The following is a 40,549-nucleotide window of genomic DNA, read 5'->3' as shown; positions in this document are numbered from 1 at the left end:
TGTCTTCCTAAGACCGCTTGGCCTCCGACTTGTATAAGGCCCCACCTTCGACACCACCCGCATCACCAAAGTCTCATCATCCACCCAAACCGCCCGAATCTTCCCCTCCCCCAAAACCTCCACAGCCTCCGGCCCCCGCGCCGTCAACTGCACCCGCGCCGCCAACTTCTCCTGCCCCAAAGCCCCCGGCTCCACATCCACACAAATGTGGTACGTCCGCTCCTCCTCCCCCCAAGCCCCCGTCGGATACCCCACAGTCCGCACCGCATCCCCGGCCAACCGCGCATCCGTCAGATCCCGCAGCACCGGATCCACCTGCTTCACATACCGAATCACCGCCCCCGCCGGCGTCCACAAACTCAGCTCGACATCCGCAACCCGCTTCGACGCCGCATCCGCCGTGGCATCCCGCACCGCGTCCGGCAACGCCTCCGGCTCCGCGACCAATGCCACAGCCCCCGACAACTGCTCCGACACCAACCGCATCTCGTGGACGTCCCAGTCGTCCCCCAACCCCAGACAGTCCGCCGTGAACAACCCCGCACACGCCCGCGCCGTCATCGCCAACCGCGACGGATGCAGCCCCTCATCCCGCCCGTTGACCACCAGAATCGCATGCCTGACCGGCCCCGCACCCAGCGCGAACATCCGCGCCGCCCGGCTGAGCCACAACCCGATCTCCCGGCCGCCATACGCGGTCAGCCGATTCACAGCAGCCTTCGCAGCCGCCCGCGAAGCCTTCGTCGCCGGCTGCGGCGGACCGTCCTCCGGATAAACAGCCTGACTGTCAGCCCGCCCCGCGATGACCGCGAACCGCGCACCGTCCGGCAGCTCGTCGATACCCGCCCGCAAAGCGGCCTTCACACCCTCCAACCGCCCGGGCTCCGCCAACGACCGCGAACAGTCCGCGATGAACACCACAGTCGGCGGCCCATCCGCCGTAGCCGCCAACGGCTGCTGCTTCACCCTTCCCGACGCACCGCCGGCCACTCCCGCGCCCACTCCCGAGCCCACCCCCGCGCGCACACCAGCCCCCGCCGCCGCAGCTCCACCCCCATAACTCCGATCCGCCCTCCGCGCAGCCGCCACAGCCGCAGCCGCCGCGGCCTCCGCAGACCCCGGCGCCACCGTGGTGGCCACCGAGACCACCGCGTGAACCTCCCGCGCCCCCGCAGCCAAATACTCGTTCTGCGACACCTCGAACCCCGCCCGCACCGCCTTCACAGCCTCAGCCGCGTTAGCCGTCCGCGCACCCCGCACCACCGCGATGTCCCCGTTGATGTCCCCGTTCCGCAACCGCTCGTTGACGAACGCGAAGTGCTCCACCCACTCGACCCCGAGCTGCACATCCTGCGCCGGAGGCCGCGCCCTCCCCGGCGCCTCCACCGTCGGCGGCGGCGTCCAGTCACCGACCAGAGCGAACGCGGCGGCCACATCGGGCCGCGTCGCGGGATCCTTGTCCAGCAACCGCGTGATCAGCGCGGTCAACCGCCCTCCACGCCGCAACGGATCCGGCTGCCCGGCCACCACCGAACCGATGATGTCGGCCCGGAACGCCGGAACCCCCTCCACCGCCTCATACAGCGTGGCGCCCAGCGAGAACATGTCCCCGACCGCGCCCGCGTCCTGCGAGATCACCCGCTCCGGCGCGACATAGCCCGGCGAACCGATGAAAGTCCCGGTCCGGGTCACCCGCTGATCATCGAAACGCACCGCGATGCCGAAGTCTGCGAGCAGAGCGCTCCCATCGGCCGCCAACAGCACATTTCCAGGCTTCACATCACGGTGCACGATCCCCGCCGCATGCGCCGCCGCGAGCGCCCGCAGCAGATCCCGGGCCAGCGCCACCGCGTCGTTCTCGGCCAGCGGTCCGCCGCGCGACAACCGGTCGGCGAGGCTCTCGCCCTTGACCAGCTGCATGACGATCCACGGCGCGCCGGTCTCGATGTGCACGTCGTGCACGGTGACGATGTTCGGGCAGTCCCGCAGCCGCGCCGTGTTACGCGCCTCGCGCGCCGCCCGGGCCACGCGCTCAGCGGCCTGCGGGCCCTTGCCGTCCAACGGCAACAGCACTTGCTTCACCGCGACGTCGACGCCGAGGTGCTGGTCGTAGGCGCGCCACACCTGTCCGAAGGCACCGGAACCGAGCCGGTCCACCAGCCGGTAGCGTCCGCCGATCACCCGCCCTGGCTCGGTCACGCCGAAAAGCCTACGGGGATCCGCGCCCCGGCGCGACGATGATCGGACAGTTCCGGGAAAACCGCCATCAGGCCTTTGTCGGCGTCTCCGTGGCTTCGACCGTCTTGAGGGCCGCCGCAAGCCGGGCCTTGGCCTCCGCGGCCACCGGTCCGAGCTCGGGATTACCGGTGAAACGCACCATGACGTCCGGGTCGAGGGCCTCGACAACCGTCCGTTCGCCATCGGCGCGCACCACCACATTGCACGGCAACAACAAACCGATCGACGGCTCGGCGCTCAGCGCGCGATGGGCCAACGGCGGGTTGCAGGCGCCGAGGATCAGGTAGGGGCCGGTCTCCTCGCCGAGCTTCTCGCGCATCGTCGCCTGGACATCGATCTCGGTGAGGACGCCGAAGCCTTGTTCGCGGAGCGCTTCGCGGACCTGCTCGACCACTTCCGGATGGGGGCGGTCGACGATCACGGCGGTGCCGTAGGAGGCCATGGTTCTGCCTTTCTCGGTGCTCAACTCTCAGTGCTCAACTCTTGCTACTCACCGCTCAGCGCTCAGCGCTCACGCCAGCGAGAGGAACAACTTCTCCATCTGCGCGACACTGGCCGCGCGCTCCTCGGCGTCATCGGAGTCCAGGCACTGCTGAAGCCCACCGGCGATCACCTTGAACCCGGCCCGATCCAGCGCCCGCGACACCGCGGCCAGCTGGGTCACGATCTCGGAGCAGTCACGCCCGGACTCCAGCATCGCGATCACCCCGCGGATCTGACCCTCGGCACGGCGCAGCCGCTTGGTGACGTCGTTGACGGTCTCGGCTTCGACCTGCACGGCTTCGCCTCTCACTCGCTTGGCACGGGACGACGCCAGTATACCCCATGGGGTATTTGCGGATACCCCCCGAGGTATGCATATGATCGCTCCGAAATATACCCCTGGGGGTATTTGACCTCGGAGGAGAAGCTGTGGACCCCTCGAACCCAACCCAGTCGGCTCGCTCGACCAGCCCAAGCAACTCAGCCAGCTCGACCGGCTCAACTGGCTCGACCGGCTCAGCCAGCTCCGACTCGACCCGCCTGACCAACTCGACCAGCCTGCGCGACTCGGCCGCCTCGACCAACTCGCCTGGCTCGACCAACTCGACCGACTCCGACTCAACCCGCCTGACCAACTCGACCAGCCCGCGCGACTCGGCCGCCTCGACCGACTCAGCCAATTCGACTGGCTCAGGCGACTCGACCAACTCGCCTGGCTCGCCTGGCTCGCCTGGCTCGCCTGGCTCGCCTGGCTCGACCGAATCGACCGAATCGACCGACTCGACCCGCTTGACCAACTCGCTCGGCTCGTCTGGCTCGATCTACCCGGCCAATACGGCCCGCTCGACCCGCTCGACCTACTCAGCCGCAGCCGCAGCCGCCCCACCCTCCAGCGCTCCTAGCGCTCTCAGCTCCCCCAAATCCCCCAACTCCCCCACCCACCCCGGCCTCCTCGCCCGCCTGGGCCAAGCCGCCGCCACCCACCTCCGCCTGACCCTGATCCTCTGGGCAACCACCGTCATCGCCCTAGGCGCCCTCGCCCCCCAAGCGCTCAAATCCCTCGCCGGTGCCGGCTGGCAGGCCAATGGCTCGGCCTCCGTCCAGGTCCGGGACCTGGTCGGCGACCACTTCGGCGGTGCTGGGTCGACTGCGCTCCAAGTGGTGGTGAAGGCCGACCGTCCTGTCTCCGACCCTGCGGTGCAGTCCGTCCTCGCCCGGGCCACCGCCCTGCTGCACGCCGACTCCCGCATTGGGCCGATCTTGGCGCCGCAGGCCAGCAGCACCATCAGTGCCGACGGCAAGGCCGCGATCGTGCTGGCCGGCGCCGCCACTGCGGACCCAAACGCCATGGTGCGTGCGGCCGACGATCTCAAGGGGCCGCTTGCCGGGCTGTCCACGTCCGACGTGCAAGTAGCCGCGACCGGGTCGTCGGTCTTGTGGAGTGACTTCAACGCCGCCAACCACGAGGCGATGATGCACTCGGAGTTGATGAGCTGGCCGGTGACGCTTGTCATCCTGGTCCTGGCCTTCGGTTCCCTGGTCGCCGCCGGGCTGCCGTTGCTGCTGACGGTCTCTGGGCTGGCCGCCTCCGCAGGTGCGCTGGTGTTACTCAATCACCTGACACCGGTGTCCATCTGGGCGATGAACTTCGCGATGATGTTCGCGCTCGCGCTCGGCATCGACTACGCGCTGTTCCTGGTGGTCCGCTTCCGCGCGGCGCTGGCCAAACACGGGAACTCGCTGCGCGCGGTCGGCGAGACCATGGACACCGCCGGTAAAGCCGTCGCTCTGTCCGGGGCGACCGTCCTGATCAGCCTGTCCGCGGTGATGCTGGTCCCGGTGCCGGCCTTCCGCTCCATGAGCGCCGGCATCATGCTCGCCGTCGCGTTCGTGCTCGCCGCGACGCTCACGCTGCTGCCCGCCGTGCTGGCGAAGCTCGGCACACGCGTCGACGCCGGACAACTGCCACGACCGCGGTTCCGCAGCGCTCGTACTCAGCGCGCCATTAGTCCAGCATCCACCAGCGCTCCGGCATTCATCAGCACTCCAGCGACCACCAACGGTCCAGCAACCACCAGCAATCCGGCGACCTCCGGCACTCCGGCCACCACCACCAGCAGCCCAGCAACCACCAGCACTTCGACACCCACCACCAGCCCCACCTTCACCGCCTGGGGCGAACGCCTCTGGCGCCACCCCCTCCGCCACGGCCTCCCCGCCCTAGCCCTCCTCCTCGCCCTCGCCGCCCCGCTCCTCGGCCTCCGCACCGCAATGCCCTCGATCACCGTCATCCCCGAGGACGCCTCAGCCCGCGTCGGCTACACCGCCGTGCAGCAATCCTTCGGCCCCGGCATGCCCGGCACGCTCCAGATCATCACCCCCACCGCGCAAGCCGAGGCCGTCCGCTCCACAACCGCCGCGACCCCCGGCATCGCAGCCGTCACCCCGCCCATCCCCGCGGCCGATCACTCCGGCCTCGCCCTCCTCCAAGCAGTCCCAACAGTCGATCCCTCGGATCCGGCTCTCGCCCACACCGTTGATCGGCTCCGCGCCACGCTGCCCGAGCACACCCTGGTCGGCGGCGCGGCAGTTGAAAACCTGGACCTCCAATCCGCGCTGGACGCCAAAACTCCCCTGGTCCTCGCCGTGGTGCTGACGCTCGGCTTCCTGCTGCTCCTCGCCGCCCTGCGCGCACCCCTGATCGCGCTGGTCGGCACCCTCACCGCGCTGCTGTCGACCGCCGCGGCCTTCGGTGTCAGCCGCCTGGTCTTCCAGGACGGCCACGGTTCCGGCCTGCTCGGCTTCACGCCGCAGGGTTTCCTCGATGGTTGGGCCCCGGTGTTCTTCTTCGCGATGGTCTTCGCGATCGCGATGGACTACACGGTTTTCCTACTGGCGGCCGCGAAGGAGCATTACGAGGTGACCGGTGATCCCCGGCGGGCCGTGACGGGGGCGCTCGGCGGTTCCGGGCGTGTGATTTTCGCCGCAGCGGCGGTGATGGTGGCGGTGTTCTTCACGTTCGCGCTCTCCGGACCGCTGCCGCCCAAGGAGATGGGTGTCGTGCTGGGAATCGCGGTCCTGCTGGACGCGGTGCTGGTCCGGCTGGTGCTGCTGCCGGTGTCGTTGCGGTTGCTGGGCCGTGCGGCGTGGGCCTGTCCGGTCTGGCTGGGCCGCCTGCTTCCGGAGGTGAGGTTCGCGCATTGACCCACCCCTTACCGGGGAACATATCCCCGGAATTTGCGTTACCCTCAAAACGGGACCGAGCCCCCGGATGATCCGCGGGATTCCCTCCGGAGACCGGCTCGCTCTCCCATGATCAGCCGCCGCGCGCGAGTACGTACCCCCTCCGCATCTCGCGCGCGGCGGCCTTCGCCGTTATCGTTGAAATCCCTGAAAAGGGGATAAACCGCCCATTTCTTGCGGCTAGGATGGTCCGATCCCGCCCCCGCCCCGACCGTCGCAGGAGGAACCGTGGACGTCGTGGCCGCCCCACGCCGCACGCCCCGCACAACCCGCGCGCCACGCGCACCCCGCGCCGACGCCGTCCGCAACCGGGAACGCATCGTGGCCGCCGCCCGCGACCTGTTCACCGAGGTCGGCTCGCAGGCGCCGATCGACGAGGTGGCCCGCCGGGCCGGCATCGGCAACGCCACCGTCTACCGGCACTTCCCGGACCGCGACGCGCTGGTCCTGGGCGTCATCCAGCACGTGCTGAAGCGCACCGGCGACCAGGCCGAGTCCGCCATCACCGAGGTCGACGACCCGTTCGAGGCGCTGAGCCGGTTCGTGCACGCCTGCGCCGAGGAGCGGATCGGCGCGGTGTGCGTGGTGCTCGACGGCGCCTACGACCCCGGCGAGCCGGAGGTCGCGACGCTGACCGGGCGGCTCAACGGCCTGGTGGAGGCGATGATGGCGCGGGCCCGGGGCGCCGGGACGCTGCGCGCCGACGTCGACCTCGGCGACATCGTCCTGGCCGTCAGCCAGCTCACCCGGCCGCTGCCGGACCTGGCCGGTTACCACCGGGGTCCGCATCGGTACCTTCAGCTGTTCCTGGACGGGCTGCGCGCGCCGGCGCACTCGTCGCTGCCCGCCGACGACACGTGGTGAGGCCGGGTCGGGTCCAGGCAGCCTAAACAGCGCACGAACGGTGCCGCGCGCCCAAAGCACGCGGCACCGTCACTCGAAGCTCAAGCATCAGGAGCAGCGTCAGGAGACAGACACCGACGTGTCGTCGATGACGAACGAGGTCTGGTACTCGTAGTCCTCGGCGCCGGTGAACTTCAGCGTCACGGCCTGACCGGCGTAGGCGGACAGGTCATAGGTGTGCTGGACGTAGCCCGAGGACGCGTTGACGTTGGAGAACGTGGCCAGGGTGCTCAGCACGGTGCCCGAGCTGTTGAGGACCTGGACCTTCAGCGTGTCGTAGGCCTTGGTGGTGCTGGTCTCGGCGGTGTCGGTGTGGAGCCAGAAACCGAAGCGGTAGCCGGCACAGCCGGTCGGCAGGGTCACGGCTTGGGACAGGGTGTCGGTGCGGGCGGCGCCGGTGCCGTCGAGCCAGGCGTCCCAGGAACCGGTGCGGGCGGGCTCGTCGGCGGCGTTGTTGACGACGCCGGAGGAGGCGGTCCAGGGGGCGGCGGCGCCGGTCTCGAAGCCCGGGTTGCCGAGCAGCTGGGCGGCGGTGCAGGAGCCCTGGGACGAGGAAGAAGTAGAGGGAGAAGTGGAGGGGGTCGTGGACGGCGTGCTCGACGGCCGCGTCGTCGGCGTGCTGCTCGAACTCGACGGCGGCGTGGTACCGCCACCGGCCAGCCACGCGGTGGCGTTCAGGGCCAGCTGGGAGTCAGTGCCCTTAGGGTCGTTCCAACCGTTGAAGAGGGACTTGCCGGACTCGCCGGTGCCGTCGTCGATGGTCGAGGAGTCGCCCCAGATCGCGACCCGGCCTGAGCCGAAGGTGCTGGTGGCGAAGAAGGCCCCGGTGGTGCCGCCGGCCGTGGAGCCGGTGGCATAGAGCAGGCCCTTGACGTTCGGGTTGTCCGCCGGGTGCAGCGTCTCGGTGGTGCCGTTGTAGATGACGCTGCCGGTGACGGCGCCGAACGCGCCGTTGAGCACCGGGTTCGACGCGTCGCTGATCGCCCGCGGGGTGTCGCTGACGATGTTCTTCAGGTCCACGCTGAACCCGAACGGGTCGGTGTTGTCCACGGTGTTGTTCGTCATCAGGTCATTGATGATCTTCGGCGAGTCCCAGCCGTCGTTGTTCCGGTCGCTCCCGGTGTGGTCCGAGATCAGGAACAGGCCGCCGCCGTTCTGCACGAACTTCATCAGCGCGGTCTTCTCGGCGGAGCTCAGCACGATGTTCGGCTCGGGCAGCACGAACTCGTCGAAGTTCGCCAGGTCCGTCGCCGCCGACGTGCCATAGGTGATCGTCGATCCGGACGGCAGCGTGTCCAACTGATAATTGCCGGTCTTCTGCAACGCCACACCCCACGACGAGATCGCCCCGGTCCAGTCGGTCTCCGCCGACGGCGACGCGTTCTGCTTGGTGGGATCCGGCATCGAGGTGCTGATGATCCAGTCGGCGTTGCCGGCTGTCTCGGCCTTGGAATCGTCGAACAACACCCGGTGCTTGGCGGTGGCGGCCTGCGCGGGCCCGCCGCCGGCGACGACCAGCGCCCCGGCACCCGCCAGCGCGGCACTCGCGGCGACCGCCACAAAGGCGGCGCCGAATCTGGATCTGAGCAGGACAGAGTCAGTCATGGCTTTGATCTTTCCTTGATGACAGAGGGGACCGTCATCGAGTCTGCGATCAGAACCCTGACCTGTTAAGAGGCACTCGGATGATGATTCGGTAAACTCTGCCGCCCCACGAACCGAAGGCTCCGGCGTCCAGGTGAGCAGCCTTCCAGGATCGGGTCACGGGGGTCCGCCGGTCAAGAGGCTTCTACCCTCGATCACGCAGAGTGAATCAACCCTTTACTCGTTGACCCCGCCCGAGGGCCCTCTATACCTTTGCGCCTGGCGTGACCGGCACGGGGCCGCTCACCTCGAACGGGGGGTTCGTGACGCCGATGGGCGATCTCCAACTGGACCTGGACGGCATCGACACCTTCGCGGTCGCGATGGACACCGTCACCGGCCAACTCGACGGCAGCAACCCCCGCCTCGGCGACGACCACTGGCTGGCCGGCGACAAGGACCTCACCGCCGCCCTCGACGCCTTCACAGCCCGCTGGCGCCAAGCCGCGCCCCTGCTCGACTCCTACGCGAAGCACCTGTCGTCGATGGCCCACGACTGCGTCGCCCGCTTCCGCCAGACGGACCACGGACTGTCGAGCAACGCGCCGCAGGAGCTGCACGCGCACGGCGGCGGGCGGATGTTGCTGGATTGAGGGCATATCCCCAAGTAGTCAATTCGGTTGACCACTTTGGGCAACCCGCCTACCGTCGGCAGTAGTCAATCAGGTTGACCACTCCGAAGGAGCATCATGTCCCGATCTTCGCTTTCCACCCTTGCCGGGGCCCAGGTCTTCGATCTCGAAGGCTTCACGTTCCGGCCGCTCGCCGTGCCGTCGCGGGGCAGTGCCGAGCTGGCGATCTGGGCGCTCGACCTGGCGCCCGGGGCGCAGAGTCAGGTGCACAGCATGGACCGTGAGGAGGTCTTCGTCGTCGTCAGCGGGCGGATAGCCGCGACGGTTGACGGCGAGGAAGTGCTCGCGGGACCCGGCGACGCCATCGTCGTCCCCGCGCATGCCGAGCTGCGGCTGGGCAATGCCAGTGCCGAGGAGGCGGCGCGGGCCACGGCTGCGACCTCGGTCGGCATGCTGGCCACGGTCGGCGAGGCCACGTTCCCGCCCCCGTGGGCGCAGTAGGGCCGAACAGGAGGCCCCGAATACCAGTTCACAGGTTCGTGGGAAACAGCCGGATGCGCGGCACCACGAACTCGACCACGGACCCGACCGACAGCTCCGGTCCGCCACCGACCACGCTCGCGCCGGCCGATCCGCCGACGACCAACTCACCGTCGACGAACTCGACGAGAATCACTCCGCTCCCGACCCGCAACACCACGACCGGGTCACCGATCTCCTCCACGGTGCCCGCCACCCGTACCCGCGTGCCGTCCCCCATCACCTCCAACACGCCCGCGACGACGTCACCGCGCACAGACCACTCCGTCACGTCGTCCGGCACGTCGACCTCGACGTCGACCACATCGCCCACCGAGGGCGGCCTCCCCTCCCAGTAGCCGACCGCGGTGCCGGCGTCGCAGCGGAACTCCACCGCTCCGCCGACGTCGGCCACCCGCGCTATCTCCACCCGCATGGCGTCGCCGCCTCCCTCACCTGTCCGGTCCCACGTTCTGGCACAGCGCCCAGACGGCGAACATCCCGATCCCGATCAGGGCGATCGACCACACCGGATGGAACGGCAGCGACAGGAAGTTCGCGATCACCGAGAAGGATGCCAGCACGATGCCGATCATCCGCGCCAGTGCCGAGCCGGTGAACACCAGGAAGCCCGAGATCAGCACCAGGACGCCCACGACCAGGTGGATCCAGCCCCAGGAACTCTGGCTCCAGCGGAACGAGTAGTCCGCCACCGGGCCGTAGACCTCGTCCCCGTCGATCGCCGAGATCCCTTGCAGCACCGCCAGGATCCCCAGCACGATCATCAGGATCCCGGCCATCAGCGTGCCGATCCGCGCCGCCGTGTCGCCCCGATCGCCCCGATCGTCCGCACTCCGCATGTCCGCCATCGCCCTGCCCCTCTCAGCCAGCCAGGTCGGCGATCGTCGACATTCGCAGCTAATCAGGACGAACAGGTCATCGCATCCGGGGCGCCGCCGAAAGAAGTCCGCCGGCAGTGGCGGCAGCCCGCACCAGCGGCGTGACACAGGTCACGTTCGCACCGCGTCACAGGATCGGCCCGGGCGGCATCTCATGGTCGTTCATGGCCGTTCATGGACGGCCGTGCACGGCCGTCGGCCGTAATCACCACACGATCAGGGATTCGCCATGCGTGCTGCGCTTGAGACTCTTAGGAACGACTTCCAAGGCGACATCATCGAGCCGGAGACCGACGGCTACGAAGCCGCCGCCACCACCGTCCTGGCCACCGGCAGTCCGGCCGTCATCCTGCGGCCCGCCGGGACCGCCGACGTCCAGGCCGCCGTCCGCTTCGCCGCCGCTGCCCGCTCCGCCGCCACCACCGACACCGACACCGCCGCCACCACCGACGCCATCCCCACCCAACTCCCCCTGGCCGTCCGCGGCGGCGGCCACAGCTTCCCCGGCTTCGGCACCAACGACGGCGGCATCGTCATCGACCTCCGCGGGATCGCCGGGATCGAGGTCCTCGACCCCGACCGCGGCCTGGTCCGGATCGGCGGCGGCGCCACCTGGGGCGCGGTCGCGGACGCGCTGGCCCCGCACAAGCTGGCCATTTCCTCCGGCGACACCAAGGGCGTCGGCGTCGGCGGGCTGACGCTCAGCGGCGGGATCGGCTGGAAGGCCCGCAAGTACGGCCTGGCCCTGGACGCGCTGGTCGCCGCCGAGGTGGTCACCGCCGACGGCGAGCTGGTCCGGGCCGACGAGGAGGAGAACGCCGAGCTGTTCTGGGCCCTGCGGGGCGGCGGCGGCAACCTCGGCATCGTGACCGCCTTCGAGTTCCTCGCGCACCGCACCACCGACGTCTTCCACGGCCGGATCGCCTTCCCGGCGGCCGAGGCCGGGGCGGTGCTGCAGGGCTGGGCCGAGTACCTGCGGACCGCGTCGGAGGACCTCACCTCGGTCGTGGCCTTCGCGAACCCCTTCGCCGGCGGCCCCAACGCCCCGGTCGAGGTGTATGCCGTGGTCGACACCGACGACCAGGAGCACGCCGACGAGGTGCTGGCCCCGATCCGGCGGCTGGGCAGCGTGATCGCCGACGAGGTGGCGCTCAAGCCGTACAGGGACGTCCTGGTCGACGGCCTGGTGCCGCCGCCGGGCATCCGGCTGCTGTCCCGCACCGCGTACGTCGAGCGGGAGTCGGTGCCGGAGGTGCTGAAGACCCTCGCCCAGATCGGCGCCGCCGAGGGATCGCCAGTGATCGCCGTGCGCAGCGTCGGCGCCGCGGTGTCGCGGGTGGCCGACGACGCCACCGCCTACGCGCACCGGAGCGCGGAGCTGCTGGTCATCACGACCTCCGCCGGACCGGCGCCGGTCCTGGAGGCCACGGCCCCGCTGCGGGAGGCGATGTGGGCGCGCCTGACACCGCACACCGTCGGTGCCTATGCGAACTTCCAGAGCGGGGTGGCAGAATCCGACGTCTCAGCGGTGTACCCGGAAAAGACGTACGAGCGCGTCGCGGCGGTGAAGCGTGAGTACGACCCCGAGAACCTGTTCCGGGGAAACCACAACGTGAAGCCGTTGTAGGGGCTCGAACACCCGCCAGTCGGACCGCCGTACCCCGCACTGCCCGGGGCACCGCCGCCCCGGGCAGTGCAGTAGACGCCGAGAATGTCGGCGAGTCATATGACGGAAGCCCTGCACCGTCGCCCCCTCTTAGCGTGAATATCGCGCCGAGCCCTCGGCGTTTGTGAGGAGGTCACGACGGTGAACGGTTCAGGGCCGCGGCCAATCGCCGCGCTGTGGGAGTGGCAGGAGTCGGCGGCTTGTCGGGGCATCGACAGCGCGCGCTTCTTCTCGCCGGCCGGAGAGCGCGGAGAAGCTCGGCGACAGCGGGAGCAGATCGCCCGCGCGATCTGCGCGGAGTGCCCGGTGCGCGAGGAGTGTGCGCGATTCGCGCTGTCGATCGGAGAAGAATATGGGATCTGGGGCGGAACGACCGACCAGGAGCGCATCGCGATGCTGAGACGTCCGCGGGCCGGAAGTGCGCGGAGCATCGCCGCGCACCACGTCACCGGCCGCCGCGCCGAGGCGGCCTGATGAGCACCCTCGAACACGCCGACACCGTGGTGCTGATCCACGGGACGTGCGTGAAGCCGCTCAGCTGGGAGCACTGGATGTCCCGGTACACAGCGCGCGGATACTGCGTGATCGCGACCGGCGTGCCGGACGAAGCCAGCACCGACGACTGCCTGTCTCCCCGGGACGCCGGAACGGCGTCGACGATCATCACCTACTACGAGCGGCTCCTGATGACGGTGCCGAAGCCGCCGATCCTGATCGGGCACTGCTTCGGCGGGGAAGTCGTGCAACTGCTCCTGGACCGCGGGTTCGGGGCCGCCGGCGTGGCGATCAGCGCGCCGCCGGCCACGGAGCGGCGGGCCCGGGGATTCGGATTCGCGGCCCGGGTCGGACGGCGGGCCGAGCTGCCGGGCGTCGACTACAGCTCGGGCAACCGGGCGCCGCTGCTGCTGGTGGGAGCTGGACTGGACTTCAACGTGCCGTCCGAGTTGGTGGAGGCCACGGCGCTCCGTTATCAGGAGTCGGACGCGCCGGCCGGATACTTGGAGTACCCCGGGGCGTGCCATCACGCACTGCGCAGCCCCGGCTGGGAGCAGCTCGCCGACGACGTCCTGGACTGGGCAGAGCTCTACGCGGCGCCGGATCGGCTGGCCGCGGCGGGACGGTGGAAGCCGTGACCGGGGTCGTCTTCCAGGAGACACGTCATGCAGCTATCCGGGAACCGACAGCCCGGCCGTGGACCGGCTGAGGCGGCCAGGCTCCTGGAAAGGCGGCCGGCGAACGCGCCGACCGCCTTGTCAGCCCACTTCAGGCTCCATCACGCTTCATCGTCCAAAGCTGCCAACGCCGTCAGCGCGTCCCGCAGTGCCGCGCGCTTGGTGATCCCCAGCTTCGGAAACACCTGATACAGGTGGGCTCCCACCGTCCGATGCGACAGGAACAACCGCTCACCGATCTGCTTGTTCGTCAGCCCCGTCGCGGCCAGCCGCGCGATCTCCAACTCCTGCGGCGACAACGGCATCGTCGTGGCAATCGGCCCCGTCGCCTGCCCCGAGGCCCGCAGCTCCTTCCGGGCCCGCTCCGCCCACGGCACGGCGCCCAACCGGTCGAACGCCTCCAGCGCGGCCGTCAGCGGCTCGCGCGCCTCGCCCTTCGCCGCCGTCCGGCGCAGCCGCTCGCCGAGCGCGAGACGGATCCGCGCCGCCTCGAAGATCCACCGGTCCGCGCCGGGGGCGGCCAGCGCTTCCCGGAACAACGCGATCGCCTCGTCGTCGGGCGCGCACAGGCCCGCGGCCCCGGCCACAAGCATCTGGTAGCGGTCGGAGAGCTGGTCGATCTTCAAGTCCCGCGCCGCCTGCACATGTGCGGCCGCCTGTTCCGCGCGCCCGGTACGCATGGCCGCTTCTACGAGGTCGTAGATGCCCCACAGCGCGTGCGGCGTGTAGCGGGCCAGCGTCCCGGGCGGCGTCAGTGCCGTGGCGTGCTGATACGCCGCCTCGTAGTCGCCGCTGCCCAAGCACACCAGCGTCCGCGCCTGGTAGGCGAACGCCGCCGCCGAGCCCACGCCGCGCAGCGTCGCCCAGCGGATCATCACCTCGGCCAATGCGTTCCCGGCCTCGGACTCGCCGCGCACCGCGTGCAATAGCACCTGGTTGAACTGGAAGTAGTGGTGGAAGAACGGGTATCCGGCCCCGCAGACCACCATCCCCTCTTCGACGAGTTGCTGCGCCTCGTCCCATTCACCGGTGATGAAGTCCTCCATGCACAGGTGCATCAGGGCCCCGAGATGGCGCCGGGGCGGACCGCCGCCTTCGCGGCCGGAGCGCACCACGTCCCACAGCAGGTCGCGGATCTCGCCGACCCGGTCCAGGTAGACGGTCGCGGTGGCGCCCCGGACCAGGGTAATGGAATCAGGGTTCTCCCGCAGGATGCCCCAGACCTCGGGCAGGTCCGGCAGGGCCGCCAGCGCGGTGCGGGCCGGGTCCGGGAACGTCCGGGCCACCAGGCCGAGGACCGGCGGCGGCGCCGGCGTCAGTCTGGCGACCGTGGACAGCAGGGGCTCCCACCAGTCGTCGCGGCCGCTCCACCAGGTCACCAGCAGCAGCGTGTGCAGGGCGTCGATCAGGGCCTTGTTGTCGGCGTCGTAGTCCGGTCCGGCGGCCTCGATCGCGCCGACCAGCAGCCGGTAGACGGTGTCCAGGTCGGCGTCGCTGTTGAGTAGGACGTACACCGCGGCGGCGGCCGCGTAGAGCGGGCCGCTGGTGCCGCCGTCGGGGATCTCGACGCCGAGGACGCCCTGCGCCCGTTTCAGCAGATCCGAGGCCTTGGCCAGGTCGCCGGTCGCCTCGGCGCCGACGTAGGCGGCCTCGGAGAGGCGGCGGCTGCGGTCGCGCACGTCCGGGCTCAGGTCCGCGGCCCGGATCAGGCCGGCCACGGCGCCGATCGTGTCGCCGCGCCGCAGCACCGAGTGCGCGGCCTCCTGCAACAGCTGCGCGACTTCCTCGTCCGGTTCGAAGGCCGCCTCGGCTAGGTGCCAGGCCCGGACCTCCGGCCGGTCGATGCACGCCGCCGCCAAGGCCAGATGCGCGCGCCGGCGGTCGTCGATCGTGGAGACGTCCACGACCGCGGAGCGGATCAGCGGGTGCCGGAAGACGATGCGGCGGGTCGCGGAGTCGACGCGGACCAGGCGGTCCTGCTCGGCCGCGGCGAGCCCGGCCAGCACGCCGGCACCGGGGTCGGAGTCGGGGGCGGGGTCCGGGGCGGGGTCGAAGCCGGAGCGGGAACCGGAACCGGAACCGGAGTCATAGTCCTGGTCCTGATCCTGGTCCGGCGTTATCGCGTGCAGCGCCGCCAACCGCAACACACTGATTTCCGCGCTGTCGGCCAGCGCGGCGAGCAGCAGCAGCCGGCGGCCGGCCTCGGGGAGCGCGGTCACCCGTGTCACGTACAGGGCCCGGGTCCGCTCCCCCAGCGACAGCACCACGGGCAGGTCCTCGGTCGCCGACCGCTGCGGCGCCGTCAGCTCGGCCGGCAGCTCCAGCAGCGCCAGCGGGTTGCCCCGGGCCTCGGCGACGATCCGGGCCCGCACCTTCGCCGCCAGCCCCGGGAACCGCGCCCCGAGCAGCAGGTGCGCGGAGTCGTCGTCCAGCGGCGCCAGCTCGAACTCGACGAGTCCGCGGTCGAGCACGCCCGGCGAGCCGGTCCGGGAGGCGGCCAGGAAGCTGATCGGGCGGCCGGCCAGCCGCCGCGCGACGAAGCCCAGCACGACGGCGCTGGCCCGGTCCAGCCACGGCAGGTCGTCGACGACCAGCAGCACCGGCGCGTCCGCCGCGACCCGCCCCAGCAGCGCCTGCACCGCGTTGACCACCAGCAGCCGGTCCGGGGCCGGACCGGGGCCGAAGCCGAGCGCCACCTCCAGCGCCTGCCGGTACTCCGCGGACAGCTCGTCGAGATGGTCCAGGACCGGCAGGAGGATCTGGTGCAGCGCGGCGTAGGCGACGTCGGCCTCGAACTCGGCGCCGTCGGCGCGCAGCACCCGCGTCCCGGAGTCGGCCGCCGCCGCGGCGACCGCGTCCAGCAGCGTGGTCTTGCCGACCCCGGCCTCGCCGACGATCTGCGTGCCGTGGCGGGTGCCGGGGCCGAGGAGTTCGCGCAGGCGTCGCACGTCGTGGGTGCGGCCGACGATGGGCGAGGCGGCGCCCGACGACCGGCTGTCCTCCATCGACTTCGCGCCTCGCTTCGCTCGCGTGATCCGGCTGCCGATCTTCATCGTGCAGTACGGATCCGAGAATAACCAGGAGCCGTGGTCAGCGATTGTCGCGGAGAGTGACCGGCGGCGCCGGGGCAAACGGGGCAGCGGCAGTCGGATGACCGATATCGCGTCGCGAGCAGGGCGGCCAGGGTGAAAAGCGTGGCGCCGGAACGCGGCGCCCGCCGTTGCCGACTCGGGGACCGCTATGCCCAACATCACAGCCGCTCACGACCACGCCGCGCCGGCCGTCCTGCACGTCGAGGACCACGGGACCGGCCGCCCGGTCGTGCTGGTCCACGGCTATCCCCTCGACGCGCGGTTCTGGGAGCGGCAGATCCCGGCGCTGGTGGCGGCCGGGCACCGGGCCGTCGCCCACGACCGGCGCGGCTTCGGCCGGTCGACGGCGTCCGTGGACGGTGCCGATTTCGACACGTTCGCCGCCGATCTGGACGCAGTGCTCACCACCCTGGACCTGACCGACGCGGTCCTGGTCGGCTACGCGATGGGCAGCGGGGAGGTGGTCCGCTATCTGCGGAACTACGGTTCGGCACGCGTCAGCGGTGCGGTGCTGCTCGCGCCGCTGCCACCGTTCCTGCTGCGGACCGAACAGTCGCCGAACGGGATGGACCTCGCCTACTTCGACCTGAAGATCGCCGAGGCCCGGGCGGACCCGGTCGGCTTCCTCACGGCGCTGGTCGGCGACATGTTCGCGGGCTCGGGGAGCGGGACAGGGGCCGAGACGGAGACCGAGACAGGAGCCGAGACGGAGGCCGCGATCAAGACCTGGACCCCGGTGGCCACCGCGCTGCCGGCCCGCACCTGCGCCGCGGCGATCCCGACCTGGATCACCGACTTCCGCGAGGACGTGGCCGCGCTGGCCGCCCTCGGCCTGCCGACGCTGATCATGCACGGCACGGAGGACCGCGTCCTGCCGATCGAGGCCACCAGCCGTCCGTTGCACGAGCTGCTGCCCGACGCCGGCTACAGCGAGGTGGAGGGAGCGCCGCACGGGCTGGTGTGGACGCACGCCGACACCGTGAATGGCGCGCTGATCCGCTTTCTGGCCCATTAACAGCGGCTGAACGCCATGTCGCACGATTCGCCTTGATCAGTGCGGCCGGGCGCCGGAGACTGGAGGACGAGCCGACGACGTGCAGCGTCGGCCTCACCAGCCGTAACCGGCACGAGGTTGGGGATCAGCCCATGTACATCGAGACGGTCCGCTTCATCGTCCCGCCGAGCGGGGCCGACGCTTTCGAGGCCGTGGTCCGCGGCGGCGTCGTCAACCTGCTGGAACGCAACAACCAGTGCTTCGCCTACGAGCTGGCGCGCGGAGTCGGGGACCCGGCGACGTACGTGCTGCGCATCGAGTGGACGGAGGACTCCGACCGGATCGGCGGGGTCCGCGACGGCGAGCATCTGGCGCCGCTGCTGCGCGAGGTGCGGCCGTACATCCTGAGCGTTGTCGAGGCGTACATCACGGAGACGACGGCCGTGCGCGGCGACGGCGGCGCCATCCTCGGGCTGGGGCTGCCCTGATCGGGGCCGGCGATGAGGTCGCCGATGGCGATGAGTTTCGGGTCCCTGAACCGTCTGAGCCTTTGACGACCCCGACGGGAAAGGACCACTCCACCATGACCAGCTTCGTCACCTCCGTGGACGGTACTCGCATCGCCTACAGCAAGTCCGGCAGCGGGCCCGCCGTCATCGTCGTCGACGGCGCGCTGTGCCACCGGGCCTTCGGCCCCGCCGGCGGCGTCGCCGAGAGCCTGGACTCCGACTACACGGTCTACACGTACGACCGCCGGGGTCGCGGCGAGAGCGGCGACGCCGACACCTACGCCCCGGAGCGCGAGGTCGAGGACATCGCCGCGCTGATCGAGGCGACGGGCGGCGTCGCGGGCCTGGTCGGCTTCTCCTCCGGCGGCGCCCTGGCCCTGCTGGCCGCCGCCGCGAACATCGGGGTGGCGAAGGTCGTCGCCTACGAGGCCCCCTACACCACCCAGGACTGGCACCGCGCCGCCGGCCTGAAGTACACCGCAGACCTGCACCAAGCCCTGGACGAGGGCCGCCCGGACGACATGCCCGCGCTGTTCATGCTGCTCGTCGGCATGCCGGCCGAGCAGGTCGCCGGCATGCGCCAGTCGCCGGTGTGGCCGGCGTTCACGGCGATCGCGAAGACGCTCACGTACGACAACGCGGTGCTGGGCTACGAGAACGGCGGCGCGGTCCCGACCGACGTCTGCGCCTCGATCACCGTGCCGGTACTGGCCCTGGACGGCGCGGACAGCCCGGCCCAGCTGCGCGATCCCGCCGCGCTGATCGCCGAGGCCAGCCCGCGCGGCCGACGCCAGTCGCTGCCGGGCCAGACGCACGCAGTCGACCCGAAGGCGGTCGGGCCGGTGCTGGCCGAGTTCTTCGCCTAGTTGTCCTGTCCGGTGAGGCTGTGCTCGCTGCACAAGCACGCGACACCGGTCTCGATCCACTCGCGGCCGGCCCAGTCGGGATGCCGCTCGATCAACACCGCGCGCACCTCTTCGATGATCGTGTCCTGATTCATCGCCGAGTCGCGGCGCTTCCAGGTCTCGTCGCGCAGTTCGCGCAAGTAGGCCAGGACCCCTTCCAGCACCTCGGGGCCGCCGACGTCGCCGTGGCCGGGCACCACCACGCGTGGTGCGGACGCCGCCAGCGCGGCCATGACCTCGATCCAACGCAGACCACTGACGTCGGTGTCGTGGGGCGGGAACCAGGGGAAGATCGCGAACTGGCCGGTCTCGGCGAGGTCGCCGGTGAACAGCAGCCCGGCGTCGGACACGGTGACCACCTGGTCGCCCTTGCTGTGGGCGCGGCCGACGGCGCGGAGCTGAACGATGCGGCCGCCGAGGTCGAGGTCGTGGGTCTGGTCGTAGACGACGTCGGGAGTGGGGATCTCGGCATCGGCGAGCCGTTCGGCGACGGTCGGAGCCAGACCGCGGAACATCGCGAGGTAGCCGGCGCCCTTGTGGTCCAGATCCTCGGCCTGCGCCCGGTTCACCAGATACGTGGCCTCGCCCGCGAAGACGTGCGCGCCGAACGCGTGCTCCGGATGGAAGTGGGTCGAGGTCAGATACAGCTTGCGGCCCTTGGCGTATTCGCGAGCGAAGGCCAGGACCTCCTCGGCGTTCTCGGTGCCCAGACCGGTGTCGACGACCAGCACGGAATGGCTGCCGCCGATGACGCCGATGTTCGGCACCAGCTGGACATTGTGGTTGGGGACCACCACCAGGTCGCGCGCCAGTTCTTCGGCGCCGGCGGTGCGCACCTCGGGATCGGGCAACTGGAACTCGGCCATGGGAGGCTCCTTGGGGAGAGGTTTCGGAGGTCAGGCATCGGGGGCGGCGTCGAGCCGACCCACCCAGTCCACCCTCCCCGCACAGCCACCGTCCAATACCCGTTGAGCACTCGCGATACCGCCCGGGTATCGTGACCGGACGATGGACTTGCGACTCTTGCGCTACTTCGTGGCCGTCGCCGAGGAACGGCACTTCGGCCGGGCCGCCGCGCGCCTGCATATGACCCAGCCGCCGCTGACGCGTGCCGTTCAGCGGCTGGAGGCGGACCTCGGGGCCGTGCTGCTGGACCGTACTCCCGCCGGGGTCGTGCTCACCACGGCCGGGGCCGCGCTCTACGACGAGGCGTTGGCGCTGCTGGCGCATGCCGACCGGATTCCGGCGCGGGTCGCCGCCGCGGCGGGGAGCGGGCTGACCGTCGGGACGCTCGGGGACAGCATCGAGCGGGTGGGGAGCGCGGCAGGGAGTGCGGCGGGGCCGGGTTCGCTGGCGGTCGCGTTCCGGCGGCGGCATCCGGGGGTCGCGGTGCGCGTCGTGGAGGTCGATTTCACCGACCCGACCGCGGGGCTGCGCGCCGGGATGGTCGACGTCGCGGTGACCCGGGGCCCGTTCGACCGGACCGGGATCAGCACCCGGCTGATCCGGTCCGAACCGGTCGGGGTCGTGCTCCGGTCCGACGATCCCTTGGCCGGCCGCGCAGAGCTGCGCGCGGCCGACCTCGCCGACCGGCGCTGGTTCCGCTTCCCCGAGGGCACGGACGCGCTGTGGAGCAGCTACTGGAGTCTCGGGACCCAGGAGGGGCCGGTGGTGCGGACGGTGCACGAGTGCATCCGCGCGGTGCTGTGGGACGGAATCGTCGGGCTGGCGCCGTTCGGGGGCGCGCCGGGCCCGGACGGCCACATCGCCGGACCGGCCGAGGGCCTGACGATCGTCCCGCTGCTCGACATGGCCCCGAGCCCGCTGCTGGTGGCCTGGCGCAGCGGGGACGCCAACCCGCTGCTCCGGTCGTTCGTCGAGCTGGCTGTGGGGTGAACACCGCCGCCGGCCACCCGAACGCGCCGGCGGGCCGGCGCCCCGGCTCAGAACAACAGCACCAGACCCAGCCCGGCCCCCGCCGCCGCCATCCCCGCCGCCAGGCTGATCATGACGTTCGCCGACGCCTCCATGATCGAACCCTCCTCCACGAGCCGCATGGTCTCGTAGGAGAACGTGGAGAAGGTCGTGTAGGCGCCGCAGAAACCGCTGCCGAGCATCAGGAACACCGGCTTCGGCAGCCCGTGGTGCGCGGCAAGCCCGGTCAGCAGGCCGAGCAGGAAGGCGCCGCTGATGTTGATGACCATGGTGCCCAGCGGCAGCGCGGAGGCCCGGCGACCGGCGACCGCCTTGTCCAGCAGGTAGCGGGCCGGGGCGCCGACCGCGGAGGCGGCCGAGACGGCAAGCAGGGTGATCATGAGCGCCCCCAGAGATGCCGACGGTGCTTGGCGTCCTCGCCGGAGCCGGGGGCCGCGCCGCCGCCCGGACCTTCGTCGGGCTCGGGCTCCGGTTCGTGCTCGTGCTCGCGCTCCGGCTCCGGCTCGCGGCCGACGTACTTGATGACCTCGACGTCGTCGATGATCACCAGCCCTTCGCCGATCAGCTCGTCGAGCTGCGGCAGGAAGGCCTCGATCTTCGCGGCGGCGTCCACGATGATCACTACCAGCGGCAGGTCCTCGGACAGCGACAGGATGCGCGTGGTGTGGATCCGCGAGGTGGCGCCGTAGCCCTCGATGCCGCGGAACACGCTGGCCCCGGCCAGGCCGGCGTCCCGGGCCCGGGCCACGATCTCGTGGTAGAGCGGCGCGTGGCGGTACTGGTCGGACTCGCCGATGAAGATCGACAGCCGACGGGAGGGGCCGGACAGCTTCATCGTCGTCCTCCGATCGTCTCGGGCGTCCCGGACCCGGACTCGGACCCGGACCCAGCCCCGGCCTGGGCCTCCGCACCCGCCGCTCGCGACGCGTACCGCCGCCTGCCACGCGCGGCGATGCCCCGGCCCAGGCTCAGGCCCAGGCTGGTGGCCGCGACACCGGCGGCCAGGCTGATCAGCAGGTTCGCCGCCGCCGGGCCCCAGGCCCCGGCCGCGATCAGCCGGTCGGTGTCGACCATCCAGGTGGAGAACGTGGTGTAGGCGCCGAGGAAGCCGACGCAGAAGAACGGCCGGACGTACGTCGTCGGCGGCCAGATGTCCAGGATGAACACCAGTAGCAGCGCCAGTACGAAGGAGCCCGTCACGTTGATCGTGAACGTGGTGGCCGGGAAGGTGTGCGGCGCGGTCGGGAACGCCAGGCCCAGGCCGTAGCGGGTCGGGCCGCCCAGCGCGCCGCCGGCCGCGATGGCCGCGACCACGCGCTGCGAACCGCGTGGACGGGAGCCCGCGGGAGGCGGCGTGGAGGTCGATGCGGAGGTCGATGCGGAGTCCGGCGTGGGTCCGGGAGGGAGGTCCGGATCGGTCGGCAGTTCGTCGCCGGGGACCACTTCACCGTTCCGATTCACGGGCGCTGCTCCTACTCGTCGTCCGACGCCGCCTCCAGGGCAGCGTCAATCACCATGAGTAGGGACCGTTGGCTGTCGTCGGACTCCCTCGGACAGCGGTTATACGGCGGGCCCCACCGCCGGAACGCGCCCCCATTTTACCCTGGCGGGCACCGATCCGCGTCACAGCCACGGCCGCCGCCGTTTCCTCAGTCGATGTCCGGTCTTCACCATCGCCCCGGGGAACCGCTCAGGACGCTGAAATACGGTCCGAACAGATCACCAGGCGGCGAGCACGCCGTACACGAGGGCTGATGGATCGGAGATCTCGATGGCACCTTCCCTGCGACGAACGGCCGCGCGGTTCGCGGCGGCCGCGGCGATCGCCTCGTCGTTGGTGGCCGCGGCGCCGGCTCAGGCCGACGTCTACGTCCCGATCATCGGCGACGGATCCTCCTGGGCGCAGAACGCGATCAACCAGTGGCAGGCCGACGTCGCCGCCGCCAAGAACATGACCGTGAACTATCCGGGCAACGGCTCGACCGTGGGCCGGCAGTCGTTCGCCCTCGGGACGATCGACTTCGCGGTGTCGGACCTCCCCTACGGCCTGACGGACTCCGGCGCCACCGACGTCCCGCCGACCGCCACGCATCCGTTCAAGTACCTGCCCATCGTGGCGGGAACGACCGCGTTCATGTACCACCTGGAGGTCAACGGGCAGCGCGTCACGAACCTCCGCATGACCCAGGGCACCGTCGCGAAGATCTTCACCGGCGGCATCACGTACTGGGACGACCCGGAGCTCGTCGCGGAGAACCCCCAGCAGCCGCTCCCGCACCAGCGCCTCACACCCGTGGTCCGGTCCGACGGAGCGGGCACCACCTGGCAGCTCACCAACTGGCTGGCGACCAGGTTCGCCTCCCAGTGGGACGGCTATTGCCGCGCCAACGGCCGGCCGGCCCCGCCCTGCGGCGCGACCTCCTTCTTCCCCGCCGGGCCGGGCGTCGTCGCCCTGAACGCGTCCATCGGCGTGTCCGGCTACGTCGCCTCCGCCTCGGGGAACGGCTCGATCACCTACGTCGAGGAGTCGTACGCCCGGAACAAGGGGTTCCCCATGGTGAAGCTGGCCAACGACGCCGGTTACTACACCGCGCCGAGCCCGCAGGCCGCCGCTGTCGCGCTCTCGCAGTCCTCCGTCGATCCGGCCACCGGCCTGGTCGACCCGACCGGGACCTACTCCGGCACCGACCCGCGCTCGTATCCGTTGTCCAGTGTCAGCTACGCCATCGTCCCGACGTCGACGAACGAGCCGTTCTCCGCGAACAAGGGGCAGACCCTCGGCGACTTCCTCACCTACGGGCTCTGCGAAGGCGCCCAGCATCTCGACCTGCTCGGCTACGCGCCCCTGCCCGCGAACCTCACGCAGTACTCGCTGCAGGGCATCCCGAGCATCCCCGGCGCTTCCACGAGGGGAGCCGACCCCGCGCAATGCGCCGCCCCGAGCACCGCGATCCTCGCCACGGCGGCCCAGCCGTCGCCCTGTGATCGCGTCGGCGCGACCTGCGGCGGCCCTCCGACCAGGACCGCTCCCCAGTGGTACATCAGCACCACGATCCCGCCGGGCATGCTCGCCATCACGGTCCCGACCGGCTCGCAGGTCACTCTGCCGTCACCGACGCTGAACGACACCGCGGACCTGTTCCAGACCACAGGCCGCCTCGCACCGCTGACCATCACCGACAACCGCGCCGGCAACCCGGGGTGGACGCTCTCGGGACAGATCGCCGACTTCTCCGACGGCGCGACGCACAGCGTCAACGGCCAGAACCTGGGCTGGAACCCGGTGCTGATCGACCACTCGGCCGGCCAGAACCCGGTTCCGGGCCCGACGGTCGCGCCGGCACACGGCGTCGCCCCGAACGACGTCGGCACGCTGGGCCTGAAGTCTCCTCAGGTGCTGGTGTCGACGGGATCCGGCAACGGGCTGGGCACTACGCACGTCACGGCCGACCTGTCGCTGAACGTGCCCACGACGACCGTCGCCGGGACCTATGTGGCGGACTTGGTGCTCACCGCGATCTAGTGGTTCGGTCCGGAGATTCGCCGCGCGAGTCTCCGGACCGGGTCCCCAGCCCAGCCGGGTCGCGCAGACGTGATCCACTCTGCCATCATCAGGACCCGATCATTAAAGTACGGGCAACGGGGAACATCATGAAGACAAACAAGAAGCTGACAAACCTGACCGTCGCGATAGCCGCGGCGGCAGGGGCCGTCGTCGGCGTCCAGACTCCGGCGCACGCCGGCAGCAGCGGCCAGCAGATCATCTTCATCGACAACGGCGGGAACATCAGGTCGTTCCTGATCACCGGCACCGCGTGGAACGGAGCCCCCTCCAGCGGCTGCTTCCAGACCCAGGGCTGGCGGACCGCGGTCAGCGGCTGGTGGTGGCAGGGCGACACCACGATCCTCCCGAACTACAGCGACAACTGCACCACGGCGGGCGTCACGGCACCCCTCGTCCACGCCTACATCGACAAGTCCAGCCGGGGCGACTGGTGGGCGGTGCCGGACGCGACCGGCTGGCTCAAGTCGGGCGCCAAGCAGATCGACTTCTTCGACAACCAGCATCGGACCAATTCGATGTATGTCCAGGGCACGAACCAGGACGGCAACGGCGCCGCGCACTGCGTGTCCACTCCCGGCTACGAGACGGTGGACTCCAACTGGTGGTGGAAGGACCAGGTGCATGTCTCGTTCTTCCAGAGCGGCGACTGCAGCGGCACCAAGTTCTCCGACTCCTACCTGACGGTCGCCGGTTTCTCGCCGAGCAACACTTTGGCGATCGTCGACCGCTGAGTCCGGCCTCCCGGGGAAGGGGGGCGCGCCGGCCCGAGTCACTTGAGCCGGCGCGAACCCTGAGGCTTCTTCATGAGGTACACGACAGCCGCGGTCGCCACCCCACCGACCCCGATGGCCAGCAGGATCGGCGTGGCCTGTGCGCCATGGGATGTGCTGGCAGTGCCCTCGGCCGAAAGCGCGACGCCGGGCGACGTGGCCGAGGCGGCCGACGACTGGGCCGTCGAAGTCGGCGCCCCCGACGAGGACGCGGCCGGCGACAGCGACGACGGCGCGGCGGCCGCGTTCGCGGACTTGGCGGGCGTGGCCGAGGCCGACGGCGTGCTCGACTTCGGCGCGCTGCTCGGCGTCTTCGAGGCCGACGACGAGGTGGTCGGATGGCCGCCGGCAGAGCTCGGCGTCGTGGGCGTGGTGCCCGGCGCCCCGGGGCTGTAGGCGTAGACGCGCAGGTGCCGGATGTCGAACTCCGCGGGCAGCGCCGCCGACGCACTGGGGGTGCCGGTCAGCGTGTCGCCGTTGCTCGTCACGAAGCCGATCCACCGCTTCATGGAGGTGGATTTGGGCGATTTCAACAGCACCTTGCCGTCGACGCTCACCGACTCGTAGGTCGGCGTCCACTCGATCACGTAATCGTGGAACGCACCGCAGTAGGAGCCCGGCACCCTGGCCTCGGACTTGTCGCCGCCGTAGTTGATGGTCACGTAGGCGGCCTGCTGCCCGGGCGCGGTGGCGGGCTTGGCGAGGAGTTCGACCAGGGTCGCGTCGCCGTCGTCGCCGTCCGGCGGCCACAGCACCGCGTAGGAGTCGATGCCGCCGATCGTGGGCGCCATCGCCTGGAACTCGTAGCGCCCGTAGGTCTGGGCCAGACCCCACATCCCGACGCCGCCGGAGGTGTACGCCTTGCCCTGCGAGGCCTTGCGCTCCATCTTCACGCGCAGGGTGCCGTCGCTGGTCGACACCTCGTCGGCGCTCCACGCGTTGGCGCCGATCCCGTAGGTGCCGCCGTACTCGCCCCACACCGAGCCCGGCTGGGAGCCGGTGAAGTCGTCGCTGGCGACCAGCCGCCAGCCGGCCGGCGCGTCCGCGACGGCGGCCGCGGCTGCCGCGTCGGCGGCCGGCAGCGGGCGCGGCGTCGCCCCGACCGCCGTGCCCGGCACGGCCCACAGCGCCAGCGCCTCGGCGGCCTGCTCCCTGACCAGGCCCATCCTGTTCCTCATGGCACCGCCTTCCGCCGACTTCCCCATTCCGCACCGACTCCCTGGTCGCAGGATCACACCGACGCCGTCTTGCCGTCCTCGAAGGTGTTGGCGGACCAGGCGTTGCCCGTGGCGTGGGTGTTGAACTCGGTGACGGGCATGTAGCCGTCCTTGTACTTGCGCGCGAAGACGTTGTTCTTCACCACGATGTAGCTGGTCGGGGCGCTGGCGCCGCCGGCGTAGATGGAGAAGCCCCAGGTGGCGAAGTAGTTGCCGTCGATGGTGACGCGGGTCGGCTGGCCGCCGTCGGTCTCGAACATGCTGATCGCGCCGTTGACCGTGTTCACGTCGACCAGGGTGTTGTGCTGGATCAGCAGCGAGGTCCCGGCGTCCGGGGACCCGCTGATCCGGATCGAGTCCAGCTCGCCGTCGGCGGCGGTGAACCAGTTCGGGTCGTGGATGTAGTTGTCCGCGATCACGCCCTGGGTGGTGTCGATGCCGTGCTTGCTGATCCCGTGGATGTTGCAGTTCCGCACGTTGACCACGCCGCCGGGGTCCATGATGCCGTCGCGCATCTCGGTGTCGGAGGCGCCGATGATCTCGACGTTCTGGACCGTGAGGCCGTGGTAGCCGACCCACTGCAGGATGCCCCAGTCCGCCCGGTCGCCGCCACGGGGATTGGTGATCCGCACATTGCGGATGGTGACGTTGTTCGCCTCGACCCGGATGTCGCCGACCAGGTCGATGTTCTCGACGACGGCGCCGTCGGTGTTGACGTTGATCTCACCCTTCTTGGACACCAGGTGCGCCCCCGGCGTGACGCCGGTGTTCGCCGCGCTGGGCCAGGAGCCGCTCGGCGGCTTCAAGGAGCCGGCGGAGTTGGACGAGGACGTGGCGGAGGACGAGGCCGCCGGGGCCTTCGACGAGGCCTTGACCCCGGCCGACTTCGACGGGGTCGCCCCGGTGCGCGCCGACGTCCCGGACGAGCCGGAGGTCGCGGGCGCGGAGCTGCTCGCCCCGGTCGTCCCGCTCGCCGCACTGGTCGCCGGTCCGCTGGGCGTCGCCGTCCCGGCGCCGCTGGTCTGCGACGGGAGCACGCCCGCCGATTCCGGGGACGCGGCGTGCGAACCGCATCCGCTCACGGCGGCCAGCGTGAAAAGCGCGATCACCACAGCCGCTTTGGTCGACGGGTTCCGATTCACCGGGCGAACGTACCATCGGGGGCGACTTCTTTGCATCAAAACTCTGCTTTGCCTTTGCTTTACCTTTCGGTGGCCGACCGGGTTACCGGCGGTGGACACCTGGTCGCGGCGGAAATCATGCGCTTTATAAGGCAGAAATCCTCCGCCTTATGCCAGCCCGGACTTCACCAGCCACGCGTGCGCGACATCCGCCGGCGCCTTGTTCTCGACCGATACCTGCTCGTTCAGCTGTCCCAGCTCGGCCGTCGTGAGCTTCGCGGAGACCGCGTTCAACGCGTCCGCCCCGGCCTGCGGCAGTGCGGACTTCACCGCCAACGGGATGACATTCTGTGAGCCGAAAACGTTTTTCCCGTCAGCCAGCACGACGAGGTGGTTCTGAACGATCGCGGGATCCGAGGTGAAAAGATCGACGACTTGTACCCGGCCCTGGTTCAGCGCGCTGACCGAAATCGGTCCGCCGTAGTCCAAAGACTGGAAGCTCTTGAAGTGCAGCCCATAGGCGCCCTGCAACGCGGGCAAGCCGCTCGGCCGCGTCTGGAAGTCCGGAGCGCCTCCCAGGACCAGTTGCGGCGCCTGCGAGGCCAGGTCCGCGATCGCGGCGAGCCCGAATTTGGAGGCCGTGGTCTGGGTGACGACCAACGAGTCGTTGTCCTGCGCCGGCGCGGCGTTCAGGAGTTCCAGCTCCGCGGGCAGCTTGGCGATCACCGCGGCGTCGATGTCGTCGGTGGTCTTCGCCGTGGCGCCCGGCTGGAGGTAGGCGAGCAGCGCACCGTTGTATTCGGGTATCACGGACACCATGCCGCTTCTCAGCGCGTTGTAGGCGACTTCGCGGGCTCCCAGATTGAGCTTCTTGGTCACCGTGAGGCCCTTGGCCGTGAGGGCTTGGGCATAGATCTCGGCCAGGAGCGCGCTCTCGGGGAAGTTGAGGCTGCCCACGACGATCTGCGAAGGCGCGCTGCTCGACGGGGACGTCGACGGCGAGGCGGGAGACGTGGCAGGAGTCTGCGAATCCGGGAGCAACGAGGTGCTGGTGCCGGTGCTGTGCGTCGTCGGCGCGCCGCTGACCGATGAGGTGTCAGGGTCCTTGTTACCGCTGCTGAGGTACCAGATACCCACACCGGCCGCGATCGCGAGGACCGCCATCGAGGAGACGACCATGGGAACCGCTGACCGCTTGGGTCCGGAGGGTGGGGTTCCGTTGGTCGGGCTGTTGGGGGTCGGGAGATATCCGCTCATCGTCGCCGGCACTGGCACCGGCACTGGCACTGGCACTGGTGGCTGTATCGACACTGGTGGGTGTATCGGCATCGGAGCCGGTCCCGGACTGGTTCCGGTCAGCGCGTCCAACACCTGCCGGATCCCCGGACGTCGCGCCGGGTCCTTGGCGAGGCAGCTCTCGACGACCCCGGCCAGGGCTGTCGGCACACCGTCGAGGTCCGGCTCGTTGTTGACCACCCGGTACGACAGCTCCAGCAGACCGCCGGTGCCGAACGGCGGCCTGCCGGTCGAGGCGTAGGCGAGCGTCATGCCCAGGCAGAAGACGTCGGCGGCGGCGGTGACCGTGCCGTCCTGGAGCTGCTCCGGGGCCATGAACCCGGGGGTCCCGAGGATCTGCTGCGCCGACGTCAGCGCCGTCGCGTCGAAGGCCCGCGCGATGCCGAAGTCGATCACCCGCGGCCCGTCCGCCGCCAGCACCACGTTCGACGGCTTGAAATCGCGGTGCACGACCCCGGCGGCGTGGATGGCGGCGAGCGCCTCGGCCAGCCCGACCGCGAGCACCCGCAACGGATCCCCGCTCAGCGGCCCGTGCTCGCGGACCGCTTGGTCCAGCGACGGTCCGGGGACGTATTCGGTGGCCAGCCACGGCTGTTCGGCGTCGGGGTCGGCGTCGACGACGGCGGCGGTGTAGAAGCCGCCGACGGCGCGGGCCGCGGCGATCTCGCGGGCGAAGCGCGTCCGGAACTCGGGCGACTCGACCAGGGTGTGGTGGATGACCTTGATCGCCACCTGCCGCCCGGACGCCGACCGGCCGAGGTACACGCGGCCCATGCCGCCGGCGCCGATCCGACCGAGCAGGTCGTACCGTCCGATCCGGCGCGGATCGTCGTCGCTGAGCGGTTCCATGCCGATTCCCCCACCCCGAGGTCCGTCGATCCCGTCGATCCCGTTGATCCCAGGATGCTGACACTATCGGGGTTCGGTCCGCTCTCGGTAACGCCCTGCTATGCCACCAGGGCCGGTCCGCCGCGACGGGGTCCGCGGCGGGATCCGGGGCGAGGTCCGGGATGGGGATCCCGCTGGGGCGCGGCCGACGCCATGGCGGTGAGCAGCGTCGATTCGGCGATCAGGCCGGAGGCCAGCAGGACGGCGACGCAAGCAGGGCCGTCGGATGGTCCGGACAGGTCTGAGGATCGGGCCCCGGCGCGGGAGGCCAGCGGCGGCACCCCTGGTGCGGCGATGTCCCCCGCGTAGAACACGGCCCGGCCGGTGTTCGCGGCGACCGGTGCGGGCCGGTCGTCGAAGACGACGTCGGCGAAGGTGGCGAGCGCCCCGGTCCCCAGCACGCGGCACAGATCCTCGCCGTGGGCCGGCCCGCCGGAGCGGATCTCGACCGTCACCGCTTCGAAGTGCCGACCGGCGGCGGCGACCTCGACCCGGGCGAAGCCGCGATGCACGCCCACGCACCGCAGAACGCCGGTCAGCCACCGGGTCAGCTCCGGCATCCGCTCGGCCGGGAAGGCGGAGGCGGGGTCCAGCCCCGCGGCTCGCGGCCGCACCGAGCGGATCCAGGTCTGCCCGGCCCAGGTCAGCGCTTCCACGTCGAAAGTCGGCCCGCCGAAGTACGGCTCGGCCGTGAACGTGTCGCCGAGCATCTCCCCGGCGGCCGCCGCGCTGCGGATGGCGTCCAAGTCGGCGGCGGTCCGGGCCAGCCAGCCGTCGCGGTCGGCGATGCCCGCTGAGTCGCGGATGACGGCGGGGAACCGGACAGACCGCCGGATCTCCGCGTCCGTGGTGCCGGGCCCGAACACGCGGCCCTTCCCCCGCGAATAGCCGTGCCGATACAGGTGGTTGCGCAGTTCGGCGCGGTTGCGGATCAGGGCTCTGGCTTCCGGGTTCTGATGGTCCAGCGCCAGGCCGATCGCCGCGGTCAGCGCGGATCGCGCCCAGCTGTCGGGATCGCGCGACGGTCCGAGGTCTCCGGGGTTGACCAGCGTCACCACCAGGTCCTCGCCGGCGAGGGCGTCCTGCTCGGCCGACCGGACGTCGGCGTCGCGGGTGACCATGCGGGTGCGGACGCCCCGCTCGGCGGCGGCGGCCACGAGGCGGTCCAGGCTGAAGCCCGGGGCTTCGACGGCGGTGACGATCATGCCGGGTCCTCCCAGCTGCGGTGCGGGTCGAAGGCGAGGCGGCTGGTGACGGCGCCGGCCATCGCAGCGGCCGGGATGCGGGCCGCCCCGGTCGCGGCGCCGTGCGCGGTCCCGTTCGCAGTCCCGTTCGCCGTTCCAACCGCCGCGCCGGACATGCCGCCGGACATCCCGCCGGACGCCGCCGTCCCCGGGGCCGCGCCGACCGGAACGATGCCGCGCGCCCGGGCCCGGAGCTCCGGCAGGGTCGGCACCGCCACCGGCAGTCCGCGGCCGGCCAGCCAGCCGTCGTCGTAGACGGTGTCCAGGTGCCGGTCGCCGCCGTCCGCGAGCACGGCCACCACCCGGGCCCCGGGTCCGGCCGTGAGCGCCTCACGGAGCCCGACGAGCGCCGCCGCGCCGGACACCGGGCCGGTCAGCACTCCTTCGTGCCGGGCCAGGGCACGGCACGCGCCGGCGGCGTCGGCGGTGGGGACCCGGTAGGCGGCGTCGATGAGGCCCAGGTCGAGGTTCCACGCGATCCAGCCGCGGCCGGAGCCCGGGCTGCGGGTGGCGGCGGGCAGGTCGGCGGCGACGACGCGCACGTGCGGGGCCTGCTCGCGCAGCCGCCGGGACAGGCCGGCCAGCTGGCCGCCCGCGCCGACCGGGGCCACCAGGATGTCGAAGTCGCCGCCGGTCTCCTCCAGGATCTCGCGGGCGGTGGTGAGGTAGTGCGCCTGCGAGTCGAGCAGGCTCAGCCGCTGGTCGGGGCGGAAGGCGTCGGGGATGCCGCGGGCCAGGCGGTTGGCCACCGCGGCCGGCGACTCGGAGGCGGCGCCGTCCGAGCCGTCCCGGACGCCGTCGGCAGCCAGGACCACCTCGGCCCCGAACGCCCGCAGCGCGGCGCGGGTCGCGGCCGAGGCCTCCGGCCCGACGACCACGATCACCCGATAGCCGCGCGCGGCGCCGACCATGGCCAGCGACACCCCGAAGTCGCCGCTGGACGCCTCGACGATGGTGCCGCCCGGCCGCAGCAGGCCGCGGCGCTCCGCCACGTCGACGATGTGGCGCGCGGGGCGGTCCTCGGCGCTCCCTCCGGGGTTGGCGCGCTCCCACTTCACCCACAACCGTCCGGTCCCGTTCGGAACCAGGCGCTGGAGCCGGAACAGCCGCGCGGTCCCGACGTGGTCCAGCACGGTGTCGGCGGGGCCGGGGGGCAAGGCGGTGGTGGTCATCCTCGGCACTCCTCTCACGGTCGTGGTCGTGGTCTCGGTCGTGGTCGTCGGTCTCGGTCTCCGTCCCGACCAGCTTCGCCGCCGCCGATACCGATCCGGTCCCCGCTCGATTCCCAGCTCGATTCCCCGCTCGATTCCCTCCCGGCTCCCGCCCGCTCTTGGCGCGCGCGAGCACGTAGGGTGATCGCATCGGATAATTGCTTCATATATGGATGAAACGGACCAGGCCGGGAGGCGCGGATGCCGCATGACCTGCGCTTCGGCCTCATGGGGCCGTTGGAGGTGTGGTTCGGGGAGGAACGGATCCCGCTGACCGCCCCGCCACTGCAACGGCTGCTTGCCGCACTGCTGGTGGACGCCGGATACGTGGTCTCGGTGGACCGCCTCACGGACGCGATGTGGGACGCCGATCCCCCGGACAGCGCTGTCCACCAGATCCGCAAGGCCGCTTCCCGGCTGCGGCACACGCTGCCGGACGGCACCGGCCTCATCGAGACCGCCGGATCCGGCTACCGCCTGGCGGTCGCCGACGAGCAGGTCGACCTCCAGCGGTTCGCCGCGTCCGTGCGCGCCGCCCGGGAGCACGTCGCGCGCGGCGAGCCGACGGCTGCCGCCGCCGGGCTGCGCGCCGCGCTGGCGCTGGTCCGGGGCCCGTTCCTGGACGGCGCCCGGACCGCCTACTTCGACGCGGTCGCGGTCGGGGTGGAGGAGGGCCGCCTGGCGGCCCTGGAGCTGCTTCATGAGACCCGGCTCACGCTCGGCGAGGGTGCGGAGCTGGTCGGCGACCTGCGGACGCTGGTGGCGGAGCATCCGCTGCGAGAACGTCCGCGCGGGCAGCTGATGCTCGCGCTGTACCGGGCGGGCCGGCAGACCGAGGCGCTGGCCGAGTTCGACCAGTTCCGCCGCCAGCTTCGTGACGACTTGGGCATCAACCCCGGCCCGGAACTGGCGGCCCGCCACGCGGCGATCCTGCGGGAGGATCCGCGGCTCAGTGTCGTGCCGCAGGAGGCGACGAGGCCGGCAGAGCCGGGAGTCTCCGCGGACGGGACAGGGGAGGTCGCCCGGTCGGCGAGCGCCGGCGGTTCCGCCGGAGGTCCCGGACCCGCGGGCCTCGGCGGCCCGATCCCGCGGTCCGCTTCCCCCGCTTCCGCTTCCCCCGCTTCCCCCGCTCCCGCTTCCGTTCCCGCCCCCGACACCCTCCCCTACGACGTCCCGGACTTCGTCGGCCGCACCGACGAGCTCCGGCGGATCGCCGCCGTGGCCGTCGCTCCCCGCTCCACCGGCGCCCGGATCGTGGCGATCGACGGCATCGGCGGCAGCGGCAAGACCGCGCTGGCCGTCCGCGCCGCTCACGAGGCGGCCCCGCACTTCCCCGACGGCCGGCTCTACATCGACTTCGCCGCCTACACCCCGGGGCAGGCCCCGGCGCAGCCCGGCACCGTCGTCGAGAACCTGCTGCGGATGCTCGGCGTCCCGCCCGGCGAGCTCCCCGACGACCACGACCTCCGGATCGCCCGCTGGCGCCGGGAGACCGCGGACCGCGCCCTGGTCGTAGTCTTCGACAACGTCCTGGACACGGCCCAGATCCGGCGGCTGCTCCCGGCCTCCCCGCGCGTGCTGACCATCGTCACCAGCCGCTCGGCGCTGCTCGACCTCGACGGCGCGGTCCCGGTGCCGCTGGCCGAGCTGACGGCCGCGGAGGCCCGGAGCCTGCTCGGCCACACCCTCGGCGAGGACCGCGTGGCCGCCGAGCCGGAAGCCGCCGCGCGCCTGGCAGAGCTCTGCGACCACCTGCCGCTGGCCCTGCGGATCGCGAGCGCCCGCCTCCGGAACCGGCCGCGCTGGAGCCTGGACTACATGGCCGGACGGCTCGACGACCAGTCGGGCCGCCTCGCGGAGCTCAGCGCCGCCGAGCGCAGTGTCGAGGCGACGTTGCGGTCGTCGTACGACGCGATGGACGAATGGTCCCGCGCCGCGCTGCGCGTGTTGGCCCAGCATCCCGGACGCGTCCTGGACGCCTACGCGACCGCCGCGCTGTTGGACTGCGCGCTGCCGAAGGCGGAGCAGACGCTGGAGAATCTGTTGGACACGCGTTTCCTGCTGGACCTGGGCGTCGGGGAGTACGGCTTCCACGATCTGGTGAGGGCCTTCGGCAACGGCCTCAGCGACGAGGACACCGCACCCGAGGACCGCGCCGCCTTCGGCCGCCTGGTGGCCTACTACCGGGCCGCCACCGACGCCGCCTGCCACATCGTGTTCTCGGGGTGGCGGCCCTTGGCCGGCACCGAGGTCCCGTTCACCGGTGTGCTGCCGCCTTTCGACACCGAGCCGGCCGCGCTGGAGTGGTTCGACCGCGAGCGGGCCGGCCTGATCCGCACGGTGCGGCGCGCGGTGGCGGCGGAGTTGCCGACGCAGGCGGTCGCGCTGGGCCGTAACACAGTGTTCTTCCTCAACCTGCGCGGGCTGTTCGAGGACTACCACCAGGTGGCTCGGGACGCCCTGGACGGTGCGCGTCTCCTGAACGATCCGGCGCTGCTGGAACTGTGCCTGTCCAACCTGGCGGTCGCGTCCTGGAAGCTCGGTCGGCTGGAGGAAGGCGTCGCTCTGGCGCGGGAGGGTCTGGCGGCGGCCGCGGAGACCGGCGACCTGGCGGCCGAGGCGGGCTGCCGCGGATCGCTGGGCCTGCTGCTGACCACGCTCGGCCGCCGGTCGGAGGCGCTGCCGCACGTGGAGCGGTCGATCACGCTCAACCAGGAGGCCGGCCGGCTGCGCGAGGCCGCCGAATCGTGGACCGTGCTCAGCTCGCTGAACGAGAACCGCGGCCGGACCGAGGCCGCGGTGGCGGCGGCCCGGGAGGCCGGGCGGATCGGGCGGGAGCTGGGAGCGGTCGACGTCGAGATCGCCGCGTTGGTCGACGAGGCGGCTGCGTGGTTGAACCGGGATGGTGAGCAGTGGGCAGGGGTTGATGGATCCGGTGCCGAGCCAGGTTCCGGGCCTGGTTTCGGCACCGGCGGCAGTACCGGCCCTGATCCCGAGGCCGGGCCGGGCGCCGAATCCGGGCCGAGCCCTGTCCCCCACCCCACCGACCTCGCCGAAGCCGCGCGTTGCCTGGACCGGGCCGCCGAGCTCTCCGACGAGTCCCGCCTCCCCGCCAACATCGCCCTCGTGCTGGCCTACACCGGTCTCGTCCGCCAACTCCAGGGCGAGACCGGTGCGGCGGCCGAGCTCGCCGACCGGGCCCAGCGCCTGGTGGAGACCGCCGGATCACCGGTCCGCCAGGCCGCCGTGGCCAACGTCATCGGCCGCCTCCACTACCACTCGGGGCAGTATCGGTCAGCGCTGGATTCCTTCGAGTACGCGCACCGCAAGGCCTCCGCGATCGGATTCCGCATCGAGGCCGCCCGCGCCGAGAACGGCATCGCCCGCTGCACGGACGCCCTCAAGCACAGCGCTGCTGGAACCGCGGCCTGAACCAGACGGCTCAGAAGCCCGGCTTCACGACCACGCGAGGTCCCATTTCCGACGCGACCGACTGTGAGTGATGGCTCACAGACCCGGCCGGAAGGATCGCCGCGGCACCCGCCGTCAGGCCGGTGACTATCAGTACCGTAGCGATCACGCTGCGCTTGAACTTCGTCATGAGCTGCCCTCACTCAGTGGCTGGTTGATGGTCAGTAGAGCTTCCGCCAGCCTGATCCCACTTTGTTCCCCACTGGATACCTGGGCCGACGCTAACACGCGCTCAGACGATCACCGGCGCGTAGGGAAAGGTGTCCGTCGGCTTGAACGGCACCGACTCCTTGGTGACGGCGGTGGTGAAGGCCGTGTTGGTGGCCAACGAGAACATGACATCCGGCGCGGAGTCGATCAGGGACCGGCCGTTCCAGACGCCGTATCCGAACACCGCCTCGGTGCCGACGGTGTAGGGCAGCACGTTCGGCAGCAGCTTGTCCGCCACGGCACGGCCATACGTATCCGGGTCGACGGCGGTGCCATAGGCGGCCACCACCTTGGCGATCGCCGCGGCGAAGTGCTCACCGAACTGCTTGCGGTCCTCGGCCGGCGTCGCCGTGTTGAGGTGGTCGGCGAGGTGGTCATCATGCTGCGCGAACAACGGATGGATCATCGGCAGCCCGGCGCGGTTGATCGTCCGCCAGCCGCCCGCGTCGGTGGCCAGGACGGTCAGCGCCCAGGAATCGATCCGTCCGTCCGGAGCGGAGGCCAGCAGCTCCTCGTCCGGGACCTCCAGCACGATGGCGTAGACGTTGTTCGCCCCGAACGGCACGTTCTGCGCCGTGGCCGGGCTCCACTGCGACAGGTCGGCCTGCGTACCGGCGGCGAAGGCGTCGCCGACCGCGTGCAGCACAGTGGCGTCGAGGAAAAACGGATCATGCGCCGGCCCGGCCCACAGCCGCACCCCGCCCTCACCGAGGATCTCCTCCCCGGTGAAACCGGTGGCCAGCACCGCACCCTCGGCCCGGTCGTCCCCGGCAGAGGGGCCGTCGAGGCGGGTCAGGGTCAGGCTTTGCCGGTCGCCGGAAGCCGCGCCGAAGGCGAAACGGTAGGCGAGTTCGGGACTCTGGTCACCGTCGCAGTCGATCCGGAATTCGTACCGGGCCTCGGGGTGGAAGCCGTGCGGCGCGTCCGGCCCGGCGATCGACGGCGAGAGGTTGACCAGGAACACGGTCCCGGTCCGGCCACGGAAGACGTAGTAGTCGGTGATGTCGAGCCGGACATCGGCCCGAGCCTCCGGGGAGTCGAGGTGGTGCGACATGGGTTGGTACCTGCCTTCGTCAGAGAGCCGCCGAGAGGAGAGTCCGTGGTTCGCTCCTCGGACTCCATGGCTCATCGTGATCGCCGCGGGATCACCTGACTTGAGTGAAGAGACTGCGATACCCGACGGTCATTCGCGCAGTCGGCGATCAGAACCGGCAGAAGACAGCCGTGACGTCGTCGTGGATCTTGCCTTTGAAGGCACCCGGCGCCGTAGCCCGCTCCTCCGCACGAACGTCGGCAACCACCTCGCGCGGGCCATACTTGTCCAGCCGATCCAGCACATCACGCCAAGACCGACCGTAACGCTCGACCAACCGCGTAACACCGTCGGTCATCAGCGCCGCACGAGTGACGACGGCGCGCGGCACACTGCCAACAACAGCCCTCTCGGCGGCCTCGGGCTTATTGGACGCGATCCAGAACCCGGCGTCGGTGTTGCGCAACCGACGCACGGCAGCGAGGGAGTAGTCGTCGAGGAAGGCTGTGCGGTCATCCAGCCCGATGATCAGGCCACTGTCATCCCCGCCGACCTCGATGAGCACCGCCGAGTCGCCCAAAACCGCATAGTCGACGGTATCGACCCCGCATCGCAACATCGCCACGGTCGTCGACGGACTGTCCGGGTTGGTCAGATCGCAGGCATCGCCGTGATCGGCCATGGTCGCCGCGATACCGTCGCGAAGGACGTCGACCAGACTCGCCGACCGATCGCGCAGCAGTGCCACCGCGAGATTCGGGGCGAGGTGCGCGACCAGCCACGGCACGTCGTGGACACAGCCGGAGTCGACACCGGCGGGAGCGGTGGCGCCGTCCAGGACGAGGACGAAGGTCTCGGTCGCGAGGACGAAGTCGTCGTTGGGGCGGTCGGGGGAGGCGGCCTGGCAGTGGTAGGTGACTTCCATGGCTAAGTCAGCTCCCGAATTCGATTCAAGAGCGGTAGAAGCCTGTGGTCGCTCAGAAGGCTCCTTTCAAAGTCTGCCGACGCCGTCAACCGACCGACCTGTTCACTAGGCAGATTCTGCAACTCTGCACCGACGAGCAGGGCCGCAAGAGCAGTCACAAGATAATAAGGTTCAACCATGACGAGTCGGCCCCGCATATCGGTCGCCAACAACACTGTAACCAGATTCTCGTAGGCCTTCCCAGCTGCCCGTCGATCCAGCACCAACAATGCCTCCAGCAGCATGCGACTCTCAGTCTTCAGCTCAGAATCAAGGCTGAAATAGCCGCTCGAATCCCCTACACGATCCCTAAGCGGCCGCAGATCATGACTCAGTACGTCGTCGATCACGCCGGCCGTAAAGTGCGCCTTTCTCTCAGCGCTATATCTCGCGGAGTGCATGTCGCCGGGAAGCGCCGCATCTCCCGGCGGTATATCAAATGTCCATCGCAGGTCAGGGTCCGGAGCATCCAGCACAAACCCTCGAGTCGCAGGCTTGAGAGTGATGTCGCGTCTACGTCCAGACCACTCGCGAAAAGTGTCCAGACTGTCCACAAGCCCGTCCCACCCACCAGAGCTCAACATCGCCCGCCACAACGCCGCATGGCGCCGCCACTCCTCGATCGCGTCTTTCCCATCGCCGAACAAGCGAGTAGCGCGTAGTTCCCCACCAGCCAGTGTGGCGAGCAGCACCAGATTCGCACTCCACGCCGCATGCCGCTCCACTACGTCCGCTCGCCGCGGCGTATACGCAGCATAGATTGTCTCAGTACGCTCCATGAGGGCGTCAGCGTGAAGGATGACAAGTGCTTCGGCTATCACCGCGCGTTGGTTCGTAGACTCGCGCCCCAGCAGCATCCAGAGGAACGAGACGACAGCATCTCGCGAAGCAAGGCACTCGAACGAAAGCAGCGCATGCAGCATGGCATCGTCGACCGTCCGGCGCGAGGCACCGGATGTCATCCGTACCAGCTCCTTGGCGACATGTCTGGCGATCAAGAACTCGCTGAAGGTCGAGTGGAGGAACTCGTATGTCCGCGATATGCGAGTACCCTGAGTCGCCATCGTGTTGTGGATGAAGAAGAACTTCCCGACCGCCTGCTCCCCCGCCGAAAGCGGCGCCCGCAGCCCTCGCGAACTCGGAGCCGAGTCGAGCTTGAGTGCCAGCAAATCCTCCGTCAGCTCGGCCTCGGCGGCCCATTGCGAGCGCCTGTTGAACATCGCGAAGGCGACGATCGCCAGCCGCTCCAACTCCAGCTCGATCCTGGCGCTCATATCGCTGGTGTCGCCGCTCTTGGACAGCTCGCGGCGACAGAACTCGTGGAAGAGGCGTTCGTAGACATCGATCGGGTCGAGCGAGGTGAGGCTCGCGAGCCCGTTCTCCGTCGCCACGTCGTAGAGCGCCAGCATCAGCAACAACAGCGGCTGTTCGGCCAGCTCGGGATACCGCAGGACGCAATCCGACGGAATCGGCCGCCACGTACGCACAGCGAACGTGTCACCGTTGATCGCGTTCCACACCCGCAGCCAGGCAGCCACCTGGTCCTCGTCGAACGGTTCCAGCCGCAGTACCGGCGTCGTCCCCGGCAGGCTCGCCCGGTCGGCGACGGCCGTGCGGCTCGTCACCACCACCGCGACCGGCCGGCCCTGGTCGGCTTCGCGTTCCTGGAAGCGGACCACGTTGTGTAGGAAGTCGGTGCGGGTCACGCCGGTCGCCTGCAACAGCTCGTCGAAGCCGTCGAGCAGGACGACCGGGACCGCGTCGGGTGCGGCGTCGACGAAGCGGGGCCACTTCACGGTCTCGCTGGTCGTCAGGCGGATGGCTGCCTCGATCTGGTCCTGGAGGTCGGCGTCGGCGTCCACCTGCCGCAGTTCCACCCGCACCGGAAGGAACCCTTCCTGAGGCAGTCTGGCCGCCAGCACCTTGGTGAGCACGGACTTGCCCGAGCCCGGCTGGCCGAGAATCAGCAGCGGGCAGGAGAAGGCTTTGGGCGAGACCAGGTGCCCGGCGAGGACCCGCACCAGATCGTCGGACACCGGCTGCTCCCGCCACCACTCCTCGCTCCCGACGACACCGCTGCAATACGTGAACCGGAACCGGTGGTCGATATAGCCGTCGGCGAGGCTGGGGATCCTGATGTCGTCGTCGTCCTGGCCACTGGGCGCGATGGGTTTTTCGAGCGCGGCGCGGTAGGCGCGTGTCAGTGCATTGTGACTGTCCGGGCCCACCGCATCGCGCACCGAGGTCAGCAGGTCTTCCAGCCCCGCAAGACCACTCAGCACCCCATCGAGAACCTCGCGCTGTCCTCGGAAGGTCAGCCACACGCGGAACTCGGTGCTGACGCCCGCCAAACTGCGCAGCTGCGCTTCGTATTCCGCCGTGGCCAACTCCGGCACCTCAGTACGGACGAGCGTAATAAGCCGCTCCTGTTCCGTCTCGTCAAGGTGGTCCCAGGCGGCGAGCCCGGTCAGATGGGCCGCGATCGATTCCGCCAGGGCCGCGTAGAAGTCAACGATCGGAGACTCGTCGATGACGTACGGCGTGACAAGATCCGTTCGCGCCAGGTGCTTCACGAAAGATTCCTGGTTCAGCTCCGTGGTGGTCCCACCCATCACCAAAACCATCTGCTGCTGCGCATTCAGCCCCGGGACCGGCACGATCCCCAGCCGGTCCCCCACCGCGTCCAACGCCTCGAAGAACGCCGTCACCACCACCACCGCGTGCGCCGCGTAGATCCGCTCGCGCCGCGTCACGCGGTTCGTGCCCCGCAGCCGCTCGCCGAGGC

The 40,549-nt window shown here is 70.6% G+C and carries 32 protein-coding genes and 1 pseudogene (1 of these 33 only partly in view); 14 read left to right on the top strand and 19 right to left on the bottom strand.

Translation table 11 applies throughout. The annotated features are described in order from the left end of the window. Positions 1-2,266: 2,266 nt before the first annotated feature. The gene (locus tag ABD481_RS10935) at positions 2,267-2,680 is read right to left on the bottom strand and encodes a DUF302 domain-containing protein (protein WP_344665460.1); all 414 of its coding nucleotides are present in this window, start codon (positions 2,678-2,680) and stop codon (positions 2,267-2,269) included. Between the two features lie 69 nt (positions 2,681-2,749). Beyond that, a complete protein-coding gene (locus ABD481_RS10930) occupies positions 2,750-3,016 on the bottom strand; it encodes a metal-sensitive transcriptional regulator (RefSeq protein WP_344665459.1) in 267 nt (88 codons plus the stop codon). A 665-nt stretch (positions 3,017-3,681) separates the two neighbouring features. On the opposite strand from ABD481_RS10930, the gene ABD481_RS10925 reads away from it, so the two are divergent. Next, positions 3,682-5,925, top strand: a complete 2,244-nt coding sequence (locus ABD481_RS10925; protein ID WP_344665468.1) for an MMPL family transporter — start codon at positions 3,682-3,684, stop codon at positions 5,923-5,925. A gap of 267 nt (positions 5,926-6,192) precedes the next feature. Beyond that, complete coding sequence (locus ABD481_RS10920) at positions 6,193-6,828, top strand: TetR/AcrR family transcriptional regulator (protein ID WP_344665458.1); 636 nt, start codon at positions 6,193-6,195, stop codon at positions 6,826-6,828. A gap of 99 nt (positions 6,829-6,927) precedes the next feature. On the opposite strand, the gene ABD481_RS10915 is transcribed toward ABD481_RS10920, so the two are convergent. Then, positions 6,928-8,472, bottom strand: a complete 1,545-nt coding sequence (locus tag ABD481_RS10915; RefSeq protein ID WP_344665457.1) for a hydrolase — start codon at positions 8,470-8,472, stop codon at positions 6,928-6,930. A gap of 263 nt (positions 8,473-8,735) precedes the next feature. On the opposite strand from ABD481_RS10915, the gene ABD481_RS10910 reads away from it, so the two are divergent. Then, on the top strand, positions 8,736-9,104 hold the full coding sequence (locus ABD481_RS10910) for a hypothetical protein (protein WP_344665456.1): 369 nt from the start codon (positions 8,736-8,738) through the stop codon (positions 9,102-9,104). Between the two features lie 96 nt (positions 9,105-9,200). Further along, positions 9,201-9,584: a cupin domain-containing protein gene (locus ABD481_RS10905; protein ID WP_344665455.1), complete on the top strand. Its 384-nt coding sequence runs from the start codon at positions 9,201-9,203 to the stop codon at positions 9,582-9,584. Positions 9,585-9,612: 28 nt separating this feature from the next. On the opposite strand, the gene ABD481_RS10900 is transcribed toward ABD481_RS10905, so the two are convergent. Both ABD481_RS10900 and ABD481_RS10895 read right to left on the bottom strand, forming a co-directional pair. Then, positions 9,613-10,038: a hypothetical protein gene (locus ABD481_RS10900; RefSeq protein WP_344665454.1), complete on the bottom strand. Its 426-nt coding sequence runs from the start codon at positions 10,036-10,038 to the stop codon at positions 9,613-9,615. 16 nt (positions 10,039-10,054) lie between these two features. Continuing rightward, a complete protein-coding gene (locus ABD481_RS10895; RefSeq protein ID WP_344665453.1) occupies positions 10,055-10,471 on the bottom strand; it encodes a DUF7144 family membrane protein in 417 nt (138 codons plus the stop codon). A 259-nt stretch (positions 10,472-10,730) separates the two neighbouring features. Between ABD481_RS10895 and ABD481_RS10890 the strand changes: the two genes are divergently transcribed. From ABD481_RS10890 to ABD481_RS10880, 3 genes are all read left to right on the top strand, one after another. After that, positions 10,731-12,128 (top strand): FAD-binding oxidoreductase, encoded by a 1,398-nt coding sequence (locus tag ABD481_RS10890; protein ID WP_344665452.1) that lies wholly within the window; start codon positions 10,731-10,733, stop codon positions 12,126-12,128. A 180-nt stretch (positions 12,129-12,308) separates the two neighbouring features. Beyond that, entirely contained in the window at positions 12,309-12,641 is a 333-nt protein-coding gene (locus tag ABD481_RS10885) for a WhiB family transcriptional regulator (RefSeq protein ID WP_344665451.1), read from the top strand. Continuing rightward, entirely contained in the window at positions 12,641-13,300 is a 660-nt protein-coding gene (locus ABD481_RS10880; RefSeq protein ID WP_344665450.1) for an alpha/beta hydrolase, read from the top strand. The genes ABD481_RS10885 and ABD481_RS10880 overlap by 1 nt, the downstream gene beginning before the upstream one ends. Positions 13,301-13,440: 140 nt before the next feature. Here the strand turns inward: ABD481_RS10880 and ABD481_RS10875 are convergent, their stop codons facing one another. Continuing rightward, positions 13,441-16,344 (bottom strand): AAA family ATPase, encoded by a 2,904-nt coding sequence (locus ABD481_RS10875; protein WP_344665449.1) that lies wholly within the window; start codon positions 16,342-16,344, stop codon positions 13,441-13,443. A gap of 235 nt (positions 16,345-16,579) precedes the next feature. Here ABD481_RS10875 and ABD481_RS10870 point away from each other — a divergent pair, with 235 nt between their 5' ends. The 3 genes from ABD481_RS10870 to ABD481_RS10860 all read left to right on the top strand — a co-directional run bounded on the left by ABD481_RS10870 (position 16,580) and on the right by ABD481_RS10860 (position 18,800). Then, positions 16,580-17,446 carry an alpha/beta fold hydrolase gene (locus ABD481_RS10870; RefSeq protein ID WP_344665448.1) on the top strand — a complete coding sequence of 289 codons (867 nt, stop codon included), beginning with the start codon at positions 16,580-16,582 and terminating at the stop codon, positions 17,444-17,446. A 131-nt stretch (positions 17,447-17,577) separates the two neighbouring features. Then, positions 17,578-17,913: a putative quinol monooxygenase gene (locus ABD481_RS10865; RefSeq protein ID WP_344665447.1), complete on the top strand. Its 336-nt coding sequence runs from the start codon at positions 17,578-17,580 to the stop codon at positions 17,911-17,913. Between the two features lie 95 nt (positions 17,914-18,008). Then, positions 18,009-18,800, top strand: a complete 792-nt coding sequence (locus ABD481_RS10860) for an alpha/beta fold hydrolase (protein ID WP_344665446.1) — start codon at positions 18,009-18,011, stop codon at positions 18,798-18,800. Here ABD481_RS10860 and ABD481_RS10855 read toward each other — a convergent pair. Further along, the gene (locus tag ABD481_RS10855; protein ID WP_344665445.1) at positions 18,797-19,705 is read right to left on the bottom strand and encodes an MBL fold metallo-hydrolase; all 909 of its coding nucleotides are present in this window, start codon (positions 19,703-19,705) and stop codon (positions 18,797-18,799) included. The genes ABD481_RS10860 and ABD481_RS10855 overlap by 4 nt on opposite strands. A gap of 142 nt (positions 19,706-19,847) precedes the next feature. On the opposite strand from ABD481_RS10855, the gene ABD481_RS10850 reads away from it, so the two are divergent. Further along, entirely contained in the window at positions 19,848-20,735 is an 888-nt protein-coding gene (locus ABD481_RS10850; protein ID WP_344665444.1) for a LysR family transcriptional regulator, read from the top strand. A 47-nt stretch (positions 20,736-20,782) separates the two neighbouring features. Here the strand turns inward: ABD481_RS10850 and crcB are convergent, their stop codons facing one another. From crcB to ABD481_RS10835, 3 genes and pseudogenes are all read right to left on the bottom strand, one after another. Then, positions 20,783-21,154: a fluoride efflux transporter CrcB gene (crcB, locus tag ABD481_RS10845; RefSeq protein ID WP_344665443.1), complete on the bottom strand. Its 372-nt coding sequence runs from the start codon at positions 21,152-21,154 to the stop codon at positions 20,783-20,785. A gap of 116 nt (positions 21,155-21,270) precedes the next feature. After that, a pseudogene (locus ABD481_RS10840) lies at positions 21,271-21,609 on the bottom strand (DUF190 domain-containing protein); the annotation flags it as partial. Continuing rightward, on the bottom strand, positions 21,606-22,235 hold the full coding sequence (locus tag ABD481_RS10835; protein ID WP_344665441.1) for a fluoride efflux transporter FluC: 630 nt from the start codon (positions 22,233-22,235) through the stop codon (positions 21,606-21,608). The pseudogene ABD481_RS10840 and the gene ABD481_RS10835, both read right to left, overlap by 4 nt. Before the next feature lie 310 nt (positions 22,236-22,545). On the opposite strand from ABD481_RS10835, the gene ABD481_RS10830 reads away from it, so the two are divergent. After that, positions 22,546-24,297, top strand: coding sequence for a substrate-binding domain-containing protein (locus tag ABD481_RS10830; protein WP_344665440.1), 1,752 nt, complete (start codon positions 22,546-22,548; stop codon positions 24,295-24,297). Positions 24,298-24,425: 128 nt separating this feature from the next. Then, positions 24,426-25,070, top strand: a complete 645-nt coding sequence (locus ABD481_RS10825; protein ID WP_344665439.1) for a hypothetical protein — start codon at positions 24,426-24,428, stop codon at positions 25,068-25,070. 38 nt (positions 25,071-25,108) lie between these two features. On the opposite strand, the gene ABD481_RS10820 is transcribed toward ABD481_RS10825, so the two are convergent. From ABD481_RS10820 to ABD481_RS10800, 5 genes are all read right to left on the bottom strand, one after another. Further along, the gene (locus tag ABD481_RS10820) at positions 25,109-26,287 is read right to left on the bottom strand and encodes a glycoside hydrolase family 16 protein (RefSeq protein ID WP_344665438.1); all 1,179 of its coding nucleotides are present in this window, start codon (positions 26,285-26,287) and stop codon (positions 25,109-25,111) included. 53 nt (positions 26,288-26,340) lie between these two features. Then, positions 26,341-27,468, bottom strand: a complete 1,128-nt coding sequence (locus tag ABD481_RS10815; RefSeq protein WP_344665437.1) for a hypothetical protein — start codon at positions 27,466-27,468, stop codon at positions 26,341-26,343. A 147-nt stretch (positions 27,469-27,615) separates the two neighbouring features. Further along, positions 27,616-29,592: a glycine betaine ABC transporter substrate-binding protein gene (locus ABD481_RS10810; protein WP_344665436.1), complete on the bottom strand. Its 1,977-nt coding sequence runs from the start codon at positions 29,590-29,592 to the stop codon at positions 27,616-27,618. A gap of 98 nt (positions 29,593-29,690) precedes the next feature. Continuing rightward, the gene (locus ABD481_RS10805) at positions 29,691-30,836 is read right to left on the bottom strand and encodes an ATP-grasp domain-containing protein (protein WP_344665435.1); all 1,146 of its coding nucleotides are present in this window, start codon (positions 30,834-30,836) and stop codon (positions 29,691-29,693) included. Continuing rightward, positions 30,833-32,047, bottom strand: coding sequence for a PLP-dependent cysteine synthase family protein (locus tag ABD481_RS10800; RefSeq protein WP_344665434.1), 1,215 nt, complete (start codon positions 32,045-32,047; stop codon positions 30,833-30,835). Before ABD481_RS10800 ends, ABD481_RS10805 begins: the two co-directional genes overlap by 4 nt. 240 nt (positions 32,048-32,287) lie before the next feature. Here ABD481_RS10800 and ABD481_RS10795 point away from each other — a divergent pair, with 240 nt between their 5' ends. After that, complete coding sequence (locus ABD481_RS10795) at positions 32,288-35,518, top strand: AfsR/SARP family transcriptional regulator (RefSeq protein WP_344665433.1); 3,231 nt, start codon at positions 32,288-32,290, stop codon at positions 35,516-35,518. Between the two features lie 10 nt (positions 35,519-35,528). On the opposite strand, the gene ABD481_RS10790 is transcribed toward ABD481_RS10795, so the two are convergent. From ABD481_RS10790 to ABD481_RS10775, 4 genes are all read right to left on the bottom strand, one after another. Continuing rightward, positions 35,529-35,687: a hypothetical protein gene (locus tag ABD481_RS10790; protein WP_344665432.1), complete on the bottom strand. Its 159-nt coding sequence runs from the start codon at positions 35,685-35,687 to the stop codon at positions 35,529-35,531. Between the two features lie 102 nt (positions 35,688-35,789). Continuing rightward, on the bottom strand, positions 35,790-36,821 hold the full coding sequence (locus ABD481_RS10785) for a DUF4331 family protein (RefSeq protein ID WP_344665431.1): 1,032 nt from the start codon (positions 36,819-36,821) through the stop codon (positions 35,790-35,792). Between the two features lie 148 nt (positions 36,822-36,969). Then, complete coding sequence (locus ABD481_RS10780) at positions 36,970-37,725, bottom strand: protein phosphatase 2C domain-containing protein (protein WP_344665430.1); 756 nt, start codon at positions 37,723-37,725, stop codon at positions 36,970-36,972. A 2-nt stretch (positions 37,726-37,727) separates the two neighbouring features. Continuing rightward, a protein-coding gene (locus tag ABD481_RS10775) for an NACHT domain-containing protein (protein ID WP_344665429.1) crosses the window boundary here: on the bottom strand, positions 37,728-40,549 show its 3' portion. Its footprint extends 160 nt past the window's final position; 2,822 of the gene's 2,982 nt are visible here — the last part of the coding sequence; its start codon lies beyond the right edge, outside the window; its stop codon occupies positions 37,728-37,730.

This window comes from Catenulispora yoronensis (assembly GCF_039531695.1).
Lineage (GTDB): Bacteria > Actinomycetota > Actinomycetes > Streptomycetales > Catenulisporaceae > Catenulispora > Catenulispora yoronensis.
This window is presented reverse-complemented; position numbering and strand designations above follow the sequence as displayed.

Bases quoted from the DNA above. Each gene is read 5' to 3' on its own strand.
- ABD481_RS10880 (WP_344665450.1), top strand. From the start codon at position 12,641: ATGAGCACCCTCGAACACGCCGACACCGTGGTGCTGATCCACGGGACG.
- ABD481_RS10915 (WP_344665457.1), bottom strand. From the start codon at position 8,472: ATGACTGACTCTGTCCTGCTCAGATCCAGATTCGGCGCCGCCTTTGTG.
- ABD481_RS10935 (WP_344665460.1), bottom strand. From the start codon at position 2,680: ATGGCCTCCTACGGCACCGCCGTGATCGTCGACCGCCCCCATCCGGAA.
- crcB (WP_344665443.1), bottom strand. From the start codon at position 21,154: ATGATCACCCTGCTTGCCGTCTCGGCCGCCTCCGCGGTCGGCGCCCCG.
- ABD481_RS10905 (WP_344665455.1), top strand. From the start codon at position 9,201: ATGTCCCGATCTTCGCTTTCCACCCTTGCCGGGGCCCAGGTCTTCGAT.
- ABD481_RS10790 (WP_344665432.1), bottom strand. From the start codon at position 35,687: ATGACGAAGTTCAAGCGCAGCGTGATCGCTACGGTACTGATAGTCACC.
- ABD481_RS10780 (WP_344665430.1), bottom strand. From the start codon at position 37,725: ATGGAAGTCACCTACCACTGCCAGGCCGCCTCCCCCGACCGCCCCAAC.
- ABD481_RS10795 (WP_344665433.1), top strand. From the start codon at position 32,288: ATGCCGCATGACCTGCGCTTCGGCCTCATGGGGCCGTTGGAGGTGTGG.
- ABD481_RS10870 (WP_344665448.1), top strand. From the start codon at position 16,580: ATGCCCAACATCACAGCCGCTCACGACCACGCCGCGCCGGCCGTCCTG.
- ABD481_RS10830 (WP_344665440.1), top strand. From the start codon at position 22,546: ATGGCACCTTCCCTGCGACGAACGGCCGCGCGGTTCGCGGCGGCCGCG.
- ABD481_RS10800 (WP_344665434.1), bottom strand. From the start codon at position 32,047: ATGACCACCACCGCCTTGCCCCCCGGCCCCGCCGACACCGTGCTGGAC.
- ABD481_RS10810 (WP_344665436.1), bottom strand. From the start codon at position 29,592: ATGGAACCGCTCAGCGACGACGATCCGCGCCGGATCGGACGGTACGAC.
- ABD481_RS10825 (WP_344665439.1), top strand. From the start codon at position 24,426: ATGAAGACAAACAAGAAGCTGACAAACCTGACCGTCGCGATAGCCGCG.
- ABD481_RS10865 (WP_344665447.1), top strand. From the start codon at position 17,578: ATGTACATCGAGACGGTCCGCTTCATCGTCCCGCCGAGCGGGGCCGAC.
- ABD481_RS10895 (WP_344665453.1), bottom strand. From the start codon at position 10,471: ATGGCGGACATGCGGAGTGCGGACGATCGGGGCGATCGGGGCGACACG.
- ABD481_RS10850 (WP_344665444.1), top strand. From the start codon at position 19,848: ATGGACTTGCGACTCTTGCGCTACTTCGTGGCCGTCGCCGAGGAACGG.
- ABD481_RS10900 (WP_344665454.1), bottom strand. From the start codon at position 10,038: ATGCGGGTGGAGATAGCGCGGGTGGCCGACGTCGGCGGAGCGGTGGAG.
- ABD481_RS10890 (WP_344665452.1), top strand. From the start codon at position 10,731: ATGCGTGCTGCGCTTGAGACTCTTAGGAACGACTTCCAAGGCGACATC.
- ABD481_RS10860 (WP_344665446.1), top strand. From the start codon at position 18,009: ATGACCAGCTTCGTCACCTCCGTGGACGGTACTCGCATCGCCTACAGC.
- ABD481_RS10875 (WP_344665449.1), bottom strand. From the start codon at position 16,344: ATGGAGGACAGCCGGTCGTCGGGCGCCGCCTCGCCCATCGTCGGCCGC.
- ABD481_RS10855 (WP_344665445.1), bottom strand. From the start codon at position 19,705: ATGGCCGAGTTCCAGTTGCCCGATCCCGAGGTGCGCACCGCCGGCGCC.
- ABD481_RS10785 (WP_344665431.1), bottom strand. From the start codon at position 36,821: ATGTCGCACCACCTCGACTCCCCGGAGGCTCGGGCCGATGTCCGGCTC.
- ABD481_RS10805 (WP_344665435.1), bottom strand. From the start codon at position 30,836: ATGATCGTCACCGCCGTCGAAGCCCCGGGCTTCAGCCTGGACCGCCTC.
- ABD481_RS10820 (WP_344665438.1), bottom strand. From the start codon at position 26,287: ATGAGGAACAGGATGGGCCTGGTCAGGGAGCAGGCCGCCGAGGCGCTG.